A 57,671-nucleotide genomic window follows, 5' to 3' on the forward strand; every position below is an offset into this window, starting at 1 on the left:
CCCTCAAGATGAGATTTCCCAACTTCGGTTATAAGATCCCTCAAAGATGATGAGGTTAATAGGTTCGGGGTGGAAGCATAGCGATATGTGGAGCTGACGAATACTAATCGATCGAAGACTTAATCAATTTCAAGTTTTGATTGGTCGAATTGAAATTTACTTACTATCTAGTTTTGAATGTATAATACATTCCATTGTCTGGCGACAATGGCAAAGAGGTCACACCTGTTCCCATGCCGAACACAGAAGTTAAGCTCTTTAGCGCCGATGGTAGTCGGACTTACGTTCCGCAAGAGTAGGACGTTGCCAGGCAAACACGAGATCCTGTAGAGGGTCTCTTTTTTTATGCCTATATAATGGTATGAATAAATAAATCGCCCGCTCTGTATTTAATGGTACACAGAGTGGGCGATTATGTTTATGAAGTAATAGATGAATGTTGTTTTTCGACATAAATAGATATTAATAAGAACATCAAACCGATTAGTGTAAGCAAAGGTGCAATTAAACTTAATGAGGCTACAGGTAAGTGTGTGATAACTAAACCACCTACAAACGCACCTAACGCATTGCCTAAGTTGAAGGCAGATTGATTCAATGTACTGGCTAACGTAGGCGCATCTTGTGAAATCAATGTGCTCTTATATTGAAGAGAGGGACTCATACTAAATCCGATAACTCCAAATAAAAAGACGCCAAGTACCATTACAAGTCCATTGAACTGCATGAAATACAGAATTCCAAAATAGAGGATGAAGACTGTGAAAATTAATTGTAACGCCTTATTCAAATTCCAATCCGCAAGTTTACCACCGATTAAGTTACCTAGCGTGACACCCACACCAAAGATAATCAACATAAAGGAAATGAGATTTTCTTTAATATGTGTGACATCTATTAATACTGATGAAATGTAAGTAAAATACGCAAAGACACTGCTGAAACCAAACAGGGTTACTGCGAGCGTTAACCATAAACGCTTTTCTTTTAAGATTTTCAATTCGTCTAATACAGATGAAGCTTGACGCTCTTTTTGATTAGGAACAAAAATCATAATACCAATCAACGCTAATATTCCGATAATAGCTATAATCACAAAAGTCATCGCCCATCCGAATTGTTGACCGATTAATGTTCCAAAAGGTACACCTAAAATATTACTTAAAGATAGTCCCATGAACATCAACGCCATGGCACTTGCGCGATATTGCGGTTGTACCATACTTGCGGCTAAAATAGATCCGATTCCAAAGAAAGAACCGTGCGCAAGTGAAGTGATAATTCTAGCTGTCATCATGAAGCCGTAACTTGTGCTGAATGATGAAGCTAAGTTACCAATAATGAAAATAGCCATTAAAAGCATTAATAAATATTTTCGATTAAGTTTGATGGTTATCATAACCAAAATAGGTCCGCCAATTGCGACACCTAAGGCATAGCCTGTAATTAATTGACCAGCTTGACTGACCGTCACATGGAAATCACGTGCGATATTGGGTAGTAAGCCCATGATGACAAATTCTGTCATTCCAATCGCAAATGCGCCGATCGCAAGCATCCATATCGCAATAGGATATTTCTTCAAAATGACACCTCCGAAAATTCGCAAATATGGACTCGATTATACGTGAACCTTTAAATAGCGTCAATGCACTATATGATGTTTTATAAAAAGGTGACATATTTAAAATTGATAAGACATCACATGTTGCGGACCAGCTGGACCTTCTAATATACGTTTAGTATCGATATAGCCAAGTTTTTGATAGACATGAATGGCTTTAGGATTTTTAAAATTAACTGAAAGTACGATTTCATCAGTATTTGGAAAATGAGTACGCACATAGTCAGGTAATTGTGCCAAAGCTGCTTGAGCTAGACCTTGGCCTTGCATACGTTCCGTAATAGAGAAAGATTTTACTAAGACAGCATTTAAATTTTGTGCTAAGGATGCACCTTCATCATTTTGATTCAGCCTCATAAAGCCAACTGGATGTTGTTGATGTAAAACAACGACAGGATATTCTCCAGGTGCTAAATCTTCAAGAGCCGCAAAGGGTAAGAGCGCAAAAGCACTTTCTGCTTCAGCAATTGTAAACTTCTCAAGGTCTTGATCATATTTAGAATCATATGGGACTAATTGAACGTCAGACATATTGTTTTTCTCCTTTAAGTCATTTTGTCAGTGTTTGAATCAATACACTAGTATGTGCTTCTAGTTCATTATCTGGAATCCCCCCGAACCCGATAATAAATTTCGGTGCTGTAACATCATAATTCTCTTTCTTCATATAATTGATTAATGGGATGAGTTTGACATGATTTTGTTTCGCACGTTGTAACACCTCATCTAAATGCATGCCGTTTTGAACTGTTAATGTAAAATGCATGCCGGTTGTGGCACCTTCAATCATGAGTTGATTTTGATAGGGCTTTAAAGCTTCTAAGATATAAGTCAGTTTATGGCGATAAACTTTACGCATTTTATTCAAATGGCGATCAAATGAACCGTTTTCCATAAATTGCGCTACTGTATACTGCATTGGGGCAGGGACTGTATTACCTTCTTTGTTAGGTAAATCGTGATAATTTTTCATCAGTGCTTTAGGCAGCACCATAAACGCAATACGGCAACTTGGGAATAATGATTTAGAAAAGGTACTGATATAAATAACCTTTCCTGTCTTATCTAAACTTTGAAGTGCAGGAATCGGTTTACTGAAATAGCGGAACTCTGAATCATAATCATCCTCGATAATGAAACGGTCTTTATGTTGTTGGGCCCAGTTGATAAGTTGTGTACGGGTCTTTAAGTTCATCACATAGCCAGTCGGGAATTGATGCGAGGGTGTCACATATACCACTTGGCGATTGGAATTGAAAACTTGTGACATCTCAATTCCTTTTTTAGTAACAGGTACTTGTTTATAAGCTAATTCTTTTTTATCCAACACTTGCTTAATAGGTGGATAGCTTGGATATTCAATGATGTAAGAACGATCAGTGAGTATATCTGTTACTTGGTTGATTAACTGTTCAGTGGATGAACCGATAATGATTTGTTCGGGATGACAATTCACACCGCGACTATTAAAGAGATAATGTGCGATGGCTTGTCTTAATCTGAATTCACCTTGTTGATCTCCAGGCTGTAAAATATCTGGCATAGATTCATCAAAGACATCACGCGCATACTTACGAAATTGTTGCCACGGAAAGTGTTCTGTATCAATACGTGCCAAATCAAAGCGATAACGTGTAGTTGTTTCTTTTTGAGTTTGTTGAATCACTGCAGTTGGAGATTCTTTTGTGACTACTGGCAGTGATTCAATATCTGATACATAATAGCCTGACCGCGGCTTTGAATAGATATAACCTTCATCTAGTAAGTATTGGTATGCATGTTCAATTGTTGTATTACTGAGTGAATGATGTTCAGCAAGTCGGCGTTTAGAAGGGAAACGGTCACCAGATTGATACTGGCCTTCAATGATTTGTTCCTTCAACTTTTGATAAAGCTGCATATATAAAGGTTGTTTCATTCAACTGGCCTCCTAATATTTATCGAAATTGGTCCTTTAACACTATCAGTTTATCCTTTACACTGGATTTAATCAATGAGAAAAGGGGTATTTAGAATGTCTAAAATTGTAGGCTCAGATCGAGTAAAACGTGGAATGGCTGAAATGCAAAAAGGCGGCGTAATCATGGACGTTGTCAATGCAGAACAAGCTAAAATTGCAGAAGAAGCAGGCGCAGTAGCAGTTATGGCGCTTGAACGTGTACCATCAGATATCAGAGCAGCTGGCGGTGTTGCGCGTGCATGTAATCCTAAAATTGTTCAAGAAGTAATGGATGCTGTTTCAATTCCAGTTATGGCTAAATGCCGTATCGGACATATTACAGAAGCACGTGTGTTAGAAGCAATGGGTGTAGACTACATCGATGAATCAGAAGTATTAACACCTGCTGATGAAGAGTATCATTTATTAAAAAGCGACTACACTGTACCATTCGTATGCGGTTGCCGTAACTTAGGCGAAGCAGCACGTCGTATCGGTGAAGGTGCAGCAATGTTACGTACGAAAGGTGAACCAGGTACTGGTAACATCGTTGAAGCAGTACGTCATATGCGTCAAGTGAATTCAGAAGTGGCTAAATTAACAGTTATGCCAGATGATGAAATCATGACATTCGCAAAAGAAATCGGTGCACCATACGAAGTCTTAAAATCAATTAAAGACAATGGTCGTTTACCAGTAGTTAACTTTGCGGCAGGCGGTGTTGCGACACCTCAAGACGCAGCGTTAATGATGCAATTAGGTGCTGACGGTGTATTCGTAGGTTCAGGTATCTTTAAATCAGAAGACCCTGAAAAATTCGCAAAAGCAATTGTTCAAGCAACAACACACTACACTGATTACGAATTAATCGGTAAATTAGCTCAAGAGCTTGGTGAAGCAATGAGAGGCTTAGATGTAAATCAACTTTCATTAGAAGAACGTATGCAAGAGCGTGGCTGGTAAGATGAAAATCGGAGTCCTCGCACTACAAGGCGCAGTACGTGAACATTTGCGCCACATTGAGCTCAGCGGCCACGAAGGTATCGCAATCAAACGTGTTGAACAATTAGAAGAAATCGACGGCTTAATTTTACCAGGAGGTGAATCAACGACATTACGTCGTTTGATGAATCTGTATGGATTTAAAGAAGCTTTAGTCAACTCAGATTTACCGATGTTCGGTACATGTGCCGGATTGATTGTCTTAGCACAAGACATCGTCGGTGAAGAAGGGTATTTGAAGAAATTAGATATCACTGTAGAACGTAATTCGTTTGGGCGACAAGTGGACAGCTTTGAGTCTGAATTAGATATTAAAGGTATCGCAGAGGATATTGAAGCGGTCTTCATCAGAGCGCCGCATATTGAAAAAGTAAACAGTGACAATGTAGAAGTATTAAGTACAGTCGGCGACAAAATTGTCGCAGTTAAAGAAGGTAATTATTTAGGTGTTTCTTTCCATCCGGAATTAACAGATGATTATCGAGTAACACAGTACTTCATCGAACATATTGTTGCTGAAAGTAAAAAAGCGAATGTATAATCATTCAAAAAACGAGCAGCCATAACGGTTGCTCGTTTTTTTAGTCTGGAAATTTTTCTAAGTATATTAATCCTTCATGGTCAGGTGTGCTGTTTTGGTTAATATAATCATAGCCGCGCTTTCGATAAAATTGTACTGCGGTTATTGAAGCAGGGATAATGAGACGTTTTGCGCGATGATAATAATAGTCATCTTCTAAAGTATCCATAATCAGTTTACCTATACCTAATTTTTGATAATCAGGAGAAACAAAAATAGAAAAGAAGCATGATTCTGTTTCACTGCCATAGTAAGGACCAATCGCACCTGTACCGATTAATTGATTGTTTAATTTAAAGACATAGAAGTTGATATGCTCTGCTTTATGTTGAATGCTTTCAGGCGTGGTTTCTGTTACGTAACTTTCAATAGCTTCTTTCGGTTCATCTTTGATGTTGGTCGTTCTGAGTGTATGACATATTAAATCCACAACCGCTTGTGTATCTGATGCTTGAAATTTACTGATTTGTATCTTATTTAAGTCCATAATTTCACCTGCTTTATTTATTTAGTAAATAGACATTCAAATTCTTCACAGACCATGATTTGATCTTCATCAAAAGTTTGATTAATGCTTGCGTATTCAGGTATGAAAAAGTCGCGATGGACGTTTCTCCAATATGTTAAGGTTCGAGAACCTTCTCCTTCTTTATATGCGTGTTTTTCTGATACTTCACAGAAAGGGACTTGATATACTTTAGTATTTTTAATAATACAAACAGGATGATCTTGCGCATCTAGAACGATACTCAAATCGTTGACTTTTGGTAGAGGCCCTTCTTCCTCAATGTAGAAAGCTAAACCGCTGGTTGTCGCAGTTTTGATACCTTGTGTGACTAACTCAGCTAAGTCTGTAGCATCGACACCGAATTGCCAGGCGGTATAAGAAGCGTCTTGATAAATAGGATACTCAGTTATGAATTTGTCCCAAAATTCATCGATATTCATTATGACACCTCCATAATTAAGTGTTACTTTACACGAAAGTGGTTTGGAATGCAATATGAAAAAACGACTCCCTGATTGCGGAAGTCGTTTAAAAATGATTTACATGAATAGACCTGCGATAGCTGCAGAGATGAATGATACAAGTGTTGCACCGAATAGTAATTTAAGTCCGAAACGTGCAACCAAGTCACCTTTTTCATCATTTAATGATTTGATGGCACCAGAAATGATACCGATAGAACTGAAGTTTGCGAATGATACTAAGAAGACAGAAGTAATACCGATTGCACGTTCTGATAAACCATGCATTTTACCTAAGTCTAACATCGCAACGAATTCGTTTGATAATAATTTTGTAGCCATTAATGAACCTGCTTTAACTGCGTCATCCCAAGGAATACCTGTTAGGAATGCGAATGGCGCAAAGACAAATCCGATTAATGTTTGGAAGTCCCATTTAATTGAACCGCCTGATACAGCTGTAAAGATACCGCTGACAAGGCCATTAAGTAAAGCAATAATTGCGATATAACCAATTAACATTGCCCCTACAATAACCGCAACTTTAAATCCGTCTAAAATGTATTCACCTAACATTTCGAAGAAAGATTGTTTTTGTCCTGTTTCTTCTACTAATAATTTGTCGTCTTTTTCATCAACTGTATATGGATTGATAATTGAAGCGATAATAAATCCACCGAATAAGTTTAATACAATTGCTGTTACGACATATTTAGGGTCTAACAGTGTGAAGTAAGCACCGATAATTGAAGCGGATACTGTCGACATTGCTGAAGCAGTTAATGTATATAAACGGTGCTTCGGAATGTATGGTAATTGTTTCTTCAATGAAATGAATACTTCTGATTGTCCTAAAATAGCAGCTGCAACTGCGTTATATGATTCTAAACGACCCATGCCGTTGATTTTAGAGATCAAGAAACCTAAACCATTAATAATCATTGGTAAAATCTTAGTGTATTGTAAGATACCGATAATTGCTGAAATGAAGACAATCGGTAATAATACGTTGAAGAAGAATGGCGGTTGATCTGGATTGACGTATTTAAAGCCTCCAAATACAAAGTTAACTCCTTCTGCAGCTTTTGATAACAGATAGGCGAAGCCTTTCGCAATACCGCCGATGACTGTGATTCCTGCATTTGTTTTTAAGAGAACAAACGCGAAGATAAATTGAATCACAAGCAAGATACCAACGTAATGCCACTTAACGTTTTTCTTGTCAGAACTAACAACAAGTGCGAGGGCTAAGAAGAAGACAATCCCTATTAAAGCAATAAGTATATGCATGTTATTTCTCATCCTTTTATTTTTTATTTCATCCAATATCATACAGGAAAAAAGCGCTTTCGAACATCCTATTTTTGACGATGTTGCAAATTTTTTAAATCATATTGGTTGAAAAAGGTCAAAGTTGGTCATATAATATAGTCAAAGAAGGTCAAAAAAGGGGTGATATCCATGCATAATATGTCCGACATCATAGAACAGTACATTAAGCATTTATTTGAAGAATCAAATAAAGATGTTGTTGAGATACAACGAGCGAATATTGCTCAACGTTTTGACTGTGTGCCTTCTCAACTTAATTATGTAATTAAGACAAGATTCACCAATGAACACGGTTATGAAATCGAAAGTAAACGCGGTGGTGGAGGTTATATCCGAATCACTAAGGTTGAAACCAAGGATACGAAAGGTTATATTGATCACCTCTTACAAATCATCGGCGATTCAATCTCTCAACAACAAGCACATTATGTGATCGAAGGATTGCTTGATAATCAATATATAACATTACGCGAAGCGAAAATGATGCTTGCAGTGGTAGATAGAGATACGTTAAGAATGGATGTTGCTGCAAGGGACATTGTCCGCGCAAACATATTGAAACAGCTATTGCCGGTCATTAATTACTATTAATAGTTAGGAGGCTGCACATGGCTGACACATTTGCATATGGAACAAAAACAAACGCACTTAAGTCACAAGAACACAATAGAATTAAAGCACAAAGTAATGAAGAGGAACCTACATGGCAGAACAATCAAGATGACATGGAAGGCTCTTTTGTTATAAAACAAATACTTCAACATTTGGCGTCTAAGCATGGTATTCAATTAGAAGACTTAAGCGTCAGAGAAGAGAAGAAGTGTCCTACTTGCCATATGACAATGAAAGATATTGCGTATAAAGGGAAGTTTGGGTGTGCACAATGTTACACTACCTTTAAAGAGGATATTGTAGATATTGTCAGACGTGTGCAAGGCGGACAATTTGAACATGTCGGTAAAACGCCTGTCTCCTCTCAGCACAAACTCGCATTAAAGAAAAAAATAGAAGCTAAAAATAAATATTTACAAGAATTAATAGAACAACAAGCGTTTGAAGAAGCGGCTGTCGTTCGTGATGAAATTAAAGCACTACAAGAAGAAAGCGAGGGATAACACATGAGCGAACATTCAATGTACATGAGTAGTTGGATGCAGCAGAATGAAACAACGCCGGTCGTGATGTCTTCACGTATACGACTTGCGAGAAACTTGAACAATCATGTTCATCCCTTAATGTTTACTTCAGATGTAGAAGGACAAAAAGTCATTAATGAAGTCCAAGATGCACTGCCTGATTTAAAAGTATTAAATATGCAGACCATCACACATACAGATAAATTAAAATTAGTAGCGAAGCATCTGATCAGTAAAGAACTGATTGAACAGCCGGCTTCAGCGGTATTGTTGAATGATGATGAATCATTAAGCATAATGGTAAATGAAGAGGATCATATTAGAATTCAAACCATGAGTTCAGATATGGATTTAGAAGCACTTTATCAAGAAGCTTCAGAAATAGATGACCAATTAGATAGAGCACTTGATATCAGTTTTGATGAAGATTTAGGTTATTTAACAACGTGTCCAACGAATATTGGTACAGGAATGCGTGCAAGCGTGATGCTACACCTTCCAGGACTTTCTATCATGAAGCGTATGAATCGCATTGCTCAAACTATTAACCGTTTCGGCTTTACGATTCGCGGTATTTTCGGAGAAGGTTCTCAAGTTTATGGTCACATCTATCAAGTTTCAAACCAATTAACCTTGGGAAGAACTGAGGAACAAATTATTGAAACGTTAACTGAAATCGTCCAACAAATTATTGCGGAGGAAATGCAGATTCGCAAACAACTGGATTATCATAACTTAGTTGAGATGCAAGACCGCATTTATCGCTCACTTGGTTTATTGCGCTACAGTCGCATAATGTCTATGGAAGAAGCATCGACGAGACTCAGTGAGGTCAAGTTAGGTATTGATTTAGGTTATATTGATTTACCAGAATTCAACTTCAATCAAATGATGGTAGCGATTCAATCCCCATTCTTGATTGACGAAGCACAACAAATTTCAATTAAAGAACAAAGAGCAAATATTATTAGAGAACATATAAAATAGGAGGTTTTGCTATGTTATTCGGTAGATTAACAGAACGTGCACAACGTGTCTTAGCACATGCACAAGAAGAAGCGATTCGTTTGAATCACTCAAATATCGGAACTGAACACTTATTGCTTGGTTTAATGAAAGAACCAGAAGGTATTGCCGCAAAAGTATTAGAAAGTTTCGGTATCACAGAAGACCTTGTTGTTACAGAAGTAGAAAAATTAATTGGTCAAGGTCAAGAACACATCGGCACATTGCACTATACACCGAGAGCGAAAAAAGTGATTGAACTTTCAATGGATGAAGCACGTAAATTACACCATAATTTCGTAGGTACAGAACACATTTTACTTGGTTTAATCCGTGAAAACGAAGGTGTAGCTGCACGTGTATTCGCAAACTTGGATTTAAATATCACTAAAGCGCGTGCTCAAGTTGTCAAAGCACTTGGTAGCCCAGAAATGAGCAATAAAAATGCACAAACTGCAAAATCTAACAACACACCGACACTTGATGGTTTAGCACGTGACTTAACAGTGATTGCTAAAGACGGCACATTAGATCCTGTTGTCGGCCGTGATAAAGAAATCACACGTGTCATCGAAGTATTAAGCCGTCGTACTAAAAACAACCCAGTGTTAATCGGTGAGCCTGGTGTAGGTAAAACAGCAATTGCTGAAGGCTTAGCACAAGCTATTGTAAATAATGAAGTGCCTGAGACATTAAAAGGTAAACGTGTGATGTCTCTAGACATGGGTACAGTTGTTGCCGGTACAAAATACCGTGGTGAATTCGAAGAAAGACTGAAAAAAGTTATGGAAGAAATTCATCAAGCAGGTAACGTTATCTTATTCATCGACGAATTGCACACATTAATCGGTGCAGGCGGTGCTGAAGGTGCCATTGACGCATCTAACATCTTAAAACCAGCACTTGCACGTGGTGAATTACAAGCTATCGGTGCAACAACGTTAGATGAATACCGTAAACACATTGAAAAAGATGCAGCTTTAGAACGTCGTTTCCAACCTGTACAAGTGGATGAACCGACAGTTGAAGATACAATCTTAATCCTAAAAGGATTACGTGATCGTTATGAAGCGCATCACCGTATCAATATTTCTGATGAAGCGGTTGAAGCAGCAGCACGTTTAAGTGACCGTTATGTTTCAGATCGTTTCTTACCAGACAAAGCAATCGACTTAATCGATGAAGCAAGTTCAAAAGTAAGATTGAAAAGTCATACGACTCCTTCAAACTTAAAAGAAATTGAACAAGAAATCGAAAAAGTGAAAAACGAAAAAGATGCAGCTGTACATTCACAAGAGTTCGAAAATGCTGCAAACCTTCGTGATAAACAAACAAAATTAGAAAAACAATATGAAGAAGCGAAAAATGAATGGAAAAACAAACAAGGCGGCGCAAACACATCATTAACAGAAAATGATATTGCTGAAGTGATTGCAGGCTGGACTGGTATTCCATTAACACGCTTAAATGAAACAGAATCAGAACGTCTGTTGAACTTAGAAGACACATTGCATAAACGTGTCATCGGTCAAAAAGATGCTGTGACATCTATCAGTAAAGCAGTACGCCGTGCACGTGCAGGCTTGAAAGACCCTAAACGTCCAATCGGAAGCTTTATCTTCTTAGGACCAACAGGTGTAGGTAAAACAGAATTAGCACGCGCATTAGCTGAATCAATGTTCGGCGATGAAGATGCGATGATTCGTGTAGACATGAGTGAGTTCATGGAAAAACACGCAGTGAGCCGTTTAGTCGGAGCGCCTCCAGGCTATGTAGGTCATGATGACGGTGGTCAATTGACTGAAAAAGTAAGACGTAAACCTTACTCAGTTATTCTATTCGACGAAGTAGAAAAAGCACATCCTGATGTCTTCAACATTATGTTGCAAGTCTTAGATGATGGTTTCTTAACTGATACAAAAGGTCGTCGTGTAGACTTCCGTAACACAGTCATTATCATGACTTCAAACGTCGGTGCACAAGAATTACAAGATCAACGCTTTGCTGGTTTCGGCGGCGGCAGCGACGAAGGTGCAGATTACGAAACAATTCGCAGTACAATGATGAAAGAATTGAAAAATGCATTCCGTCCTGAATTCTTAAACCGTGTTGATGATATTATTGTCTTCCACAAATTGGATAAAGCTGAATTGAAAGAAATCGTAACAAAAATGGTCAGCAACCTTACTGATCGTCTATCTGAACAAGATATTAATATCGAAGTGACAGAAGCTGCGAAAGAAAAAATCGCAGAAGAAGGTTACGATCCTCAATATGGTGCACGTCCACTTATCAGAGCAATTCAAAAAACAGTTGAGGATAACTTAAGTGAGTTAATCCTAGACGGTAACCGATTAGAAGGTAAAGACGTAGTTGTGGATCACAATGGCGACAAATTTGAATACAAAATCAATGATCGCCAAACAAAAGAAACTGAAGAAACAAAAACAAAAGCGTAATAAACGTAATGGTTAAACCAGATAAATAGATCAAGACTCCTTTTTAAGCAGTATTTATAACATGGCTGCTTAAAAGGAGTCTTTTTATATATTGTGATTTTGATAGTTTAAAGAGAATATAATATGTAGTTTTAAAGAAATTTGGTATGATGTGGTTAAAGATGAGAGTTAGATGATTGTATGAAATGTGTTTTCAGGTTTAGAATAAGAAAGAATCAATGATAGCTTTTAAACCCTAGAGGGTGTAAAATAGATTTGTTTTTCACGAAAAAATAGGTGGTGTAAATTTGGCAAAAAAGAAAGTGACATTTGAATGTATGGCATGTGGTTATCAATCACCGAAATGGATGGGGAAATGTCCGAATTGTGGTGCTTGGAACCAAATGGAAGAAGTTATGACGCAAAAAGAAGCCCCAAGTGGCAGAGGGATGCGTACAAGAGAACAAACAGCTAAAGTAACAAAGTTAAATGATGTCCAACATGAATCTACACCGCGTATCCATACAAGCTCGAGAGAATTTGATCGTGTCTTAGGTGGCGGTATTGTCCAAGGTTCGCTTGTGTTAATCGGTGGGGACCCTGGTATTGGTAAATCGACATTATTACTTCAAATTTGTTCTGCGTTATCTCAAAATAAAAAAGTACTTTATATTACAGGTGAGGAATCACTGAATCAAACGAAATTGCGAGCAGATCGTTTAGAAGAAGATTCAAGTCAATTAAACGTGTTTGCGGAAACAGATTTAGAAGTTATTAAAGAAGCTGTTAAACAAACACAACCAGACTTAGTGGTGGTAGACTCGATTCAAACAGTGTATCATCCGGAAATCAGTTCAGCGCCTGGTTCTGTCTCACAAGTACGAGAAAGTACGCAAATTCTGATGGGGATTGCGAAACAAATGAATATCGCAACCTTTATCGTCGGTCATGTGACGAAAGAAGGACAAATTGCAGGTCCACGTTTATTAGAACATATGGTAGATACGGTACTATATTTCGAAGGGGACGAACATCATGCATATAGAATTCTGCGTGCAGTGAAGAACCGTTTCGGTTCAACGAATGAAATGGGAATCTTCGAAATGAAACATAGCGGTTTGAAAGGAGTTAAGAACCCTTCAGAGATGTTCTTAGAAGAACGTTCAACGAATGTAGCTGGCTCTACAATTGTTCCGACAATGGAAGGTACACGTCCTTTATTAATTGAAGTGCAAGCATTAGTGACACCGACAACATTTAATAACCCAAGACGTATGGCGACTGGTATCGATCATAACCGTTTAAATTTATTAATGGCAGTGTTAGAGAAGAAAGAAAGTTACTTGCTGCAACAACAAGATGCTTATGTCAAAGTTGCAGGCGGCGTGCGTTTAACAGAACCAGCTGTTGATTTAGCAATTATCGCAGCGGTTGCTTCTAGTTTTAAAGACCAACCTATCAACGGCATGGATTGTTTCGTCGGTGAAGTAGGTCTGACAGGAGAAGTACGACGTGTCTCACGTATTGAACAACGTGTTCAAGAAGCAGCGAAATTAGGTTTCAAACGTGTGATTATTCCTAAAACCAATATAGGAGGTTGGGACTTCCCAGATAATATTCAAGTTATCGGTGTAACCAGTGTGCATGAAGCACTGAACTTTGCATTGATGAAAAGCTGATACCACAGAGAGAAAGGAGGCTATCAGATGAATATTGTAAAGACAATTGTCATCATCAGTTATATGATTTTAGGTATCAGTTTGGGGATATTAATCATACCTGATATTGCGCGCGATACAGGTTTTGCAGATACTTATGTATGGCTGACTAATAAATATATTGCTGGCATCATTGGTATGATTATATTCTTTGTTTTATTTGGTTTGTTGATTCCTAAAATCACCAGAGCTTTGCGTAAATTAGAAGGTTTTATTATGCGACACAGCGCAATTGAAATCCTCTTTGCAGCCATAGGTTTGATTATGGGACTTTTTATTTCTGTAATGATCGCATTTATTTTAAATATTATCGGATCATCTTTATTCCTTCATGTTCTTCCTATTATCATTACAGTATTCTTAAGTTATTTAGGTTTTCAATTTGGTTTGAAGAAACGTGATGAGATGTTGGCTTTCTTACCAGAGAAAATGGCACGTTCTGCCTCAACGAATGCTTTACGTGCGAACCCTAAAATTTTAGATACGAGCGCAGTCATTGACGGTCGGATTTTAGAGATAATCAAATGCGGCTTTCTAGATGGAGAGATTTTGATTCCACAAGGTGTAATCAATGAACTGCAAGTGGTCGCAGACTCGACAGATAGTGTGAAAAGAGAAAAAGGACAACGTGGCTTGGATATTTTAAACCAAATTCATGATGCAGATCATCCTTCTCGCATTGTCCATCCGCAGAAGTCTTATAATCATATCGATGCGCTATTGATTAAACTTGCGCATAAATATAAAGCTGATTTAATTACGACCGATTTCAACTTGAATAAGATTTCACGTGTACAAGGTATTAAAGTGTTGAATGTGAATGATTTGTCTGAAGCGGTAAAACCAGCTGTGCGCCAAGGCGACCATATGAATTTATTAATTACTAAGATGGGTAAAGAACCTGGACAAGGTGTCGGCTATTTAGAAGATGGCACTATGGTAGTCATTGATGATGCGAAATCCTTAGTTGGCCAACATGTCAAAATTGAAATTACCAGTATTTTACAAACATCATCTGGACGAATTGTCTTTGCGAAATTAATTCAACAGTGAGCATCCCTTGTTTCACATGGAACAGAAGGGTAAACAGAGTTGATTCGTGTAAGCAAATGGGCTTACCAAATAAGGCTTGTAATGCTACAATAAGTAAGAATGGGTACAGAACTGCCTGGCTATTTATGTCAGTCAAACAGATAGGTCTTATCACTGCTTTTGACCTTGGTTTATCATGAATAATCAAGCACATTCTGAAGTATCACTGTCTCTGAATTATTAGAGATAGTTGAGTTCTCGAACTTTCTTTAATCAATAATCTAAAAATACAGGAGTGAACGAAATAATGAGTGAACGCGTAAGAGTCAGATATGCACCAAGTCCGACTGGTTATTTGCATATCGGAAACGCTAGAACAGCACTATTCAACTATTTATTTGCTAAACACTATGATGGGGACTTTGTCGTACGTATTGAGGATACGGATAAGAAACGTAACTTAGAAGACGGCGAATCTTCTCAATTCAGCAACCTGAAATGGTTAGGTCTTGATTGGGATGAATCTGTAGATAAAGACGGAGGTTATGGTCCGTATCGTCAATCTGAACGTGGTAAATTCTATGATCCTTTAGTAGAACAATTATTAGCAGAAGATAAAGCGTATAAATGTTACATGACTGAAGAAGAATTAGAAGCAGAACGTGAAGGTCAAATCGCACGTGGTGAAACACCTCGTTATGGTGGTAAACACGCACATTTAACAAAAGAAGAACAAGAAGCGTTTGAAGCAGAAGGACGCAAACCTTCAATTCGTTTCCGTGTGCCTAAAGGCAAAGTATATAAATTTGATGACATGGTTAAAGGTGAAGTGTCATTCGAATCTGATAACATCGGCGACTGGGTTATTGTGAAAAAAGACGGTGTACCGACTTATAACTTTGCGGTAGCTGCAGATGACCATTATATGGAAATCTCAGATGTTATCCGTGGTGATGACCATGTATCAAATACACCAAAACAATTAATGATTTATGAAGCATTCGGTTGGGAACCTCCACGTTTCGGACATATTTCATTGATTGTCAACGAACAACGTAAAAAATTAAGTAAACGTGATGGCCAAATCTTACAATTCATCGAGCAATACCGTGACTTAGGTTACTTGCCAGAAGCATTGTTCAACTTCATCACATTACTTGGTTGGTCACCAGAAGGTGAAGAAGAAATCTTCTCTAAAGAAGAATTCATTAAATTATTCGATGAAAATCGTTTACAAAAATCACCAGCATTCTTCGATAAGAAAAAACTAGCTTGGGTAAACAACCAATATATGAAACAAAAAGACTCAGAAACTGTCTTTGAATTAGCGTTACCTCACTTAATCAATGCAGGGTTGATTCCAGAATCACCTTCAGAAGAAGATTTAGATTGGGGTCGCAAGTTAATTGGTTTATACCAAAAAGAAATGAGTTATGCCGGTGAAATCGTACCGCTTTCTGAAATTTTCTTCAGAGATGAAGTTGCATTAAATGAAGAAGAACAAGAAGTCATCAATGGGGAACAAGTACCAGAATTAATGGAACACTTATATGGCAAACTAGAAGAATTAGAGCCATTTGAAGCGGCTGAAATTAAGAAAACAATTAAAGCTGTACAAAAAGAAACAGGTATCAAAGGTAAACAATTATTTATGCCGATTCGTGTTGCGGTAACAGGCGAAATGCATGGACCGGAATTACCGAATACAATGGAAGTATTAGGTAAAGAAAAGGTATTAAAACGTTTGAAAAAATATCTATAATTTTAGTGGGTAACCTTGCTTGAATTTTCAGCATAAACCACCTATTATTAAAAGTAATTACTACTAAGGATTAGTAGATAATGGTTCAAGTCCAGAGAGTGTGCGGTTGCTGCGAGCACATCTTGAACATTATTGAATGCACCTTGGTTCAGACAATGATAAATACGGGATTTGAGAGAGTATATAAAAATAGTTTTTTTGTATGCTGAAGAAGAGTGGAACCGTGCGAAGCACCTCTGACATTAAGTTGTTAGAGGTGCTTTCGTTATAAATAGGAGGGGAATAACTTGTTTAAAAGAATGAGAGACGATATAAAAATGGTATTCGAACAAGATCCTGCAGCTAAGACATCATTTGAGGTAGTAACAACGTATGCGGGATTGCATGCAGTATGGAATCACTTGCTTGCACATAAACTTTATAATAAAAAGCACTACGTGGCTGCACGTATTATTTCGCAAATATCACGCTTTTTCACTGGTATTGAAATTCATCCAGGTGCTAAAATCGGCAAACGTTTATTTATCGATCACGGCATGGGTGTGGTCATTGGTGAAACTTGTACGATTGGCGATAACGTTACAATTTATCAAGGTGTCACACTTGGCGGTACTGGCAAAGAAAAAGGTAAACGTCACCCTGACATTGGCGATAATGTCTTAATTGCGGCAGGTTCAAAGATTTTAGGAAATATCAAAGTAGACTCTAATGTCAATATTGGTGCGAACTCAGTTGTATTAACCAATGTACCAAGCTATTCCACAGTTGTCGGTATTCCTGGCCATATCGTGAAACAACATGGTAAACGTATCGGTAAAAACTTTGATCATCTCAACTTACCAGACCCGATTTACGAACAAATGAAACAATTAGAAAAGCAACTAGAGCAAGTGAAGAATGGAGAGATTCAAGATGATTACATTATATAATACATTGACGAGACAGAAAGAACCGTTTAAGCCGATAGAAGAAGGCAAGGTTAAGATGTATGTCTGCGGTCCAACAGTTTATAACTATATTCATATCGGTAATGCACGTCCAGCTATCAACTATGATGTTGTACGTCGTTATTTTGAATATAAAGGTTATGACGTTAATTATGTATCTAACTTTACGGACGTGGATGATAAATTAATCAAACGTTCAAAAGAGTTGAATGAAAGTGTGCAAGAAATCGCTGACCGTTACATTCAAGCTTTTTATGAAGATACAGGTGCGTTGAATGTCAAAAAAGCAACATCTAATCCACGTGTTATGAACCATATGGATGATATCATCACATTTATCCAAAACCTGGTAGAACAAGGTTATGCTTATGAAAGTGAAGGCGATGTTTATTTCAGAACACGTAAGTTTGAAGGATATGGTAAATTAAGTCATCAATCTATTGATGATTTAAAAGTCGGTGCACGTATTGAATCAGGCGAACAAAAAGAAGATGCATTAGACTTCACGTTATGGAAAAAAGCGAAACCTGGAGAAATCAGCTGGGACAGCCCATTCGGCAAAGGACGTCCAGGCTGGCATATCGAGTGCTCAGTGATGGCATATCATGAATTAGGTGAAACGATTGATATCCACGCAGGCGGCAGTGACTTACAATTCCCACACCATGAAAACGAAATTGCACAATCAGAAGCGCATAACCATGCGACATTTGCGAATTACTGGATGCATAATGGTTTCATTAATATCAATAATGAAAAAATGAGTAAGTCATTAGGTAACTTCGTACTTGTACATGACATTATTAAAGAAGTAGACCCTGATGTATTACGTTTCTTTATGATCAGCGTACACTACCGCAGTCCAATCAACTACAACATGGAATTAGTCGAATCTGCGAAAGCTGGTTTAGAACGTATCCGTAATAGTTATCAAGCGATTGAAGAAAGAGAAGCGATTGCTTCAGATATCGAAGATCAATCAGATTATATTGAACAAATTGATGCATTGTTAAAACAATTTGAAACGGTTATGGATGATGACTTCAATACTGCTAATGCGATTACAACTTGGTATGATTTAGCGAAACTTGCGAATAAATATGTGATGGAAAACACAACATCTAAAAAAGTGATTGAACGCTTTAAAGAAGTATTCCAAATCTTCAGCGACGTTTTAGGAGTTCCATTAAAAGGCAAACAACATGATGAATTGTTAGATGAAGACATTGAAGCCTTGATTGAAGAGCGTAATCAAGCGCGTAAAAATAAAGATTATGCACGTGCGGATGAAATCCGTGATGAATTAAAAGCACAAAATATTATCCTTGAAGATACACCGCAAGGCGTGAGATTCAAACGTGGATAATCAAGAAAATATCAAACTGCTGAACCCATTATCTTTAGCATATATGGGGGATGCAGTTTTAGATCAATATGTCAGAACGCATATCATTTTGAAATTGCGTGCAAAACCGAATCGTCTGCATCAACAAGCAAAACGTTTTGTGTCTGCGAAAAGCCAGGCTATTACGTTGGAAAGTTTGGTGCAGTCGGATTGGTTTACAGAAGAAGAATTAGAAATTGTGCGCAGAGGGCGTAATGCGAAAAGCCATACAAAAGCGAAAAATACTGACATTCAGACGTATCGTAAAAGCTCTGGTTTAGAAGCGGTGATTGGTTTCTTATATTTAGATCATCAATCAGACCGATTGGAATCATTGCTTGAGCGTATTGTGACTGAAGTCGAAGAAAGGGAGTGAGGATGTGGAAGATTCAGTAATTGTAGGGAGACATGCCGTGAAAGAAGCAATTACTTCTGGGCATCCCATCAACAAGATTTTGATTCAAGATGGCGTGAAAAAGCAACAACTTGATGAAATCTTAAAAAATGCAAAAAAGCAAAAATTGATTGTGCAGACCGTCCCAAAAACGAAATTAGACGGATTAGCTGAAGCACCGCACCAAGGTGTCGCAGCATTGGTTGCGCCATATGAATATGTAGAGCTAGATGATTTGCTTGCGAAACTTAAAGCACAAAATCATTTACCAACATTAATGTTACTGGATGGTCTAGAAGACCCGCACAACCTAGGTTCCATTTTGAGAACTGCGGATGCAGCAGGTGTAGATGGTGTCATTATACCGAAACGTCGTTCTGTTGCTTTAACACAAACAGTTGCTAAAGCGTCTGCAGGTGCGATTCAACACATTCCGGTAACACGTGTAACAAACTTATCTCAAACGATGGATAAGTTAAAAGAAGAAGGTTATTGGATTGCAGGGACTGCAGCCGATAACGCAACAGATTACCGTCAAATGAGTGCAGATATGCCACTTGCCATTGTTATCGGTAACGAAGGACATGGTATGAGCCGACTTGTTAAAGAGAAGTGTGATTTTTATATTAAAATCCCTATGGTCGGTCATATTAACAGTTTGAATGCATCTGTTGCTGCAAGCTTAATGATGTATGAAATTTATCGAAAACGTCACCCGGTTGGAGAATAAGCTATGAAGCACAAGGATCGGTATTTAATCATCGACGGTTACAATATGATTGGTCATAGTCGTGCTTTATCAGGATTGGCTAAAGAGAATTTAGAAGAAGCCAGAGAAAAGTTGTTGCTGGCTATCGGCAACTATAAAGCAACTGTGGCAGACGATGTGATATGTGTGTTTGACGCTTATGAACAAGAAGGTAATGAAAGTGAATTTTATTACCACGGGGTACGAACGATTTTCACAAAAGAACATGAAACAGCTGACAGCTTTATAGAACGATTTGTATATGGGTTATATGACAAACATACAACCCATATTGCTGTTGTTACGAGTGATATGAGTGAACAGCACGCTATCTTCGGTACGGGTGCTTATCGTATTTCGTCTCGAGAAATGTGGCAGAACATTAAGTTGAATGAAGCGAGTGTTGAGTCATCAATGAAAACGTTCAATAATAATAAACCTCGAACACGTATCCAACTCACAGATGAAGTATTATCAGAATTTGAAAAAATCAGAAGAGGCGACCAAGAAAAATAAGATTTCTGTACATTGCTTATTTCATCAGCATTCCGCTATGATAAGTTCACTTTTATGAAAGGATCGAACTTACCGTAATGCAGAAAACTTCCATACCTCAAGATATTGTCTCTCTTATACACCTTGCACAAATGCATGACGATTACGCGATGCATCAATTACTAGAAGTGTTGCAGCCGTTTATACGCAGTCGGCTGATTCATCCTTCGATTGCACCGCATGATTGTGATGACTTGATACAAGACATCTCCTTAAGAATCAGCAGAAATATTTATCATTTTAAAACGATAGAAACGATTCCGTTTGAACATTATTTCAATCGCTTAGTCAGCACTTCTAAATACGATTATTACAGAAGACAGAAGCGGCTGAGATTACAACAAGATTGTCTTGTTCAAGAAGCGGAGTGTAGTTATCGTACGCAATTGCCATCTGTCGAAGCACAACTCATTTTAAAAGAACGTTCGGAAATTCTGCTTAATTGTTGTAAGAAATTAAGCAAATTAGAGCGAGAAGTAGTACAATATATATTGGATGATTATTCCCCAAGTGAAACAGCACAAGCGATGGATTTAAGTGAAAAGACGGTTTATAATGCTCTTCATCGTAGTAAAGTGAAGTTACGTAAAATGCAGGAATTATTGGATGCATAATTGCGTTTCGTTACACTTATAGATACAACTTACAATTCACTAGACGTTTGACAATTTGAGGGTTTCTTATGTATAGTTAGTGAGTATTTAATATAGGTAAGGTGAAGGTATTATGAAGAAAGTCCCGCTTAACTGTGAAATTTGCGGCAATAGAAACTATACCGTACCAAAGAACAGCAACCTTGCAGAAAGACTCGTGTTAAAGAAGTATTGCAAAAAGTGCAATGCGCATACAGTACACAAGGAATCGAAGTAATTGCTAAAGGCCAAGATGAAATTATTGATTAATTGGAGGTACGACAATGGCTGAAGATAAAAACAAAAAATCAAAAGCACCAAAAGAGAGTTTCTTCAAAGGCGTTATATCTGAGATGGAGAAAACGAGCTGGCCGACTGGTCAAGAACTCGTGAAATACACAACAATTGTAATTGTTACAGTGTTATTTTTCTTAATCTTCTTCTATGCCTTAGATTTGGGAATCGGTAGATTAATAGAATTAATTAGTTAATGAGGAGTGACAGCATGTCTGAAGAAGTTGGAGCAAAGCGTTGGTATGCCGTGCATACTTACTCTGGCTATGAAAATAAAGTTAAGAAAAATTTAGAAAAACGTGTTGAATCAATGAATATGACAGAACAGATTTTCAGAGTTGTCATACCTGAAGAAGAGGAAACACAAGTTAAAGACGGTAAAGCGAAGAAAATCACGAAAAAAACTTTCCCTGGCTATGTCTTGGTAGAGTTAGTCATGACAGATGAGTCATGGTATGTAGTACGTAATACACCAGGTGTAACAGGATTTGTCGGTTCAGCAGGTGCTGGATCAAAACCTAACCCGCTGTTGCCGGATGAAGTCCGCTTTATTTTAAAACAAATGGGAATGAAAGAAAAAACAATTGATGTTGAAGTCGAAGTTGGAGAACAAGTTCGTATCAAGTCTGGCCCATTTGCCAACCAAGTCGGTGAAGTACAAGAAATCGAAGCAGATAAATTCAAGCTTACAGTATTAGTAGATATGTTTGGCAGAGAAACTCCGGTTGAAGTTGAGTTTGATCAAATCGAAAAATTGTAATTCGAATAGGTGTTGATTTTACAATTTTTCAATGATATAATACTATGGTCGTCCTTTGGAAGAAGGAGGCCATTTCGTCACGAAATGTTTTAAGAGTGGGAGGGCAAAATTGAGCCCTGTGACCACATCACGATATCAAGGAGGTGCACATCGTGGCTAAAAAAGTAGAAAAAGTAGTTAAATTGCAAATTCCTGCAGGTAAAGCGAACCCAGCACCACCAGTTGGTCCAGCATTAGGTCAAGCAGGTGTGAACATTATGGGATTCTGTAAAGAATTCAACGCGAGAACACAAGAACAAGCAGGTTTAATCATTCCGGTAGAAATCAGTGTGTATGAGGATCGCTCATTTACATTCATCACTAAAACTCCACCGGCTCCAGTACTACTTAAAAAAGCAGCTGGCGTTGACAAAGGTTCTGGTGAACCTAACAAAAACAAAGTTGCTACAGTAACTAAAGATCAAGTACGTGAAATCGCTGAAACTAAAATGCCTGACTTAAACGCAGCAGACATCGAAGCAGCAATGCGTATTGTTGAAGGTACTGCTCGTAGTATGGGTATCACTGTAGAATAATAGCGTAAAGATGAGTTTGCTCATCTAACGAAACGAATAACAATCAGAAACGTGAAACAAACATGGCAGATGACAGTAAAGTTAATCCAATGAATAAAAATTGCGAACAGCTCACAAGGTCATCTGCTCTTAACTTGCATAAGCAAGTAATGTGGGAGGACATTCCGCTAAAACCACTAAAGGAGGAAATATAAATGGCTAAAAAAGGTAAAAAGTATCTAGATGCTGCTAAAAAAGTTGACCGTAATACTTATTACGCTGTTGAAGAAGCAATCAGCTTAGCTAAAGAAACTAGCGTTGCAAACTTCGACGCTTCTGTAGAAGTAGCATTCCGTTTAGGTATCGATACTCGTAAAAATGACCAGCAAATCCGTGGTGCAGTAGTATTACCACACGGTACTGGTAAAACACAACGTGTATTAGTATTCGCGAAAGGTGACAAAGCTGCTGAAGCAGAAGCAGCTGGCGCTGATTACGTAGGCGAATCAGAATACGCTAACAAAATCCAACAAGGCTGGTTCGACTTCGATGTAGTTGTAGCTACACCGGACATGATGGGCGAAGTTGGTAAATTAGGTCGTGTATTAGGACCTAAAGGTTTAATGCCTAACCCTAAAACTGGCACAGTAACTATGGATGTTAAAAAAGCGGTTGAAGAAATCAAAGCAGGTAAAGTAGAATACCGTGCTGAGAAAGCTGGTATCGTCCACGCTTCAATCGGTAAAGTATCATTCAGTACTGAGGATTTAGTTGATAACTTCAACACTATCCAAGATGTATTAGCAAAAGCTAAACCAGCTTCAGCTAAAGGTACTTACTTCAAGTCTGTTGCAGTTTCAACTACAATGGGTCCTGGTGTTAAAGTAGATACTTCAAACTTCAAACTATAATATAAATGAAATTTAAGAACTAGAGAAAATGTAAAAGTTGCAAAGTGCCAATCGTATCGATTCATATCTGAGACAGCTGAAAATATTTTCTCTAGTTTTTTTAATTACTTATTGACATATCACATTGAAACAGTTATATTGATAAATGTGATTATTTTACCTAAGACAGTAGGAGTTAGAGATAACTTAAAACTTGATCCTACCGAGGCTAAAATTGACTTGAACGTGAACTATGAAACTTTCAAGCACTTTTTGCCGTAGGGTGAAAGTGCTTTTTTTATTGGGTAAAGCTCAAAAAAAGCACCGAACAAAATATGTATGGAGGTGTCTAAATGTCTGGAATTATTGAAGCGAAAAAACAATTAGTTGAACAAATCGCTGATCAACTTAAAAATTCTGTTTCAACAGTAATCGTAGATTACCGTGGTTTAACAGTAGAAGAAGTAACAGAATTACGTAAACAATTACGTGAAGCTGGTGTTGAGTACAAAGTTTACAAAAACACTATGTTACGTCGTGCTGCTGAACAAGCGGGAATCGAAGGTCTTGACGAATTCTTAACAGGTCCAACAGCTGTTGCAACAACTACTGACGATGTAGTTGCTCCTGCAAAAGTTATCGCTGGATTTGCTAAAGATCACGAAGCTTTAGAAATTAAAACAGGCGTAATGGAAGGTAGCGTTATCTCAGCAGAAGAAGTTAAAACTGTTGGTTCATTACCATCACACGACGGTCTTGTTTCTATGTTACTTTCTGTATTACAAGCTCCTGTACGCAACTTCGCTTATGCGGTTAAAGCAGTTGGAGAATCTAAAGAAGAAGAAAGTGCTGAATAATCAGTACACACAATTAATTATTTAAAAAATGGAGGAAATATATAATGGCTAATCAAGAACAAATCATTGAAGCAATTAAAGAAATGTCAGTATTAGAATTAAATGACTTAGTAAAAGCAATCGAAGAAGAATTTGGTGTAACTGCAGCAGCTCCAGTAGCAGCAGCAGGTGCAGCAGGCGGCGGAGACGCAGCAGCAGAAAAAACTGAATTTGACGTTGAGTTAACTTCAGCTGGTTCATCTAAAATCAAAGTTGTTAAAGCTGTTAAAGACGCAACTGGTTTAGGATTGAAAGACGCTAAAGAATTAGTAGACAACGCTCCTAAAGTAATCAAAGAAGCTTTACCTAAAGAAGAAGCTGAAAAACTTAAAGAAACATTAGAAGAAGTTGGCGCAACTGTAGAATTAAAATAATTCTATTGCCACAGCCAATAACTAAATGAAAAGAGAACGAGGCTAATAACCATTGTTAATGTGTGAAACTTAGTTTCACAGCCTGAATTCTTTGAGAAATGAAAACCCCGTTATTGAGTTAACGGGGTTTTTCTAATGAGTACAACTCATTATAGAACGAAAGGTATTTATAGCAAATGACTGATGAAATGTGTATCCTTAAAGTAAAGGGTAGACTTGTCTTTGTTGAAATGGAAGAGTATACTCGAACAGCTTCTAATGTAAAGTAATGAGGTGTAAGCATGAGTCATTATTATGACAAAGATCCTAAAGTTGAAAGTCATAAAGAGACATTTAAATACCATTATCATCAAAATGAATTGAATCTAGTGACTGATGCAGGTGTATTTTCTAAAGGGAAAATAGACTTTGGCTCAGATTTATTAGTTCGTACGTTTTTAAAAGAACATCCACCAGGACCTAAGAAGACGATTGTTGATGTGGGTTGCGGTTATGGACCGATTGGTTTGATGATTGCGAAAGTATCTCCGCATCACCATGTTATTATGTTGGATGTGAACCATCGAGCACTAGATTTAGCAAAAGAAAATAGTGAGAAAAACCATATTGAAAATGTCACTGTAAAAGAGAGTGATGGTTTAGCTGAAGTTCCGGATAATTCTTGTGACATGATCGTGACGAACCCGCCAATCAGGGCAGGGAAGTCAGTGGTTCATGGCATTTTAGAAGACGCACATGAGAAGTTGAGAGCTGAAGGTGAATTATACGTTGTAATTCAGAAAAAGCAAGGTATGCCTTCGGCGAAAAAGAAGATGGAAGCTGTTTTTGGTAATGTAGAAACCCTAACCAAAGAGAAAGGGTATTACATTTTGAAAAGCAAGCGTTAACCATTGACAACCATATTAATTTCTGATATAGTTATAGAATGTAAAAATTTATGTTCAAGAAGTGTGTACTTTTACGTATAAAATAACAAAGTAAATCTTTAATAACGCAGAATAGAAAATGGTGTCATCGGGTGTGCTGCCGTTTTCTTTTTGTCTTGTTACCGTTTTGTTTATTTTAATATGTAAGAGACATTCGAACAATTTTTGAGGGGTGAATCTGTTTGGCAGGTAAATTTGTCCAATATGGAAGACATCGTAAACGTAGAAATTACGCGAGAATTTCTGAGGTTTTAGAATTACCAAACCTTATTGAAATTCAAACTAAATCTTATGAATGGTTCTTAAAAGAAGGCTTATTAGAAATGTTCCGTGACATTTCTCCAATCGAAGACTTCACAGGCAACCTTTCTTTAGAATTTGTAGATTATAGATTGGGTGAACCGAAATACGATTTAGAGGAATCTAAGAACCGCGACGCAACTTATGCTGCACCTCTTCGTGTCAAAGTGCGTCTTATTAACAAAGAAACAGGAGAAGTGAAAGACCAAGAAGTCTTCATGGGTGATTTCCCATTAATGACTGATACAGGTACTTTCGTGATCAATGGTGCTGAGCGTGTTATTGTATCACAATTAGTTCGTTCTCCATCCGTATACTTCAATGAAAAAATCGATAAAAATGGTCGTGAAAACTATGATGCGACAGTAATTCCTAACCGTGGTGCTTGGTTAGAATTCGAAACTGATGCGAAAGACATCGTTTACGTTCGTATCGATAGAACAAGAAAATTACCATTAACTGTATTATTACGTGCTTTAGGTTATTCAACTGATCAATCAATTATTGATTTATTAGGTGACAACGAATACCTACGTAACACTTTAGAAAAAGATGGTACTGAAAATACAGATCAAGCACTATTAGAAATTTATGAACGTTTACGCCCTGGCGAACCACCTACAGTAGAAAACGCGAAAAGCTTGCTTTACTCTCGTTTCTTCGATCCGAAACGTTATGACTTAGCAAGTGTTGGTCGCTATAAAATGAACAAAAAACTTCATTTGAAACATCGTTTATTCAACCAAAAATTGGCTGAACCGATTGTTAATACTGAAACAGGTGAAATTGTTGCTGAAGAAGGCACAGTTTTAGACCGTCGTAAACTAGACGAAATTATGGATGTTTTAGAATCTAACGCAAACATCGAAGTGGATGAGTTAGATGACAGCATCGTAAACGAACCTGTTGAAACACAATCAATTAAAATTTATGTACCGAATGATGAAGAAGGCCGTACAACAACAGTTATCGGTAATGCATTCCCTGATTCAGAAGTGAAATGTATTACACCAGCTGACATTGTTGCGTCAATGTCTTACTTCTTCAACTTATTGTATGGTGTAGGTCAAACAGATGATATTGACCACTTAGGTAACCGTCGTTTACGTTCAGTAGGCGAATTACTTCAAAACCAATTCAGAATCGGTTTATCAAGAATGGAACGTGTCGTTCGTGAAAGAATGTCTATTCAAGATACAGATTCTATTACACCACAACAACTTATCAACATTCGTCCAGTGATTGCATCTATCAAAGAATTCTTTGGTAGCTCTCAATTATCACAATTCATGGACCAAGCGAACCCATTAGCAGAGTTGACACATAAACGTCGTCTATCTGCACTTGGACCTGGTGGTTTAACACGTGAACGTGCACAAATGGAAGTACGTGACGTGCATTACTCTCACTATGGCCGTATGTGTCCAATCGAGACACCAGAGGGTCCGAACATCGGTTTAATCAACTCATTATCAAGTTATGCGCGTGTTAATGAATTTGGTTTCATTGAAACACCATATCGTAAAGTTGACCATGAGAAAAATGCGGTAACAGATCAAATCGATTACCTTACTGCAGACGAAGAAGACAGCTATGTTGTTGCGCAAGCGAACTCACGTTTAGATGACGAAGGTCGTTTCTTAGACGAAGAAATCGTTTGTCGTTTCCGTGGTAACAACACAACTATGGATAGAGAGAAAATGGACTATATGGACGTTTCTCCTAAACAAGTTGTATCTGCAGCGACAGCATGTATCCCATTCTTAGAAAACGATGACTCTAACCGTGCGTTAATGGGTGCGAACATGCAACGTCAAGCAGTACCATTGATGAACCCTGAATCTCCTTTCGTAGGTACAGGTATGGAACATGTGGCTGCACGTGACTCAGGTGCTGCTGTAATCAACAAGCATTTTGGTCGTGTAGAACATGTAGAATCTAATGAAATTAAAGTACGTCGTATTATTGAAGAAGATGGTCAAGAATACGAAGGCGAAGTAGATGCGTATAGATTAGCTAAATTCAAACGTTCTAACTCAGGTACTTGTTACAACCAACGCCCAATTGTTAAAGTCGGCGACGTTGTATCTCAAGGTGAAATCTTAGCAGATGGTCCTTCAATGGAACTTGGTGAGATGGCACTTGGACGTAACGTAGTAGTCGGATTCATGACTTGGGACGGTTATAACTACGAGGATGCTGTTATCATGAGTGAACGTCTTGTTAAAGATGACGTTTATACTTCTATTCATATCGAAGAATATGAATCTGAAGCACGTGATACAAAACTTGGACCTGAAGAAATTACACGTGACATTCCTAACGTTGCTGAAAGCGCACTTAAAAACTTAGATGAACGCGGTATCGTTTATGTAGGTGCAGAAGTGAAAGATGGCGACATCTTAGTTGGTAAAGTAACACCTAAAGGTGTAACTGAATTAACTGCTGAGGAACGTTTATTACACGCAATCTTCGGTGAAAAAGCACGTGAAGTTCGTGATACGTCATTACGTGTACCACATGGTGCAGGCGGTATCGTACTAGATGTCAAAGTCTTCAATCGTGAAGATGGCGATGATTCATTATCTCCAGGTGTAAACCAATTAGTACGTGTTTACATCGTTCAAAAACGTAAAATCCACGTTGGGGATAAAATGTGCGGTCGTCACGGTAACAAAGGGGTTATCTCTAAGATTGTTCCTGAAGAAGATATGCCTTACTTACCAGACGGTACACCAATCGATATCATGTTAAACCCACTAGGTGTACCATCACGTATGAACATCGGACAAGTACTTGAATTACACTTAGGTATGGCGGCTAAAAACTTAGGAATCCATGTAGCTTCACCAGTATTCGATGGTGCCAACGATGATGATGTATGGTCTACGATCGAAGAAGCAGGTATGGCAAGAGATGGTAAAACTGTATTATATGATGGACGTACAGGTGAACCATTCGATAACCGTATCTCTGTTGGTGTAATGTACATGTTGAAACTTGCACACATGGTTGACGACAAATTACATGCGCGTTCAACTGGACCATACTCACTTGTTACACAACAACCACTTGGTGGTAAAGCACAATTCGGTGGACAACGTTTCGGTGAGATGGAGGTATGGGCACTTGAAGCTTATGGTGCTGCATACACATTGCAAGAAATCCTAACTTATAAATCTGATGACACTGTAGGTCGTGTAAAAACTTATGAAGCGATCGTTAAAGGTGAAAACATCTCTAGACCAAGTGTTCCGGAATCATTCCGCGTATTGATGAAAGAATTACAAAGTTTAGGTCTTGATGTTAAAGTCATGGATGAAAATGATAAAGAAATTGAAATGTCAGATATGGATGAAGACGATGTGCACGATCATAAAGTAAACATCCAACAATCTTCAATTCCTGAATCACAAAAAGAAACAACTGACTAATTCATTTCGGTGTTCAATAAGCAAATAGCGTAATGTTAAAAATTCAAATATTGTAAGGCTGCATTAGGCAATGTACTGCATTGCCTTTATGCACCTTTAATATTTTTCAATTTATTGATCATTTATCAATCAAATAGCACAGCTAATCTAAATTGAAGGAGGTAGGCTCCTTGATTGATGTAAATAATTTCCATTATATGAAAATCGGCCTTGCTTCACCTGAAAAGATTCGTTCATGGTCATACGGTGAAGTTAAGAAACCTGAAACAATCAACTATCGTACTTTAAAACCTGAAAAAGATGGTTTATTCTGTGAAAGAATTTTCGGACCTACAAAAGACTGGGAATGTAGTTGCGGTAAGTACAAACGTGTACGTTATAAAGGTATGGTTTGTGACCGTTGCGGCGTTGAAGTAACGAAATCAAAAGTACGTCGTGAAAGAATGGGCCACATTGAACTTGCGGCACCAGTTTCACACATTTGGTACTTCAAAGGTATCCCAAGTCGTATGGGTCTACTATTAGATATGTCTCCAAGATCACTTGAAGAAGTTATCTACTTCGCATCATATGTTGTGGTTGATCCAGGCCCAACAGGTCTTGAGAAAAAATCATTACTTTCTGAAGCAGAATTCAGAGACTATTATGATAAATTCCCTGGTCAATTCGTAGCGAAAATGGGTGCTGAAGGTATTAAAGACCTATTATCTGAAATTGACTTAGATGAAGAGTTGAAAGACTTACGTACTGAATTAGAATCAGCAACTGGACAAAGATTGACTCGTGCAATCAAACGTTTAGAAGTTGTTGAATCATTCAGAAACTCTGGTAACGAACCTTCATGGATGATTTTGGATGTACTTCCAATTATCCCACCAGAAATCCGTCCAATGGTTCAATTAGACGGCGGACGTTTTGCGACAAGTGACTTGAACGACTTATACCGTCGTGTTATCAACCGTAATAACCGTTTGAAACGTTTATTAGACTTAGGTGCGCCTGGTATTATCGTTCAAAACGAAAAACGTATGTTGCAAGAAGCAGTAGACGCATTAATCGATAATGGTCGTCGTGGCCGTCCAGTAACTGGTCCAGGTAACCGTCCATTAAAATCACTTTCACATATGTTGAAAGGTAAACAAGGTCGTTTCCGTCAAAACTTATTAGGTAAACGTGTTGACTACTCTGGTCGTTCTGTTATCGCAGTAGGTCCAGGACTTAAAATGTATCAATGTGGTCTACCTAAAGAAATGGCGTTAGAATTATTCAAACCTTTCGTAATGAAAGAATTAGTTCAACGCGAAATTGCGACAAACATCAAAAATGCGAAAAGCAAAATTGAACGTATGGAAGATGAAGTATGGGATGTTTTAGAAGACGTTATCAAAGAACACCCAGTACTCCTTAACCGTGCTCCAACATTGCACAGACTAGGTATCCAAGCGTTCGAACCAACATTAGTTGAAGGCCGTGCGATTCGTTTACATCCATTGGTAACAACAGCTTATAACGCTGACTTCGATGGTGACCAAATGGCCGTTCACGTACCTTTATCTAAAGAAGCACAAGCAGAAGCACGTATGTTAATGCTTGCAGCTCAAAACATCTTGAACCCTAAAGATGGTAAACCAGTTGTTACACCATCACAAGATATGGTACTTGGTAACTATTACCTTACTTTAGAACGTAAAGATGCAGTGAATACAGGTGCAATCTTTAACGATGCAAATGAAGTATTGAAAGCATACCAAAATGGTTATGTACACTTGCATACACGTATTGGTGTACATGCAGGTTCATTCAATAACCCTACATTCACTGAAGAACAAAATCGTAAGATCTTGACGACAACTGTCGGTAAAGTAATCTTTAATGAAATCATTCCGGATTCATTTGCTTATATTAATGAACCGTCTCAAACAAACTTAGAAGATAAAACACCTGATAAATACTTCGTCAGCGCAAGCGAATTAGGCGAAGGCGGCTTAAAAGCATACTTTGAAGACCAAGAACTTGTTGAACCATTCAACAAAAAATTCTTAGGAAATATCATTGCAGAAGTGTTCAATCGCTTCAGCATTACTGATACATCAATGATGCTTGACCGTATGAAAGACTTAGGTTTCAAATACTCTTCTAAAGCAGGTATCACTGTTGGTGTATCTGACATCGTGGTATTACCTGATAAACAAGAAATCTTAGATGAACATGAAAAATTAGTTGAACGTGTTCAAAAACAATATAACCGTGGTTTAATCACTGAAGAAGAACGTTACAATGCTGTCGTTGAAATTTGGACAGATGCTAAGGATGAAATTCAAGGTAAATTGATGAAATCCCTAGAAAAAACGAACCCAATCTTCATGATGAGTGACTCTGGTGCCCGTGGTAACGCATCTAACTTTACTCAGTTAGCTGGTATGCGTGGTCTGATGGCCGCACCATCTGGTAAAATCATCGAGTTACCAATCACATCTTCATTCCGTGAAGGTTTAACAGTGTTAGAGTACTTCATCTCTACTCACGGTGCGCGTAAAGGTCTTGCCGATACAGCACTTAAAACTGCCGATTCAGGTTACCTTACTCGTCGTCTTGTTGACGTTGCGCAAGATGTTATCGTTCGTGAAGAAGATTGCGGAACTGACCGTGGTCTACTTGTATCTGACATCAAAGAAGGTACAGAAATGATCGAACCATTCATCGAACGTATTGAAGGCCGTTACTCTAAAGAAACGGTACGTCATCCAGAAACTGATGAAGTTCTTGTGAAACCAGATCAATTGATTACACCAGAAATCGCAAAACGCATCACTGATGCAGGCATTGAACAAATGTACATCCGTTCAGCATTTACATGTAATACACGTCATGGTGTATGTGAAAAATGTTACGGTAAAAACCTTGCGACTGGCGAAAAAGTTGAAGTGGGTGAAGCGGTTGGTACAATCGCAGCACAATCTATCGGTGAACCAGGTACACAGCTTACAATGCGTACCTTCCATACAGGTGGGGTAGCCGGAAGCGATATCACTCAAGGTCTTCCACGTATCCAAGAGATCTTCGAAGCACGTAACCCTAAAGGTCAAGCAGTTATTACTGACATTGAAGGTACAGTCGAAGACATCAAACTTGCGAAAGACCGTCAACAAGAAATCGTGATCAAAGGTGCTAACGAAACAAGATCTTATCTTGCTTCAGGTACTTCACGTCTTAAAGTTGAAAAAGGCCAACACGTTGAACGCGGTGAAGTCTTAACTGAAGGTTCTATCGAACCTAAGAACTACTTATCAGTAGCAGGCTTAAATGCGACAGAAAGCTACTTGCTTAAAGAAGTTCAAAAAGTTTACCGTATGCAAGGTGTAGAAATCGACGATAAACACGTTGAGGTTATGGTTCGTCAAATGTTACGTAAAGTACGTATCATTGAAGCTGGTGATACAAAACTATTACCAGGTTCATTAGTAGACATCCACAACTTTACAGATGCAAACAGAGAAGCATTCAAAGACCGCAAACGTCCAGCAACTGCAAAACCAGTATTGCTTGGTATTACGAAAGCGTCTCTTGAAACAGAAAGCTTCTTATCAGCAGCATCATTCCAAGAAACAACTCGTGTCCTTACAGATGCAGCCATCAAAGGTAAACGCGATGACTTACTTGGTCTTAAAGAGAACGTTATTATCGGTAAATTGATTCCTGCAGGTACAGGTATGAGACGTTATAGCGAAGCTAAATACGAAAAACATATCGACCCTCAAGTGAAAGAAGCAGTTGAGGAACTTGCAGCGGATACAAATACACCGCAATAATAAACTTTAGATTATAAATCAGCCAATACCACTTTCTGAATTAGAAAGCCGGTATTGGCTTTTCTATTCTTTGAAATACAGAGAGGATTAAGGATATCTGTTGAAGTTTTCACCGAATTTGTTATCATTAAAAAAGTCAGCATTATATTAAATAATTGTGTTGACGCAACCTATGGAAAGTGTTACTATTATAAAGGTTGATGCAAGCAGAACTTTGGAGGATAATCAATGTCTAATGAAAAAGTTGCACGCTTAAACAAACACCATAAGGTTGTTGGTTTGAAAGAGACGCTCAAAGCACTCAAGAAGAACCAAGTTACATCATTGATTATTGCTCAAGACGTTGAAGTTTATTTGCTGTCAGACGTGTTAAGTAAGATCAATCATAGCGATATTCCTGTTTCATTTTTCGAAAGTAAAAAAGCTTTAGGAGAATATGCAGGTATCAACGTAGATGCAGCAGTCGTTGCTCTATTGAAATGAGAATTAGTAAGTAATTGCGCTTACTAAATTTTATTTAACCTAAAAATGAACCACCTGGATGTGTGGGATTATAAAACAGGAGAGGAGGACATCTTAAATGCCTACTATTAACCAATTAGTACGTAAACCAAGAAAAAGCAAAGCTAAGAAATCAGATTCACCAGCTTTGAACAAAGGTTTTAACAGTATGAGAAAACAATTTACTGACTTGAACTCACCACAAAAACGTGGCGTATGTACTCGTGTTGGTACAATGACACCTAAAAAACCTAACTCAGCGTTACGTAAATATGCTCGTGTTCGTTTATCAAACAACATCGAAGTAAACGCATATATCCCTGGTATCGGCCATAACTTACAAGAACACAGTGTTGTACTTGTACGTGGAGGTCGTGTAAAAGACTTACCTGGTGTGCGTTACCATATCGTTCGTGGTGCACTTGATACTTCAGGTGTAGAAGGTCGTATGCAAAGCCGTTCATTATACGGTACAAAACGTCCTAAAAAATAAGTTTAAGATTACGTAAATTTTCGAGATAAATTTTGAGATTATACTATAATATGAAGGGAGGACTCTGATTATGCCTCGTAAAGGATCAGTACCGAAAAGAGACGTCTTACCAGATCCAATTCACAACTCTAAGTTAGTGACTAAATTGATTAACAAAATCATGTTAGATGGTAAGCGCGGAACAGCTCAAAGAATTCTTTATTCAGCATTTGACCTTGTACAAGAACGCAGTGGTCGTGATGCAATGGAAGTATTCGATGAAGCAATTAACAATATCATGCCAGTATTAGAAGTTAAAGCACGCCGTGTAGGTGGCTCTAACTATCAAGTACCTGTAGAAGTACGTCCAGAGCGTCGTACGACTTTAGGTTTACGTTGGTTAGTTAACTATTCACGTCTTCGTGGTGAAAAAACTATGGAAGAACGTTTAGCTAACGAAATCTTAGATGCAGCTAACAATACAGGTGGCGCAGTTAAGAAACGTGAAGATGTACACAAAATGGCTGAAGCGAACAAAGCATTCGCTCATTACCGCTGGTAAGATTCAAGGTTTAACCCTGAGCGTGTTCAAATGGTATATTCCAAGGCATGCTTAGGGCATCGCCATATTCAAAGTATTTACTCAAGTAATTACTGGAAGGAGAAAAAATACAATGGCTAGAGACTTTTCTTTGGAAAAAACTCGTAACATTGGTATCATGGCCCACATTGACGCTGGTAAAACAACTACAACTGAACGTATCTTGTTTTACACAGGTCGTATCCACAAAATTGGTGAAACTCACGATGGTGGGGCACAAATGGACTGGATGGAACAAGAACAAGACCGTGGTATCACAATCACATCAGCAGCAACAACTGCACAATGGCATGATTACCGTGTCAACATTATCGATACACCAGGACACGTAGACTTCACAGTTGAGGTTGAACGTTCATTACGTGTACTTGACGGTGCGGTTACAGTACTTGATGCTCAATCAGGTGTTGAACCACAAACTGAAACAGTTTGGCGTCAAGCTACAACTTATGGAGTTCCTCGTATCGTATTCGTAAACAAAATGGACAAAATCGGTGCGAACTTCGAATACGCAGTAAGCACTTTACATGATCGTTTGGATGCAAACGCTCAAGCTGTTCAATTACCAATCGGTGCTGAAGACGAATTCGAAGCAATCATTGACTTAGTTACAATGAAATGTTTCCAATACAATGGTGAATTCGGTGAAGAAGTCGTAGAAATCGAAATTCCAGAAGACTACAAAGCGAAAGCAGCTGAAGCTCGCGAAACATTAATCGAATCAGTTGCAGAAGTTAACGAAGACTTAATGGAAAAATATCTTGAAGGTGAAGAAATTTCAGTTGACGAATTGAAAGCAGCAATCCGTCAAGCTACTTTAGATATCGAATTCTACCCAGTACTTTGCGGTACTGCATTCAAAAACAAAGGTGTTCAATTAATGCTTGACGCTGTAATTGACTACCTACCATCACCATTAGATGTTAAACCAATCATTGGTCACCGTGCTAGCAATCCTGATGAAGAAATCGTTGCTAGAGCAGATGATGATGCAGAATTCGCTGCATTAGCATTCAAAGTTATGACTGACCCTTACGTTGGTAAATTAACATTCTTCCGTGTGTACTCAGGTACTATGAACTCTGGTTCATACGTGAAAAACTCTACTAAAGACAAACGTGAACGTGTAGGTCGTTTACTACAAATGCACGCGAACACTCGTAAAGAAATCAGCACAGTTTACTCAGGCGATATCGCAGCTGCGGTAGGTCTTAAAGAAACTGGTACTGGTGACACTTTATGTGGTGAGAAAAATGACATTATCTTGGAATCAATGGAATTCCCAGAACCTGTTATTCACTTGTCAGTAGAACCAAAATCTAAAGCTGACCAAGATAAAATGACTCAAGCTTTAGTTAAATTACAAGAAGAAGACCCAACATTCCATGCACACACTGATGAAGAAACTGGACAAGTAATCATCGGCGGTATGGGTGAGCTTCACTTAGACATTCTTGTAGACCGTATGAAAAAAGAATTTAACGTTGAAGCTAACGTTGGTGCGCCAATGGTTTCATACCGTGAAACATTCAAAACACCAGCTAAAGTTCAAGGTAAATTCTCTCGTCAATCTGGTGGTCGTGGTCAATACGGTGATGTTCACATTGAATTCACACCAAACGAAGTTGGCGCAGGATTCGAATTCGAAAACGCTATCGTTGGTGGTGTAGTTCCACGTGAATACATTCCATCAGTTGAAGCTGGTCTTAAAGATGCTATGGAAAACGGTGTATTAGCTGGTTATCCATTAATCGACGTTAAAGCTAAACTTTACGATGGTTCTTACCATGATGTCGATTCATCTGAAATGGCCTTCAAAATCGCTGCTTCATTAGCACTTAAAGAAGCTGCTAAAGTTGCAGATCCAGTAATCTTAGAACCAATGATGAAAGTTGAAATCTTAATGCCTGAAGAATACATGGGTGACATCATGGGTGACGTAACAGCTCGTCGTGGACGTGTTGATGGTATGGAACCTCGTGGTAACGCTCAAATGGTTCGTGCATTCGTACCACTTTCAGAAATGTTCGGTTACGCAACTTCATTACGTTCTAACACTCAAGGTCGCGGTACTTACACTATGTACTTCGATCATTATGAAGAAGTACCTAAATCAATTTCTGAAGAAATCATCAAGAAAAATAAAGGTGAATAATTAAATTCCCTTTAGGAACTTGCACAAGAACTGACTTGACAGGTCTCCTGAATTGATTTTTTGCGGAAAATGCTTTATAAAGGAATTAGTCCTTTATACAACTTAACAATAAAGCTCTCATGATGGTGAGAAACTATCATGAGAGATAATTTAAATAACTTTTTAACAAGAAGAGGAGAGATTTCATAATGGCTAAAGAAAAATTCGATCGCTCAAAAGAACATGCCAATATTGGTACTATCGGTCACGTTGACCATGGTAAAACAACATTAACAGCTGCAATCGCAACTGTATTAGCAAAAAATGGTGACACTGTAGCACAATCATACGACATGATTGACAACGCTCCAGAAGAAAAAGAACGTGGTATTACAATCAATACTTCACACATCGAGTATCAAACTGACAAACGTCACTATGCTCACGTTGACTGCCCAGGACACGCTGACTATGTTAAAAACATGATCACTGGTGCTGCTCAAATGGACGGCGGTATCTTAGTAGTATCTGCTGCAGATGGCCCAATGCCACAAACTCGTGAACACATCTTATTATCACGTAACGTTGGTGTACCAGCTTTAGTTGTATTCTTAAACAAAGCTGACATGGTTGACGACGAAGAATTATTAGAATTAGTTGAAATGGAAGTTCGTGACTTATTATCTGAATACGACTTCCCTGGTGACGATGTACCAGTTATCGTTGGTTCTGCATTAAAAGCTTTAGAAGGCGACCCAGAATACGAACAAAAAATCTTAGACTTAATGCAAGCTGTAGATGACTACATCCCAACTCCAGAACGTGACTCTGATAAACCATTCATGATGCCAGTTGAGGACGTATTCTCAATCACTGGTCGTGGTACTGTAGCAACAGGCCGTGTTGAACGTGGTCAAATCAAAGTCGGTGAAGAAGTTGAAATCATCGGTATCACTGAAGAAAGCAAGAAAACAACAGTTACAGGTGTAGAAATGTTCCGTAAATTATTAGACTACGCTGAAGCTGGTGACAACATCGGTGCTTTATTACGTGGTGTTGCACGTGAAGACGTACAACGTGGACAAGTATTAGCAGCTCCTGGCTCTATTACTCCACACACAAAATTCAAAGCTGATGTTTACGTTTTATCTAAAGAAGAAGGTGGACGTCATACTCCATTCTTCACTAACTACCGCCCACAATTCTACTTCCGTACTACTGACGTAACTGGCGTTGTTCACTTACCAGAAGGTACTGAAATGGTTATGCCTGGCGATAACGTAGAAATGACTGTTGAATTAATCGCTCCAATCGCGATTGAAGACGGTACTCGTTTCTCTATCCGTGAAGGTGGACGTACTGTAGGATCAGGCGTTGTTACTGAAATCCAAGCATAATTTCGACTTAACTTAAGTTGATTTTTAATAGAGAGCTCCTCTTGTGAGGGGCTCTTTTTTTACATATTTTTCTATTGATACGCTCTAGTCGTGTGTTGTTTAACATAAAAAATGCGTCCACATCATTTCTACATGTGTACGCATTTTTGTTTTGATTTAAAGACGTTCAGAAGATAAAACATTTTCTAATTCTAATATTTTTAAGAACTCGGCAGCTGCGTATTTCAATGCAGCTTCATCAATATCAAAGTAAGGGTTATGGTGAGGGTAGTCTGTACCTTTTTGCGCATTACCACATCCTGTTAGAAAGAAAGCGCCAGGTCTCACACGTTGATAAGCTGAGAAATCTTCGCCCACCATCATCATATCTGCTTCAGTAAAGCGTAAATTCATATCATGAGCGGCTTGCTTAACTGTTTCATAAGTTTGTTCATTATTATGCACAGGGACATAGCCACGTTCATAATCCATTGTGTATTCAATATCATTCGCAAGCGCAAGCCCTTGTAGAAGCTTATCAAGTTTATTCATGATATGTGTTTGGAGCTCAGAATCAAATGTGCGCACTGTACCGCGACACATCGCAGAGTCGGGGATCACACTATCTGATGAACCGGCTTGAATCATTCCGAAAGTAACCACAGCTTGTTTAATCGGATCGACCGTACGTGAAACGATTTTTTGTGCGCTTAGAATAAATTCAGCTAATATCACAATCGGGTCAATCGTTTCATGCGGTTTAGCACCGTGACCGCCTTGACCTTGAATGGTAACGGTAAATTCATCAGGTGAAGCCATCATGGCGCCTGGGCGTGAATAAATGATGCCTGTGGGATAACCACTCCATAGGTGGTTGCCGTAAACACTGTCTACACCTTCTAAAGCACCGTCATCAATCATTTGTTGGGCGCCGCCAGGAACAATTTCTTCACCATATTGAAAGATTAATACAACGTTGCCTTTTAAATGTGCTAAATGTTCATTAATTATTTGAGCAACGCCTAAGAGAATCGCAGTATGGCCATCGTGACCGCACGCATGCATACATCCTTCATTTTTAGAACGATAAGGTTTGTCGTTCAGTTCAGTAATCGGAAGGGCATCGAAGTCAGCACGTAAGGCGACTGTCGGGCCTTCGCCTTGGCCTTTAAATGTTGCGACAATACCGTTTTTTCCTACAGGTCTACGAATCGTACAGTCTAATTGTTCGAGCTGATTAACGATATAGTCGTGGGTGTTATGTTCTTCAAATGATAACTCAGGATATTGATGGAGATGTCTTCTGAGTTGAATCATAGTTTTTTCTTTATCGTGCGCAAGTTGATACCAATTCAACATGGTATTCACCTCTTCTGTAATTAATATAGATGTCCTTATTATAGCACGCGTTTCACAGAATAAACTTAAAACGTTCATGTTAAAATAACGCGTCATTTCGACCTTTTAATATACAAAATTTTGTTTTTTCAAAATAACTAATCAGTGTTAACTTTTCTATTATAATAAAATACGTTATGATATATGTAATCTAACACAAGGGGGATAATCAACCAATGGTTCAATCATTACATGGTTTTTTAGACGAAAACATTCAATATTTAAAGGATAATGGATTATACAACGAGATTGATATTGTCGAAGGGGCAAATGGACCGGAAATTACAATCAACGGCGAAAAGTATATCAATCTTTCTTCAAACAACTACTTAGGTTTAGCAACAGACGAAGACTTGAAAAAAGTTGCGAAAGAAGCAATCGATCATTATGGTGTCGGTGCAGGTGCAGTACGTACAATCAACGGTACACTAGATGTTCATGAAACTTTAGAAAACACATTAGCTGAATTTAAAGGAACAGAAGCAGCGATTGCATATCAATCTGGTTTTAATTGTAATATGGCAGCAATTTCTGCGGTTATGAATAAAAATGATGCGATTCTTTCAGATGAGTTAAACCATGCCTCTATTATCGATGGTTGCCGCTTATCTAAAGCTAAAATTATTCGCGTAAATCATTCAGATATGGACGACTTACGTCAAAAAGCGAAAGAAGCTGTAGAATCAGGTCAATACAATAAAGTGATGTATATCACTGATGGTGTGTTCAGTATGGATGGTGACGTAGCGAAGTTACCTGAAATCGTTGAGATTGCGGAAGAGTTTGACTTAATCACTTATGTCGATGATGCGCACGGATCAGGTGTTATGGGTAAAGGTGCTGGCACAGTAAAACACTTCGGTTTACAAGATAAAATCGATTTCCAAATCGGTACATTATCTAAAGCAATTGGAGTGGTCGGCGGTTATGTCGCTGGGACACAAGAGTTAATCGACTGGTTGAAAGTACAATCACGTCCATTCTTATTCTCAACATCTTTAACACCAGAATCTTCAGCAGCGATTACTGCCGCTGTACGTAAACTTATGGATTCTACAGAACTGCATGACAAACTTTGGGAAAATGCGAATTATCTTAAAGACGGCTTAAAAGAACTAGGTTATGATATTGGTGAATCAGAAACACCAATCACACCTGTAATTATTGGTGATGAAAAACAAACACAAGAATTCAGTAAACGTCTAAAAGACGAAGGAGTTTATGTGAAATCTATCGTCTTCCCAACAGTACCACGTGGTACAGGACGTGTACGTAATATGCCTACAGCTGCACATACTAAAGAAATGTTAGATGAAGCACTTGAGGCGTATAAAAAAGTAGGTAAAGAACTTGGCGTAATCTAAGTAGCTTTATATAAACAATGAAGCGGAACTGTTCAGTTAATTGAACGGTTCCGCTTTTATTTTAGAAATCAGTCTATTAGATACTTAGCTGAGTCATTTCTTTTATTGTTTAAGTGATATATCTATGATCAAGATAAAACTTCTCTAATGGCTCGTTATCTTTGATGCATTGTTCAATACGTTCTAATGATTCTTCAAGTGTCATTTGTCTCAAAAACATTCTGCCTGGTGGTTCTCCAAATTTTTTCTCATAAGCTTTTTCAGCAGCTTCATAGGCATCAATCAATTTGTCATCATACATAGTTTTTCATTCCTTTGTGGTTGATTCAGAGGTGTCGTATATATTCATTTTATCCGTTGAGTGAATACATGAACGTACTTAACTCAAGTAGTGATTATCTAAATAAAACTTCTCTAATGGTTCGTTATCTTTCACACAGTCTTTCATAAGTTCCAAAGCATCTTCAGCAGGCATACCCCGTAAAAGCATTCTACTAGGAGCTTCTTTAAACTTTTTAGTATAAGCACATACAGCAGCTTGATACTCTTTTTTAAATTGTTCATCATACATATTAATCTACTCCTTCATCATGGTGTGAATCGTGTTGTGACAGGGTGATATCTTTTAAATTTAATTGTGGCTTAATTTCATATGTTTTCTCTTCTTTTGAATCTAGTAAGACGTCTGTCAGTTGAATCGTATAAATATCTGAGCTGTTATAGTCTTTATAATAATACGTTAAGTGTTCACAATCGAGTATACATTGATATTGCGTATAATGAGGCTGCCCTTCGTGGAGTACGATGCCTCTCGGAATACTGACAGTGTCTAATAATTTGAATAGGTTATTTAAGCGCATCGTGTCGTCTTCAGCATCTTCAATCATTTGACGGAAATAAGCAGTTTTAACGAAACGTGCTGGCGAGGTATAACCTCCAGGCAATATTTCAGTATTTGTTTCGACATGGATTGGATCTACTTGTTTATCACCAAGTGTGATGGATGCTGATGAATCAGTATTAAAAGCTGTGTACTGTTGTAAATTCTGATAGTGCCATTCTAAGTCAGGGTGATTAGTCAGAACTTGTACCGGATTATCTTTCAAAATCAGTTTACCACCATTTGGTACAAGAACAATACTTTGACCTGTTTGATCAGTGACGATGAAATGAAAGGCAGGAGTTTTACCAAGTACAGGGTTTTGTTCATCAATCAACCTCACATTACCAATCGTTTCTTTTAAATGTGAAATAGATGCGTTCGTACCTAAAAGCCACATAATGAATGATTCTGGACCTAAATTAATATGATGTGAAGCGGGTGCAGGCTTATATGTCGCAAAGCCATTGTTGTTTAAAATTGCGATAGAAAGACCTTTTTCATTGATGCCATCTGCGAACATTACATCGTCTATTTTCATCGCACTGCCTATAAAACCATAGTCAAAAGTGAAGGTTTGTCCATAAGTTGTTTCCCACTGATAGTTTCTTGGGATAACTTTAGGAAAAGCTTTCAGTTCAAACGCAAAGTCCATGGTCCGTGCTAAGTAAGTTGTGTCGTATTGTGAAGTAAAGGTAAAGCTCGTACACATATGTATCAGCCCCTTAATACCATTAAAAGTTATAATCAAATTGATAATACCATATGGATATAGAAAAAACGGAGCAGCTTCTCTATGTGCTTCTCCGTTTAGTTCTATTTACTGATGGTCTGAAGATTCTTCAGTTAAATCAATCAGATTTAATTTAGGTTTTACTGTATAAGTAATCGCATCACTTGCGTTTAAAATCTCATCAGTTAGTTTGATTTGATATACATCTGAACCGTTATAGTCTTTAAAGTAATAAGTGAGATGGTGTGTATCGACGATAGCTTGGTATTGTGTGTAATAAATCGTACCTTCGTCTAAAACGACACCTCTTGGAATACTGACAGTATCGAGTAATTTAAATAAGTTGTTGAGTCGTTTATTCTCATCTTCCGCATCTTCGATAAATTGACGGAAATAAGCCATTTTAACGAAACGAGATGGGGAAGTATAACCGCCCGGCAGAACTTCAGTACCAGATTCAACGCCAAAAGGTTTTACACTCTCAATGCCTAAGAGTGACGGTGAGGGCGCTTCGATATTGAAGTGTGTATACTGTCTCACATTTTGATAGTGCCATTCTAAGTTAGGGTTATTCGTTAATACACGAATGGGATTCTCTTTAATAATCAGTTGACCGTCTGAAGGAATCACAACGATACTTTGACCAGATTGATCTGTAATCATAAAGTGTAGTGGTGGAACGCTGTCTAATGCGGGATTTACTTGTTTAAGTAAACGAACATTATCTGCTTGTTCTTTAAAGTCTCTGATAGATTCATTCATGCCTAAAAACCACATAATGAATTCTTCAGGTTCTAGATTGATATTGTCATTAGAAGTAGAAGTCGCATAAGAAGCTTCTCCTTGATAATATAACACAGCAATGGATAATCCTTTTTCGTTTATGCCATCTCCGAATACCACACCATTGACTGTCATTGCAGTTCCTACAAAGCCGTAATTTAATTTAAAGTCACGACCATTGTTGCTTGTCCATTCATAATTTCTAGGAATAGCTTTCGGGAAAGAATTCAAACTAAATGAGAAATCCATGGTGCGTGCTAAATAGTTCGCATCAAATTGAGATGTAAATGCAAAACTCGTACACATAAATGTGCCTCCTTAAAAACAGTAATCAGTACAAAAAAACGTTACAATAATCATAACATGACGCAAGTCAAGACTTCGAATAAAGTAATGCCAATAAGGTGTTGGGAGTGAGGGATACTGTTGAAAATTAAAATATGTGAGGATGCAGCTTTATTAGCACGTTTAAATCAAACTGTCCATGACATACATCATCAAGCCTACCCAGATATTTTTAAGCCTTATCATTATTTGGATACGCTAGATCTATTTCAAAAGCTCATGCATCAACCTGAGCATTATTTATTAGTCATTGAAACGGATAAAGGAGTAGCTGCTGGGTACTTGTGGGCGCAATTGGTAACGTTATATGAAACGCCATTTCGTTATGGGCAGAAGACGTTGTATATTCATCAAATCAGTATTGAACCAGAATTTCAGCATAAAGGTTATGGGCATGCACTCATGCAGTATATAGAAGAGGTAGCAGAAAAAGAGCAGTGTGACACAGTAGAATTGGATTATTGGGGGAAAAATAACGCGGCTGTTGATTTCTATGAGAAAGAAGGTTATGAATTTCTTCAAAAGCATTGTCGTAAAAATATTTGATGGGTTATCTAAATGATGTGTCTTTGAAATAAATAGAAAAGTATAATTTTGCTCTTTTCAAATGTAAGCGCTTTACTTATTTTTGTACGTATGGTATATACATTAATAAGCATTTATAAAAATATAGTGTTAAATAACAAGAGAATGTACACCTCAGAAATACTACAGTTCTTTAGCGCACTTTTCAAAGGGGAGAGAGAAATATGAAAAGAATTATGATTACTGGCGCACTAGGGCAAATCGGGACTGAACTTGTATTAAAATGTCGTGAGATTTATGGAACAGATAATGTTTTAGCAACGGATATTAGAGAACCAGAAGCGGATTCTCTAATCAAAGACGGACCGTTTGCGATATTAGATGTTACAGATGCAGCACGCATGAATGAGGTTGTAGAGGAATTTCAACCAGATGCTTTAATGCATATGGCCGCATTATTGTCTGCGACAGCTGAGAAAGATCCAATGCTGGCATGGAATATTAATATGGGTGGTTTAGTCAATGCGTTAGAAGCGGCACGCCATCATAATGTACAGTTCTTTACACCAAGTTCTATCGGGGCATTCGGGCCAACAACACCTAAACGTGATACACCTGCGTTAACGATTCAACGACCAACATCTATGTACGGTGTAAACAAAGTATCAGGTGAGTTATTATGCGAGTATTACCATACTAAGTTTGGTGTAGATACACGAAGCGTACGTTTCCCTGGCTTAATTTCATTTGTGAAAGAACCAGGCGGCGGTACAACAGATTACGCTTGTGAGATTTATTTTGAGGCGGTACGTAAAGGTGAGTATACAAGCTTTATCGGTAAAGATACTTACATGGATATGATGTTTATGGATGATGCGATCGACGCAATTATTAAATTGATGGAAGCACCAGAAGAAAATATTGAAAATCGTTGTGCCTTTAACTTAAGCGGTATGAGTTTCGAGCCAGAAGAAATTGCCGCATCTATTCGTAAACAAATTCCAGAATTCAAAATGCACTATGAAGTAGATCCAGTCAGACAAGGTATTGCAGATAGCTGGCCAGATGCGATTGATACAAGTTGTGCAAGAAATGAATGGGGCTTCTCACCTAAATATGATTTAGACAAGATGACAGAAGCTATGTTGCAAGGGGTTAGAGAGAAAGAAGCAGCAACACAAAAATAATATAAGCATATGAATTAAATCAACAGGGCTGAATGTTTTCTAGGACCTATAGAAAATGTTCGTCCTGTTAATTATTATGTATAACGGCAGTAGACTAATGTTAAGTGGGTGACGATTAGATGACCAGATTGATTAAGCCTAAGCATTTAAATCCAGGTGATACAGTAGCGCTTGTCTCGCCTTCATCTGGATTAGCTGGAGAGTCTTTTATAAGCTATCGAGTTGAATTAGCGAAAGCGCGACTGGAAGAAATCTTTGGATTAAACATTAAAATTATGAAACATGCCTTAGATGGTATTGATGCATTGTATCATCATCCAAAACATAGAGCGGCAGATATACATGAAGCACTGCTAGACAAAGAAGTTAAAGCAATCTTCTCTTTTATTGGCGGAGAAGAATCCATGAGAATTGTGCCTTATTTAGATGACAACATCATCAAACAAAACCCTAAAATATTCATGGGATATTCTGATATTACTTCAATCCATTTAAAGTTTTATCAAGCAGGTATTATGACCTATTACGGACCTGCTATTTTATCCGATTTTGCCGAACATGTAGAAATGGATTCTTACACGATAGATAGCATTCAGAAAGTATTATTTACAAATGACAGGATAGGAACTGTAAAGACGTCTCCATATTACCGTAAGTTCGGTTTGAGATGGGAAGAAGTGCATCAAAATATACAAAGAGAAAAAGTGAAAAATATGAGTTATAAAGTTGTTAACGGCAAAGGTAAGGTAACAGGTGACTTAATCGGAGGCTGTTTTGAGGTATTGAATAATCTAAGAGGCACATATGTTTTTCCAGATGCATCGGTATTTAAAAACAAAATTTTGTTTGTAGAAAACTCAGAGACACCTTTACCGTTGGATTTTTATAAACAGGCGATTCGGTCTCTTGCTGATATGAAAGTATTAGAAAATGTTGAAGGTATTTTGATAGGCAAACCCCAAAATGATGTGAACCATCAAGAGATAGAAGCGTTATGGTTAAAGATATTAAAAGAACAAAACTTAGAACATAAAATTGTCATCGCTAATGGCAGCTTTGGCCATAATGAACCAAAGTGTATTTTGCCTTATGGTGTCAGTGCGACATTAGATGCTGATAAAGGAAGTTTTGAAATTAATGAAAGCGGATGTTCTTAATGAATAGAACGTCTACACAAAGTGAAAATGAGATTGCTCACAGTTGCATTCAGAAATAGACTGTACAATAATGGAAGTGTAAGGAATATAGCAACTTTTAATTTGTATCAATGGGGAAATGTTAAAGAGAGATATAAATAACTGTGTTCAATAGAGGATTTGATTAGGGGCGTATTTTTTAAATTTTCTAAAAACTCATTGAATACACAGGCTTAGATTGCTATAATTTTAGTATTATCTTATTTATAAGCACAATTTTAGGAGGCAGAAATCATGTCAGAAAATGTTAAATTCGAGAAACGTGAAGAGCTTAAACAAAAACCAGATCCAAGTAACTTAGGGTTCGGTCAACACTTCACTGATTACATGTTAAGTTATGACTACGATGAAGATAAAGGTGGTTGGCATGATTTGAAGATTACTCCTTATGCACCGATCGAACTTGATCCCGCTGCACAAGGACTTCATTATGGCCAAGCAGTCTTTGAAGGATTAAAAGCATACAAACATAATGGAGAGGTTGATTTATTCAGACCTGACCAAAACTTCAAACGTATTAATCAATCATTAGCACGCTTAGAAATGCCGCAAATTGATGAAGAGTTATTATTAGAAGGATTAAAAGAACTTGTGAATGTTGAACGTGACTGGGTACCTGAAGGGGAAGGTCAATCATTATACATTCGTCCATTCGTCTTTGCGACTGAAGCAGGCTTAGGTGTTCACCCAGCAAGCCACTACAAATTATTAATCATCTTATCTCCTTCTGGTTCATACTATGGCGGCGACGCTTTAAAACCAACACGTATTTATGTAGAAGATAAATATGTTCGTGCCGTACGTGGCGGTGTTGGATTTGCGAAAGTAGCTGGTAACTATGCAGCAAGCTTATTAGCACAATCTAACGCAAACAAAGAAGGTTATGACCAAGTATTATGGTTAGACGGTGTAGAACAAAAATACATCGAAGAAGTCGGAAGCATGAACATCTTCTTCGTTGAAAATGGTACACTTGTTACACCTGAATTAAACGGTAGTATCTTACCAGGTATTACACGTAAAACAGTAATCGAATTAGCTAAAGAACTTGGCTATAAAGTAGAAGAACGTCGTGTATCTGTAGATGAATTATTCGAAGCGTATGATAAAGGTGAATTAGATGAAGTCTTCGGTACAGGTACAGCTGCAGTTATTTCACCTGTAGGCGTCTTAAAATACGAAGACCGCGAAATCGTTATCAACAATAACGAAACAGGTAAAATCACTCAACACTTATATGATCAATATACTGGTATCCAAAGTGGTAAATTAGAAGACAAACACGGCTGGAGAGTTGTAGTTCCTAAAAAATAATTCGAATAAGAATTATAAATAGTGATAAAAAAACAGGTCAGAAGCACAGATAACAGTGTGTTTCTGACCTGTTTTGTCATTAATATAATTAAAGGTTTTTGCCGAATGCTTTATAACTTCATATGTAAAATAGGATAATTTCTACCTTGGGCGTCTGTTTGAGAAGTTTTATAAACTTCAAAGCCATTTTTAAGATAGAATTCTATTGCACGTTCATTATCCTTGTTAACATCCACATAACTTACTTTTCCTTGTTGGATTAAATATTGCAAGATTTCTGAACCATAACCTTGATTAAAGTGTTTTGGGTCTATAAAAAGCATTTCTAAGTTGTGATCGTGTGTTCCAGAAAAGCCGATTGCTTCTTGTCCAACAAACCACAAATAAGCTTCAACTTGTTGGAAGTAAGTAGGAATCTCTTGTTTTAAAGTGATTCTATCTTCTTCTTTTAAAAAGTCATGTGTCGCGATGACAGAGCTTTCCCAAATATCTAATGCTTTTGGAAAGTTGGCTTCTTGAAGCTTCATTTTATGTAATCTCATATAGGTTTCTCCTTAAGATTTTGACATACAAACTATCCTACAGAAAGTGCTAACTAAACTCAAGGTAGATAAAAGTAATAAGCAAACATATTATTGTTTACTAGTCTGTATTCTATTGTATAATTGAAAATGATTATCGGTAGAGGTGCTTTTATGAGATATATTTTAATTACGATAGGTTTAATTTCAGCTATCGTTGGTTTTATAGGAATCGTTGTACCTTTGTTGCCAACTACACCTTTTTTACTTTTAGCAGCTGTTTGTTTTTCAAGAAGTTCTGAAAGATTTAATCGTTGGTTAGTGAGTACAAAGGTTTACGGTGAATATGTGGAAAGTTTCAAAAGAGATAGAGGCTTTACTTTAAAGAAGAAGTTCAAAATTTTATTGAGTTTATATATTGTTATCGCATTTTCTCTTTATATGCTAGATAACTTCTATATCAGAATTGGTTTATTGATTATGGTGACCTTCCAAACGATTGTATTGTTTACGTTAGTCAAGACGTTACCAGAACCATCAAAGGACCGTCAAAACTGTGAGAAAGATTAATCGTTGATGCATTTTGTGCTTACATCCAATACAAAGGGTGTAAGCCTTTTTTAATTTCCTTCTTAATTCATAAATTGATAAAATGAAATAAAAGTATAAAGAAAGAAGCGTGAAACTGATGACAATTAAATGGATCTTATTTGATAAAGATGGCACACTCATTGATTTTGATATGAGTTGGATGAAGATTGGTATTCAAATGGTGGATCAGTTTGTGGAACGTTTTATTTCAGAAGAAGATCAAGCACATGCTTACCAGACTTTAGGTGTGAATAAAGAAAAGAATCAAATAGAACCTGGTACACCGATGGCCTGTGGTTCGCTAGATGAAATTATTCAGAATTTCAATGCGTTAGCTGGAGAAGATGTGGGCGAGTGGACACGCAAGACGAGTCAATATCTCATTGACCATAGAGTTCCTGAAATTAAATGGATTGATGGTATGGTGGAAGCGTTAGAAACATTAAAGGCAGATGGATATCATATTGGAATTATTACGAGTGATACGAAGAAAGGCACAGATCAATTTATTGAATCTACAGATACAGAAGCGTTCTTTGATTTAGTCATCTCTACTGAATCTAATGCGGCTGAAAAGCCAGACCCAGCTGTATTAAAGCCGCTCTTTGCGCAAGAGAAGGGGCTTAAAGCGGAAGAAATCGCAATTGTAGGCGATACACCTAATGATATACAAACCGCTGTTAACGCTGGCTTAGGGCTATCTGTAGCTGTATTGACGGGCGTAGGTCAAGCACATGAATTTAAACATGCGGATTATGTCGTAGAGAAAGCGCCAGAAATTGTTTCTATTCTAAAGGGCGAAGATACAGAATCCTAAATTATCGTCACACATTAAATGAGGTGAAAATCATGAAAGAACAACATACAGTATTAGATGGACGTTATGCAGAATATCAAGGAGAAGTGTTTCGTGTCTTAAATGACTTTGGCAAGACTTTGCATTTGGTCACAGAAGATGCCGGAGCGCAGTCTTTAGGTTTTGAAGCGAAAACAACAAAGTATTCGAGTCATACATTGTTTTATAAAGACGTCAAACGTCAAGAAGTCGATGCATTATATGATTTGAAACATGAAGCACGTTATGGAGGTACGCTCTTTGATTTGTTTTTTGATGCGAAAGGTCAAAGTTATATTGGCACAAGTGAAGCGGATAAGGCAGAAGCCTTTGGTTTAAAAGAAACAGATGAAGGTTATTATAGTAAAGCTATCAATGATGACGATTATGAACCTGTGATTTACCGCGAAGAGTTAGAATTATAACCAAGGTTGGAGGGATGATATGATGCGTCAATTAATTTTATTTGATTTTGACGAAACGTATTATAAGCATCAAACCACGAAAGAAGATATTCCTGAACTACGTGAACTTGAATCGACACTGAAACAAGCTGAAGAAAAGCACCAAGTGATTACTGCAGTGTTATCAGGCAGTATCTTTGAAAGTATTATGGAGAAAATGAAACATGCGGAAATGGAATATAAACCAGACTTTATCTTTTCTGACTTATGTTCCAAATTATTTGAACTAGATGATAAAGGCGAATATCAACGTTCTAAAGATTATGAAGAAGCTGTTTCAGAAACAACGTTCACTAAAGAAAAAGTTGATGAAATTATCGACAGCTTCGAGTCAGAACACCAAGTTGAACTTCATCCGCAAAGAGAATTCAGAGATGAAGAAACATTGTATGAATATTACTATTATGCACAAGGCGATGAAGAAAAAGACGAGCAGAATTTAAAAGATTTACAAGATAAAGCAGCGGCTTATGACTATGCGGTACATTATAATAAAACGAATCCTAAAGCAGGTGACCCTGAAGATGCGTATGATGTACACTTTACACCTAAAAACGCTGGCAAGTTATTCGCTGTGCGTTACCTGTTAGATATGTATGATCTTGATTCAGAAGGTGTACTAGGTTTCGGTGACAGTGGTAATGATGAGATTTATTTAAGTCATATCGGTCATCCGTTTGTGATGCATAATAGCACAGATAGTGATATGAAAGATAAATTCCCAGTTACACGTTATGATTACTATAAAGGCTTGAATGATGAAATAAAACGTTTCTTTGATAAATAACTTCATACAAGTTTATTCAGAGTAAAAGAAAATCATGTATCTCGCTCAGTTAAGAGCAGAGATACATGATTTTTTGTTTGCTTATTATTTTCTAGTATCTACATTACGATAGACATCAATCACATGCGCAATTTTATCTAACACTGGATCTAGCGTGTCTAAACTTTCATGCAGATCATATTCATTAATGTTCACGCGTACGACAGGGCAGGCATTGAAGCTTGAAATCCATTCTTCGTAACGACGGAATAATTTTTTCCAGTATTCTGGATCTGTATCAATTTCCATTTGGCGACCGCGTTGTTTGATGCGCTCAATCACTTCATCGTAATCACATTCTAAATAAATTAAAACGTCTGGTTTTGGGAAGTAAGGTGTCATGACCATCGCTTCAAATAATTCTGAGTATGTTTTGAAGTCTTCAGGTGTCATCGTCCCTTGTTCTTCGTGCATTTTTGCGAAGATATCAACGTCTTCATAAATAGAACGGTCTTGGATAAAGCCCCCGCCATATTCAAACATGCGTTTTTGTTCTTTAAAGCGTTCCGCAAGGAAATAGATTTGAAGGTGGAAACTCCAACGTTCAAAGTTATCATAGAATTTATCTAGATAAGGATTATGGTCCACATTCTCGAAAGAAGTGCGAAAGTTTAATTTTTTAGCTAAGGCACGTGTTAAGCTTGATTTACCGACGCCTACAGTACCTGCGATTGTAATCACCGCATCTTGAGGGATACCGTAATTATTCATGCGTGTTGCCTCCTATCATTGATTGTACAATGTTTAATAGATACTCGTAATCGTCAGCGTGATTGACGAAATCCAAGTTTGTTGTATCGATGCGTTTCACCATTTTGCCTTCGGCTTCTAAAGATTCATAGAAGTGATGATAAGCTTCTTTTAAATTTAAAAGATAATCATCTTCAATTTGTGCTTCGAAGCTGCGATTGCGTTTGGCGATACGTTGTTTTAATACTTCTAAATCTGCATCGAGGAAGATTACGATGTCCGGCATCATAAGATCCTCAGTCAGAATATCGTAAATACGGTCAAACTTGTTGTATTCTGTATCTGTCAGTGTTTGACGCGCAAAGATTTTGTTTTTATAAACATGATAGTCACTGACAATACCGTTATGTAGTTGTTCTAGATCTTGAACCTGTTTGTAACGGTTACATAAAAAGAACATTTCAGTCTGGAAACTCCATTTTGAAATGTCGTCATAGAAATCAGATAAAAATGGATTTTCATCCACGATTTCTTGTGCTTCATGATAATCAAGAGATTGACTTAAGCGATGTGCTAAAGAGGATTTGCCTACTCCTATAGGCCCTTCAATAGCGATATAAGGTTGATTCATAAACAACACTCCAAGTGTTAAAATAGACAATAGTAATTGTATCACATGGTAAGGGATTGAACATATGACAATAGATGAAAAATATATGAAACTTGCATTAGATGAAGCCAAAAAAGCTGAAGCTATCGGTGAAGTACCGATTGGCGCACTCATTGTTAAAGACGATGAAATTATAGCACGTGCACATAATTTAAGAGAAACGATTCAACTTCCGACAGCCCATGCGGAACATATTGCGATAGAAAAAGCAGCTGAAGCAGTAGGGAGTTGGCGATTAGAAGATTGTACTTTATATGTCACTTTAGAACCTTGTGTGATGTGTTCTGGTGCGATTGTTATGAGCCGTATTCCACGCGTTGTTTATGGCGCTGCTGATCCAAAGGGCGGTTGTAGCGGCAGTTTAATGGATTTACTTCAAGAATCGCGTTTCAACCATCGTGCAGAAGTTGTGAGTGGTGTTTTAGAAGAAGAATGCGGTGATATGTTGCGGAACTTCTTCAAGCAATTAAGAAACAAGAAGAAACAAGTTAAGCAATCGCAAGAGGCTAATGACTTGAACAGTTAAAACAACTTTAGAAGAATGAAGATGTCTGGTTTAAGAAGTGGACATCTTTTTGTTTGAAAAGCGTTAAAAAGTAAGAGATAGTTAAGAATGAGTAATGCCGATAGTTTCTACCCTCATAAATCGTACAAACAGACGATAGAAGTCTGTTATCAAAATTTGATAGAATGAGGTTAGACTTTGTTGTGAAAAGTAATTTTACGACACTACGGCTAAGACAAAAGAAACGAGGTTAATTCATGATTAAACTAATTGCGACAGATATGGACGGAACATTATTAAATGCAGCACATGAAATTTCAGAGGAAAATATTAAAGCGATTAAAGCAGCGCAGGCACAAGGGATTACGGTCGTGATTGCGACAGGTCGTGCTTTCTATGAAGCCAATGCGCCTGTGGAACCGACTGGATTGAAAGTCCCATATATTTGTTTGAATGGTGCAGAGGTTCGTGATGAATCATTCGATATTATGCATACATCAAGCTTGAATCATGAAATGATTGAACAAATTACACATGTTCTAGATCGAGAGGATATTTATTACCAAGTCTATACTAACCTTGGTATTTATACTGAAGATCCTCAAAGAGATTTAGATATTTATATTGATATTGCAGAACATGCAGGTCAAAAAGCAGATGTAGAAAAAATACATCGCCATATTCAACATCGTATTGATCAAGGCACATTAAAAGTAGTTGATAATTATGATCAAATCAGTGAAAGACCTGGTGAAATTGTGATGAAAATTTTAGCGTTTGACAGTGATATCGGTAAAATTGATCGTGTCAGTGCAGAACTTGCGAAACACACAAACTTAGCAATTTCATCATCAGCACGAGGTAATATCGAAATCACAAACGCTTATGCGCAAAAAGGGATTGCGTTAGAAGAAATCGCAAACCAACTCGGTATCAACATGGAAGATGTCATGGCAATTGGTGATAACATGAATGACGTATCGATGCTTGAAAAAGCGGGTTATCCTGTCGCAATGGAAAATGCGATGCCTGAAGTGAAAGAATACGCAAAATATGTGACAGATAATAACCAAAACAGTGGTGTCGGTAAAGCAATCAACAAAATGCTGGAAGAGCAATCAAAATAAATTAACTGGGGTGACTATTGAATGAAAGGTGTCATTATCGTAGGCAGTGCGCGTATTGATTCGCACACAAAAGCACTGGCACAATACTTAAAGGGACAATTCAATGAAAAGGATGTTGAAGCGGAAATCTTTGATTTAGCTGAGCGTCCAATCCATACATTAGATGTTTCTGGCGCAAGTAATCCGCCAGATGATTATCAAGCTAATGTGAAAGATTTACAAGAGAAGGCGAGAGAAGCGGACTTTATTATTTTAGGTACACCGAACTATCATGGTTCATATTCTGGTATCTTAAAGAACGCTTTAGATCATCTGACAATGGATGACTTCAAAATGAAACCAGTCGGCTTAATGGGGAACAGCGGCGGTATTGTAAGTGCAGAACCACTTTCTCACTTACGCTTAATTGTACGTACCTTATTAGGTATCGCAGTGCCTACCCAAATTGCGACACATGATTCAGATTACGGCAAATTAGATGATGGTACATTCTTCTTACAAGACGAAGAATTCCAATTACGTTCTCGTTTATTCGTTGAACAAATTGTATCATTCGCAGAAAGCCGTCCTTATGAACATTTAAAATAAAAGGATGCAAGCGTGTTAGTTCAGCTGATAAAATATCCTGTTTGATAATCTCTGCTTAGTGGTGGTGCAAGGTGATTTTACTTTGTGGACTATTTAAGCAGAGGTTTTTTATGAAGAGGTAAAATAGTTAAGTTATATGGTTACTAAAAAGCATAAAGAAAAGGCCTGTAAGTTAAAGAGATAAACTCAAAAGCTTACAGGCCATTAATGTGATTTATTCTAAATTCGCATGATTTTGTTGCATCGTAGTTTCATCAATATTGAAGTCTTTCATGAAATCTAATACAACAGCATCTAAGAATAATTGTGCAGCTTGTTCGAATAAACTGCCTAAAGGTTGTGCTGAACCTTCAGCATCATGTTTTGTTCCGGCAGGCAATTCGATTGTGACATCTGCCAATTCACCGATTTTAGAATCAGGTTTTGTTGTGACTAACGCCACTTGTGCACCTTGATCTTTAGCTTTTTCAGCTAATAGGCGTAAGTGTTCTGTACTGCCTGAACCTGAAATGACAATAAACAAGTCGCCTTCATGGATAGAAGGTGTTGTAATACCGCCAATGATAAATGCAGGTTGTTCAAGCTGATTCAAGCGCATTGTAAATCCATTTGCGACAAATCCAGAACGACCTTTACCTGCTACGAAAATATTTTTGGCATCTTTGATTGCTTGTTCAAAGTTTTCAACATCTTGATCTTTAACATTAGATAACGTCGTTTTCAGTTCATCTAAAATCAATTGATATTGTAGTTTTGCCATAGCTTATTTCCCTTCAACTGCGTCGCGGCAAGCTTTTGCTGCTTCTACTGGGTCGTCTGCATTTGCGATACCGCCACCAACAATCACTAAGTCTGGTTCTTCAGCTACGATATCTTTGATTGTATCTGGTTTGATACCGCCAGCAACGGCAACTTTAGAATTTTTGATAACAGATTTAACTGTGTGTAAATCATCTAATGGAGATTTACCTTCAGCTTGTAAGTCATAACCAATGTGTACTGCGATATAATCAGCACCCATTTCATCTAATTCTTTAGCGCGTTGTTTAATGTCTTGAACAGCAATCATATCTACTAATAATTGTTTGTCATTTTTGTGTGCTTCTTCGACAGCAGCTTTGATAGAAGCGTCTTCAGCAACACCTAAGATTGTTACAACGTCAGCACCGAATTTAACTGCTTGGCTGACTTCATAGTCTGCAGCGTCCATAATTTTCATATCTGCTAGAACTTTAACACCATCGATGTTTTCATCCATATATTGAACGGCAGGCAGACCTTCGTTATATATGATAGGAGTACCGATTTCTACGATATCGACATAATCTTTCACTTTGTTAGCTAACTCTGCAGCGTCTTCTTTATTTAATAAATCAATTGCTAATTGTAGTTCCAAAATGATTCATCCTTTCATAATGTATGTGTTGTAACTTTTGCTTTACTTAGATTATTTACCCTTTTTAGTTTTTGACAAACAACAGTGAATTTTACTGTTCGGGTGCAGCTGCGTTATCTACGTAAACCTCTACATTAGGATGATCGTATAAAACTGTTGCTGGGACATCTTTGTCTTGAATGCCGCTCGCAAGTTTTGTAATCGCAACTTTCTTTTTCTCGCCAAACGCTAATAAGATAATGCGTTTTGCAGATAAAATTGTAGAAAGACCCATTGAAATAGCTTGTTTCGGCACATCTTCTTCGTTATCGAAGTAACGGCTATTGGCTTGAATCGTACTTTCAGTTAAATCTACGACACGTGTAATACTGTCTTTTTCTGTACCTGGTTCATTGAACCCGATATGACCATTTTCCCCGATACCTAAAATTTGGATATCTGCAGGCCCTTTATCCTTAACCAGTTGTTCGTATTGTGCAGTTTCAGCGTTTAAATCTTTCGCATCACCGATTGGTAAATGCACATTTTCTTCTTTGAAGTGTGGATAGCGATCGAATAGCACTTCATGCATATAATGATGATAGCTTTCTGGATGATCGGCTGATAAACCGACATATTCATCTAAGTTGAATGTTTCTACATTAGAAACATCTAAGTCATTTAATTCCATCAGTTTAACTAAGTCAGAATAAACATCTACCATTGTACCTCCTGTTGCTAGACCTAGTTTACTTTCAGGATTCTCGTTCATTTGGTTGAACAGCTCGTAAGCTGTGTAGAATGATGCTTTCTCTTTATCCCCTAAATTAATAATTTTCACGTTGTGTGACCTCCTTATTTGTATCTATATATGAAGACATACATGTCCATTATAACGAGGTGAAGTTTAAACAGATAGTAAATCCCCCTCAAATTATAGGAATATTTCAATAACCTCTTTAGAAAGTGGAGGAACAGTTATATAATGTAAATATTGTTTCTAATTTAAGAATTGATAACCGAGAAAACCTATCGTTAATTCAAGAATGAGCAGTAGGTTATATTTATTGACGAGGATTTAGTACAATTAAATGATAAAGAGATTGATAAATAAATCAAGAATAACACGATATAGATGGGGTTCAACATTTGATTTTGCTTAGTGTAAGGGAGTGAGCAGCTTGGAGCCGATAGAATATGAGAAAGTACAAACGTTACTGGCGTCTTATGTAAATC

General features: G+C 37.6%; 59 protein-coding genes, 2 rRNA genes, 1 pseudogene and 1 other annotated feature (1 of these 63 running past the window's edge). Of the genes and pseudogenes, 45 read left to right on the plus strand and 17 right to left on the minus strand.

From position 1 onward, the window contains the following. Positions 1-127: ribosomal RNA gene (locus tag KRR19_RS06295) — 23S ribosomal RNA — on the plus strand; the annotation flags it as partial. 70 nt (positions 128-197) lie between these two features. After that, a 5S ribosomal RNA gene (rrf, locus tag KRR19_RS06300) occupies positions 198-312 on the plus strand. A 106-nt stretch (positions 313-418) separates the two neighbouring features. On the opposite strand, the gene KRR19_RS06305 is transcribed toward rrf, so the two are convergent. The 3 genes from KRR19_RS06305 to pdxR form a co-directional block, all read right to left on the minus strand. Beyond that, entirely contained in the window at positions 419-1,585 is a 1,167-nt protein-coding gene (locus KRR19_RS06305; RefSeq protein WP_233666520.1) for an MFS transporter, read from the minus strand. Positions 1,586-1,684: 99 nt separating this feature from the next. Continuing rightward, positions 1,685-2,155, minus strand: a complete 471-nt coding sequence (locus KRR19_RS06310; protein ID WP_156666398.1) for a GNAT family N-acetyltransferase — start codon at positions 2,153-2,155, stop codon at positions 1,685-1,687. A gap of 19 nt (positions 2,156-2,174) precedes the next feature. Further along, positions 2,175-3,542 (minus strand): MocR-like pyridoxine biosynthesis transcription factor PdxR, encoded by a 1,368-nt coding sequence (pdxR, locus tag KRR19_RS06315; protein WP_057510396.1) that lies wholly within the window; start codon positions 3,540-3,542, stop codon positions 2,175-2,177. 96 nt (positions 3,543-3,638) lie between these two features. Between pdxR and pdxS the strand changes: the two genes are divergently transcribed. Together pdxS and pdxT are read left to right on the plus strand one after the other, a co-directional pair. After that, positions 3,639-4,526 carry a pyridoxal 5'-phosphate synthase lyase subunit PdxS gene (pdxS, locus tag KRR19_RS06320; protein WP_002481306.1) on the plus strand — a complete coding sequence of 296 codons (888 nt, stop codon included), beginning with the start codon at positions 3,639-3,641 and terminating at the stop codon, positions 4,524-4,526. Position 4,527: 1 nt separating this feature from the next. Continuing rightward, positions 4,528-5,106 carry a pyridoxal 5'-phosphate synthase glutaminase subunit PdxT gene (pdxT, locus tag KRR19_RS06325; RefSeq protein WP_002481307.1) on the plus strand — a complete coding sequence of 193 codons (579 nt, stop codon included), beginning with the start codon at positions 4,528-4,530 and terminating at the stop codon, positions 5,104-5,106. Positions 5,107-5,146: 40 nt separating this feature from the next. Here pdxT and KRR19_RS06330 read toward each other — a convergent pair whose 3' ends face one another. The 3 genes from KRR19_RS06330 to KRR19_RS06340 all read right to left on the minus strand — a co-directional run bounded on the left by KRR19_RS06330 (position 5,147) and on the right by KRR19_RS06340 (position 7,404). Beyond that, positions 5,147-5,632: a GNAT family N-acetyltransferase gene (locus tag KRR19_RS06330; RefSeq protein WP_023016298.1), complete on the minus strand. Its 486-nt coding sequence runs from the start codon at positions 5,630-5,632 to the stop codon at positions 5,147-5,149. 17 nt (positions 5,633-5,649) lie between these two features. Continuing rightward, entirely contained in the window at positions 5,650-6,093 is a 444-nt protein-coding gene (locus KRR19_RS06335) for an ASCH domain-containing protein (protein WP_023016299.1), read from the minus strand. Between the two features lie 99 nt (positions 6,094-6,192). Further along, the gene (locus KRR19_RS06340; protein WP_002481310.1) at positions 6,193-7,404 is read right to left on the minus strand and encodes a NupC/NupG family nucleoside CNT transporter; all 1,212 of its coding nucleotides are present in this window, start codon (positions 7,402-7,404) and stop codon (positions 6,193-6,195) included. Between the two features lie 171 nt (positions 7,405-7,575). Between KRR19_RS06340 and KRR19_RS06345 the strand changes: the two genes are divergently transcribed. The 28 genes and pseudogenes from KRR19_RS06345 (at position 7,576) to tuf (ending at position 38,539) form a co-directional block, all read left to right on the plus strand. Further along, entirely contained in the window at positions 7,576-8,037 is a 462-nt protein-coding gene (locus KRR19_RS06345; protein WP_023016300.1) for a CtsR family transcriptional regulator, read from the plus strand. 119 nt (positions 8,038-8,156) lie between these two features. Further along, positions 8,157-8,561 (plus strand): annotated as a pseudogene (locus KRR19_RS06350) (UvrB/UvrC motif-containing protein); the annotation flags it as partial. A 3-nt stretch (positions 8,562-8,564) separates the two neighbouring features. Then, positions 8,565-9,569 (plus strand): protein arginine kinase, encoded by a 1,005-nt coding sequence (locus KRR19_RS06355; RefSeq protein ID WP_002481313.1) that lies wholly within the window; start codon positions 8,565-8,567, stop codon positions 9,567-9,569. Between the two features lie 11 nt (positions 9,570-9,580). Then, entirely contained in the window at positions 9,581-12,046 is a 2,466-nt protein-coding gene (locus tag KRR19_RS06360; RefSeq protein WP_057510126.1) for an ATP-dependent Clp protease ATP-binding subunit, read from the plus strand. Between the two features lie 287 nt (positions 12,047-12,333). Then, entirely contained in the window at positions 12,334-13,704 is a 1,371-nt protein-coding gene (gene radA / locus KRR19_RS06365; protein WP_002481315.1) for a DNA repair protein RadA, read from the plus strand. Positions 13,705-13,731: 27 nt separating this feature from the next. Then, the gene (locus KRR19_RS06370) at positions 13,732-14,796 is read left to right on the plus strand and encodes a PIN/TRAM domain-containing protein (RefSeq protein WP_002481316.1); all 1,065 of its coding nucleotides are present in this window, start codon (positions 13,732-13,734) and stop codon (positions 14,794-14,796) included. A gap of 286 nt (positions 14,797-15,082) precedes the next feature. After that, complete coding sequence (gltX, locus tag KRR19_RS06375) at positions 15,083-16,537, plus strand: glutamate--tRNA ligase (RefSeq protein WP_002481317.1); 1,455 nt, start codon at positions 15,083-15,085, stop codon at positions 16,535-16,537. A 299-nt stretch (positions 16,538-16,836) separates the two neighbouring features. Beyond that, a complete protein-coding gene (gene cysE / locus KRR19_RS06380; protein WP_172954255.1) occupies positions 16,837-17,466 on the plus strand; it encodes a serine O-acetyltransferase in 630 nt (209 codons plus the stop codon). Then, entirely contained in the window at positions 17,450-18,850 is a 1,401-nt protein-coding gene (cysS, locus tag KRR19_RS06385; RefSeq protein ID WP_156666397.1) for a cysteine--tRNA ligase, read from the plus strand. Before cysE ends, cysS begins: the two co-directional genes overlap by 17 nt. Positions 18,851-18,893: 43 nt before the next feature. Then, a complete protein-coding gene (locus KRR19_RS06390; protein WP_156666399.1) occupies positions 18,894-19,244 on the plus strand; it encodes a Mini-ribonuclease 3 in 351 nt (116 codons plus the stop codon). Between the two features lie 4 nt (positions 19,245-19,248). Further along, the gene (gene rlmB / locus KRR19_RS06395) at positions 19,249-19,992 is read left to right on the plus strand and encodes a 23S rRNA (guanosine(2251)-2'-O)-methyltransferase RlmB (protein ID WP_156666396.1); all 744 of its coding nucleotides are present in this window, start codon (positions 19,249-19,251) and stop codon (positions 19,990-19,992) included. Between the two features lie 3 nt (positions 19,993-19,995). Next, positions 19,996-20,526 carry an NYN domain-containing protein gene (locus KRR19_RS06400; RefSeq protein ID WP_156666395.1) on the plus strand — a complete coding sequence of 177 codons (531 nt, stop codon included), beginning with the start codon at positions 19,996-19,998 and terminating at the stop codon, positions 20,524-20,526. 77 nt (positions 20,527-20,603) lie between these two features. After that, positions 20,604-21,179 carry a sigma-70 family RNA polymerase sigma factor gene (locus KRR19_RS06405; protein WP_156666394.1) on the plus strand — a complete coding sequence of 192 codons (576 nt, stop codon included), beginning with the start codon at positions 20,604-20,606 and terminating at the stop codon, positions 21,177-21,179. Positions 21,180-21,291: 112 nt separating this feature from the next. After that, positions 21,292-21,435 (plus strand): 50S ribosomal protein L33, encoded by a 144-nt coding sequence (gene rpmG, locus KRR19_RS06410; protein WP_081600403.1) that lies wholly within the window; start codon positions 21,292-21,294, stop codon positions 21,433-21,435. Positions 21,436-21,481: 46 nt separating this feature from the next. Further along, on the plus strand, positions 21,482-21,688 hold the full coding sequence (gene secE / locus KRR19_RS06415; protein ID WP_023016303.1) for a preprotein translocase subunit SecE: 207 nt from the start codon (positions 21,482-21,484) through the stop codon (positions 21,686-21,688). A 14-nt stretch (positions 21,689-21,702) separates the two neighbouring features. Further along, positions 21,703-22,251: a transcription termination/antitermination protein NusG gene (nusG, locus tag KRR19_RS06420; RefSeq protein WP_002481325.1), complete on the plus strand. Its 549-nt coding sequence runs from the start codon at positions 21,703-21,705 to the stop codon at positions 22,249-22,251. Between the two features lie 152 nt (positions 22,252-22,403). Beyond that, positions 22,404-22,826 carry a 50S ribosomal protein L11 gene (rplK, locus tag KRR19_RS06425; RefSeq protein ID WP_002481326.1) on the plus strand — a complete coding sequence of 141 codons (423 nt, stop codon included), beginning with the start codon at positions 22,404-22,406 and terminating at the stop codon, positions 22,824-22,826. Between the two features lie 194 nt (positions 22,827-23,020). Then, on the plus strand, positions 23,021-23,716 hold the full coding sequence (gene rplA / locus KRR19_RS06430; RefSeq protein ID WP_002481327.1) for a 50S ribosomal protein L1: 696 nt from the start codon (positions 23,021-23,023) through the stop codon (positions 23,714-23,716). Between the two features lie 141 nt (positions 23,717-23,857). Further along, positions 23,858-24,003: a sequence feature (ribosomal protein L10 leader region), on the plus strand. Positions 24,004-24,048: 45 nt separating this feature from the next. Further along, entirely contained in the window at positions 24,049-24,552 is a 504-nt protein-coding gene (gene rplJ / locus KRR19_RS06435; protein WP_002481328.1) for a 50S ribosomal protein L10, read from the plus strand. Between the two features lie 44 nt (positions 24,553-24,596). Continuing rightward, positions 24,597-24,965 (plus strand): 50S ribosomal protein L7/L12, encoded by a 369-nt coding sequence (gene rplL, locus KRR19_RS06440; protein ID WP_002481329.1) that lies wholly within the window; start codon positions 24,597-24,599, stop codon positions 24,963-24,965. 281 nt (positions 24,966-25,246) lie between these two features. Further along, positions 25,247-25,852: a class I SAM-dependent methyltransferase gene (locus KRR19_RS06445; protein ID WP_002481330.1), complete on the plus strand. Its 606-nt coding sequence runs from the start codon at positions 25,247-25,249 to the stop codon at positions 25,850-25,852. Positions 25,853-26,073: 221 nt separating this feature from the next. Then, positions 26,074-29,625, plus strand: coding sequence for a DNA-directed RNA polymerase subunit beta (rpoB, locus tag KRR19_RS06450; RefSeq protein WP_023016305.1), 3,552 nt, complete (start codon positions 26,074-26,076; stop codon positions 29,623-29,625). A 197-nt stretch (positions 29,626-29,822) separates the two neighbouring features. Continuing rightward, a complete protein-coding gene (gene rpoC, locus KRR19_RS06455; protein ID WP_226956325.1) occupies positions 29,823-33,434 on the plus strand; it encodes a DNA-directed RNA polymerase subunit beta' in 3,612 nt (1,203 codons plus the stop codon). 228 nt (positions 33,435-33,662) lie between these two features. Further along, on the plus strand, positions 33,663-33,917 hold the full coding sequence (locus tag KRR19_RS06460; RefSeq protein WP_002481333.1) for a ribosomal L7Ae/L30e/S12e/Gadd45 family protein: 255 nt from the start codon (positions 33,663-33,665) through the stop codon (positions 33,915-33,917). Positions 33,918-34,014: 97 nt separating this feature from the next. After that, complete coding sequence (rpsL, locus tag KRR19_RS06465; RefSeq protein WP_002481334.1) at positions 34,015-34,428, plus strand: 30S ribosomal protein S12; 414 nt, start codon at positions 34,015-34,017, stop codon at positions 34,426-34,428. Positions 34,429-34,498: 70 nt separating this feature from the next. After that, positions 34,499-34,969, plus strand: coding sequence for a 30S ribosomal protein S7 (rpsG, locus tag KRR19_RS06470; protein WP_002481335.1), 471 nt, complete (start codon positions 34,499-34,501; stop codon positions 34,967-34,969). A 112-nt stretch (positions 34,970-35,081) separates the two neighbouring features. Beyond that, entirely contained in the window at positions 35,082-37,163 is a 2,082-nt protein-coding gene (fusA, locus tag KRR19_RS06475) for an elongation factor G (RefSeq protein ID WP_002481336.1), read from the plus strand. Positions 37,164-37,351: 188 nt separating this feature from the next. After that, entirely contained in the window at positions 37,352-38,539 is a 1,188-nt protein-coding gene (gene tuf, locus KRR19_RS06480) for an elongation factor Tu (RefSeq protein WP_002481337.1), read from the plus strand. Between the two features lie 156 nt (positions 38,540-38,695). On the opposite strand, the gene KRR19_RS06485 is transcribed toward tuf, so the two are convergent. Next, positions 38,696-39,877: a M20 family metallopeptidase gene (locus KRR19_RS06485; protein ID WP_156666390.1), complete on the minus strand. Its 1,182-nt coding sequence runs from the start codon at positions 39,875-39,877 to the stop codon at positions 38,696-38,698. 215 nt (positions 39,878-40,092) lie between these two features. On the opposite strand from KRR19_RS06485, the gene KRR19_RS06490 reads away from it, so the two are divergent. Further along, on the plus strand, positions 40,093-41,280 hold the full coding sequence (locus KRR19_RS06490) for a glycine C-acetyltransferase (RefSeq protein ID WP_023016308.1): 1,188 nt from the start codon (positions 40,093-40,095) through the stop codon (positions 41,278-41,280). Positions 41,281-41,389: 109 nt separating this feature from the next. On the opposite strand, the gene KRR19_RS06495 is transcribed toward KRR19_RS06490, so the two are convergent. From KRR19_RS06495 to KRR19_RS06510, 4 genes are all read right to left on the minus strand, one after another. Next, positions 41,390-41,581 (minus strand): hypothetical protein, encoded by a 192-nt coding sequence (locus tag KRR19_RS06495; protein WP_002481340.1) that lies wholly within the window; start codon positions 41,579-41,581, stop codon positions 41,390-41,392. A gap of 78 nt (positions 41,582-41,659) precedes the next feature. Continuing rightward, positions 41,660-41,851 (minus strand): hypothetical protein, encoded by a 192-nt coding sequence (locus KRR19_RS06500; protein WP_002481341.1) that lies wholly within the window; start codon positions 41,849-41,851, stop codon positions 41,660-41,662. A 1-nt stretch (position 41,852) separates the two neighbouring features. Further along, positions 41,853-42,872 (minus strand): choloylglycine hydrolase family protein, encoded by a 1,020-nt coding sequence (locus KRR19_RS06505; protein ID WP_156666388.1) that lies wholly within the window; start codon positions 42,870-42,872, stop codon positions 41,853-41,855. 108 nt (positions 42,873-42,980) lie between these two features. Continuing rightward, complete coding sequence (locus KRR19_RS06510; RefSeq protein WP_156666387.1) at positions 42,981-43,982, minus strand: choloylglycine hydrolase family protein; 1,002 nt, start codon at positions 43,980-43,982, stop codon at positions 42,981-42,983. A gap of 120 nt (positions 43,983-44,102) precedes the next feature. Between KRR19_RS06510 and KRR19_RS06515 the strand changes: the two genes are divergently transcribed. The 4 genes from KRR19_RS06515 (at position 44,103) to KRR19_RS06530 (ending at position 48,243) form a co-directional block, all read left to right on the plus strand. Further along, positions 44,103-44,567 (plus strand): GNAT family N-acetyltransferase, encoded by a 465-nt coding sequence (locus KRR19_RS06515; protein ID WP_156666386.1) that lies wholly within the window; start codon positions 44,103-44,105, stop codon positions 44,565-44,567. Positions 44,568-44,770: 203 nt separating this feature from the next. Then, a complete protein-coding gene (locus KRR19_RS06520; RefSeq protein WP_002481345.1) occupies positions 44,771-45,733 on the plus strand; it encodes an L-threonine 3-dehydrogenase in 963 nt (320 codons plus the stop codon). Between the two features lie 119 nt (positions 45,734-45,852). Further along, positions 45,853-46,890 (plus strand): S66 family peptidase, encoded by a 1,038-nt coding sequence (locus KRR19_RS06525; protein ID WP_023016311.1) that lies wholly within the window; start codon positions 45,853-45,855, stop codon positions 46,888-46,890. A gap of 273 nt (positions 46,891-47,163) precedes the next feature. Then, positions 47,164-48,243, plus strand: a complete 1,080-nt coding sequence (locus KRR19_RS06530) for a branched-chain amino acid aminotransferase (protein WP_002481346.1) — start codon at positions 47,164-47,166, stop codon at positions 48,241-48,243. Positions 48,244-48,353: 110 nt separating this feature from the next. On the opposite strand, the gene KRR19_RS06535 is transcribed toward KRR19_RS06530, so the two are convergent. Further along, complete coding sequence (locus KRR19_RS06535) at positions 48,354-48,785, minus strand: GNAT family N-acetyltransferase (protein WP_057510134.1); 432 nt, start codon at positions 48,783-48,785, stop codon at positions 48,354-48,356. Between the two features lie 153 nt (positions 48,786-48,938). Between KRR19_RS06535 and KRR19_RS06540 the strand changes: the two genes are divergently transcribed. The 4 genes from KRR19_RS06540 to KRR19_RS06555 all read left to right on the plus strand — a co-directional run bounded on the left by KRR19_RS06540 (position 48,939) and on the right by KRR19_RS06555 (position 51,441). Further along, on the plus strand, positions 48,939-49,334 hold the full coding sequence (locus KRR19_RS06540) for a YbaN family protein (RefSeq protein WP_002481348.1): 396 nt from the start codon (positions 48,939-48,941) through the stop codon (positions 49,332-49,334). 124 nt (positions 49,335-49,458) lie between these two features. Next, complete coding sequence (locus tag KRR19_RS06545; RefSeq protein ID WP_031262637.1) at positions 49,459-50,172, plus strand: HAD family hydrolase; 714 nt, start codon at positions 49,459-49,461, stop codon at positions 50,170-50,172. A 32-nt stretch (positions 50,173-50,204) separates the two neighbouring features. Continuing rightward, positions 50,205-50,615, plus strand: coding sequence for a hypothetical protein (locus KRR19_RS06550; protein ID WP_023015488.1), 411 nt, complete (start codon positions 50,205-50,207; stop codon positions 50,613-50,615). Between the two features lie 22 nt (positions 50,616-50,637). Further along, positions 50,638-51,441 (plus strand): HAD-IIB family hydrolase, encoded by an 804-nt coding sequence (locus KRR19_RS06555; RefSeq protein WP_234427230.1) that lies wholly within the window; start codon positions 50,638-50,640, stop codon positions 51,439-51,441. A gap of 84 nt (positions 51,442-51,525) precedes the next feature. Here KRR19_RS06555 and KRR19_RS06560 read toward each other — a convergent pair whose 3' ends face one another. Beyond that, positions 51,526-52,191 carry a deoxynucleoside kinase gene (locus tag KRR19_RS06560; protein ID WP_002481352.1) on the minus strand — a complete coding sequence of 222 codons (666 nt, stop codon included), beginning with the start codon at positions 52,189-52,191 and terminating at the stop codon, positions 51,526-51,528. Next, positions 52,184-52,801 (minus strand): deoxynucleoside kinase, encoded by a 618-nt coding sequence (locus tag KRR19_RS06565; protein WP_023015487.1) that lies wholly within the window; start codon positions 52,799-52,801, stop codon positions 52,184-52,186. The genes KRR19_RS06560 and KRR19_RS06565 overlap by 8 nt, the downstream gene beginning before the upstream one ends. 64 nt (positions 52,802-52,865) lie before the next feature. Here KRR19_RS06565 and tadA point away from each other — a divergent pair, with 64 nt between their 5' ends. The 3 genes from tadA to KRR19_RS06580 all read left to right on the plus strand — a co-directional run bounded on the left by tadA (position 52,866) and on the right by KRR19_RS06580 (position 55,060). Beyond that, on the plus strand, positions 52,866-53,366 hold the full coding sequence (gene tadA, locus KRR19_RS06570; RefSeq protein ID WP_156666620.1) for a tRNA adenosine(34) deaminase TadA: 501 nt from the start codon (positions 52,866-52,868) through the stop codon (positions 53,364-53,366). A 236-nt stretch (positions 53,367-53,602) separates the two neighbouring features. Then, the gene (locus KRR19_RS06575; RefSeq protein ID WP_002481355.1) at positions 53,603-54,472 is read left to right on the plus strand and encodes a Cof-type HAD-IIB family hydrolase; all 870 of its coding nucleotides are present in this window, start codon (positions 53,603-53,605) and stop codon (positions 54,470-54,472) included. Positions 54,473-54,493: 21 nt separating this feature from the next. Then, positions 54,494-55,060, plus strand: a complete 567-nt coding sequence (locus tag KRR19_RS06580; RefSeq protein WP_002481356.1) for an NADPH-dependent FMN reductase — start codon at positions 54,494-54,496, stop codon at positions 55,058-55,060. A 214-nt stretch (positions 55,061-55,274) separates the two neighbouring features. Here KRR19_RS06580 and hxlB read toward each other — a convergent pair whose 3' ends face one another. From hxlB to nagB, 3 genes are all read right to left on the minus strand, one after another. Continuing rightward, a complete protein-coding gene (gene hxlB / locus KRR19_RS06585) occupies positions 55,275-55,820 on the minus strand; it encodes a 6-phospho-3-hexuloisomerase (protein ID WP_002481357.1) in 546 nt (181 codons plus the stop codon). 3 nt (positions 55,821-55,823) lie between these two features. Next, entirely contained in the window at positions 55,824-56,456 is a 633-nt protein-coding gene (gene hxlA, locus KRR19_RS06590; protein ID WP_002481358.1) for a 3-hexulose-6-phosphate synthase, read from the minus strand. A gap of 91 nt (positions 56,457-56,547) precedes the next feature. Then, positions 56,548-57,276: a glucosamine-6-phosphate deaminase gene (gene nagB / locus KRR19_RS06595; RefSeq protein WP_216733546.1), complete on the minus strand. Its 729-nt coding sequence runs from the start codon at positions 57,274-57,276 to the stop codon at positions 56,548-56,550. A 340-nt stretch (positions 57,277-57,616) separates the two neighbouring features. On the opposite strand from nagB, the gene KRR19_RS06600 reads away from it, so the two are divergent. Then, positions 57,617-57,671, plus strand: the 5' portion of a protein-coding gene (locus KRR19_RS06600; protein WP_182475557.1) for a YojF family protein. It continues 305 nt past the right edge of the window; only the first 55 of its 360 coding nucleotides appear in the window; the start codon lies at positions 57,617-57,619; the stop codon falls past the right edge of the window.

The sequence above is a fragment of the Staphylococcus sp. CWZ226 genome, assembly GCF_018986355.1.
GTDB classification, from domain to species: Bacteria; Bacillota; Bacilli; order Staphylococcales; family Staphylococcaceae; genus Staphylococcus; species Staphylococcus simulans.

Coding starts and splice junctions, on each gene's coding strand:
- KRR19_RS06340 (WP_002481310.1), bottom strand. CDS start 7,404: ATGCATATACTTATTGCTTTAATAGGGATTGTCTTCTTCTTAGCCCTC.
- KRR19_RS06390 (WP_156666399.1), top strand. CDS start 18,894: ATGGGGGATGCAGTTTTAGATCAATATGTCAGAACGCATATCATTTTG.
- rplJ (WP_002481328.1), top strand. CDS start 24,049: ATGTCTGGAATTATTGAAGCGAAAAAACAATTAGTTGAACAAATCGCT.
- gltX (WP_002481317.1), top strand. CDS start 15,083: ATGAGTGAACGCGTAAGAGTCAGATATGCACCAAGTCCGACTGGTTAT.
- KRR19_RS06530 (WP_002481346.1), top strand. CDS start 47,164: ATGTCAGAAAATGTTAAATTCGAGAAACGTGAAGAGCTTAAACAAAAA.
- hxlB (WP_002481357.1), bottom strand. CDS start 55,820: ATGGCAAAACTACAATATCAATTGATTTTAGATGAACTGAAAACGACG.
- KRR19_RS06360 (WP_057510126.1), top strand. CDS start 9,581: ATGTTATTCGGTAGATTAACAGAACGTGCACAACGTGTCTTAGCACAT.
- KRR19_RS06310 (WP_156666398.1), bottom strand. CDS start 2,155: ATGTCTGACGTTCAATTAGTCCCATATGATTCTAAATATGATCAAGAC.
- rpoC (WP_226956325.1), top strand. CDS start 29,823: ATGAAAATCGGCCTTGCTTCACCTGAAAAGATTCGTTCATGGTCATAC.
- KRR19_RS06495 (WP_002481340.1), bottom strand. CDS start 41,581: ATGTATGATGACAAATTGATTGATGCCTATGAAGCTGCTGAAAAAGCT.
- rplA (WP_002481327.1), top strand. CDS start 23,021: ATGGCTAAAAAAGGTAAAAAGTATCTAGATGCTGCTAAAAAAGTTGAC.
- tadA (WP_156666620.1), top strand. CDS start 52,866: ATGACAATAGATGAAAAATATATGAAACTTGCATTAGATGAAGCCAAA.
- fusA (WP_002481336.1), top strand. CDS start 35,082: ATGGCTAGAGACTTTTCTTTGGAAAAAACTCGTAACATTGGTATCATG.
- pdxT (WP_002481307.1), top strand. CDS start 4,528: ATGAAAATCGGAGTCCTCGCACTACAAGGCGCAGTACGTGAACATTTG.
- rplL (WP_002481329.1), top strand. CDS start 24,597: ATGGCTAATCAAGAACAAATCATTGAAGCAATTAAAGAAATGTCAGTA.
- KRR19_RS06370 (WP_002481316.1), top strand. CDS start 13,732: ATGAATATTGTAAAGACAATTGTCATCATCAGTTATATGATTTTAGGT.
- rpmG (WP_081600403.1), top strand. CDS start 21,292: ATGAAGAAAGTCCCGCTTAACTGTGAAATTTGCGGCAATAGAAACTAT.
- pdxR (WP_057510396.1), bottom strand. CDS start 3,542: ATGAAACAACCTTTATATATGCAGCTTTATCAAAAGTTGAAGGAACAA.
- cysS (WP_156666397.1), top strand. CDS start 17,450: ATGATTACATTATATAATACATTGACGAGACAGAAAGAACCGTTTAAG.
- KRR19_RS06565 (WP_023015487.1), bottom strand. CDS start 52,801: ATGAATCAACCTTATATCGCTATTGAAGGGCCTATAGGAGTAGGCAAA.
- secE (WP_023016303.1), top strand. CDS start 21,482: ATGGCTGAAGATAAAAACAAAAAATCAAAAGCACCAAAAGAGAGTTTC.
- tuf (WP_002481337.1), top strand. CDS start 37,352: ATGGCTAAAGAAAAATTCGATCGCTCAAAAGAACATGCCAATATTGGT.
- rpsG (WP_002481335.1), top strand. CDS start 34,499: ATGCCTCGTAAAGGATCAGTACCGAAAAGAGACGTCTTACCAGATCCA.
- KRR19_RS06550 (WP_023015488.1), top strand. CDS start 50,205: ATGAAAGAACAACATACAGTATTAGATGGACGTTATGCAGAATATCAA.
- KRR19_RS06400 (WP_156666395.1), top strand. CDS start 19,996: ATGAAGCACAAGGATCGGTATTTAATCATCGACGGTTACAATATGATT.
- KRR19_RS06485 (WP_156666390.1), bottom strand. CDS start 39,877: ATGTTGAATTGGTATCAACTTGCGCACGATAAAGAAAAAACTATGATT.
- KRR19_RS06555 (WP_234427230.1), top strand. CDS start 50,638: ATGCGTCAATTAATTTTATTTGATTTTGACGAAACGTATTATAAGCAT.
- KRR19_RS06345 (WP_023016300.1), top strand. CDS start 7,576: ATGCATAATATGTCCGACATCATAGAACAGTACATTAAGCATTTATTT.
- KRR19_RS06525 (WP_023016311.1), top strand. CDS start 45,853: ATGACCAGATTGATTAAGCCTAAGCATTTAAATCCAGGTGATACAGTA.
- KRR19_RS06405 (WP_156666394.1), top strand. CDS start 20,604: ATGCAGAAAACTTCCATACCTCAAGATATTGTCTCTCTTATACACCTT.
- KRR19_RS06460 (WP_002481333.1), top strand. CDS start 33,663: ATGTCTAATGAAAAAGTTGCACGCTTAAACAAACACCATAAGGTTGTT.
- KRR19_RS06540 (WP_002481348.1), top strand. CDS start 48,939: ATGAGATATATTTTAATTACGATAGGTTTAATTTCAGCTATCGTTGGT.
- KRR19_RS06500 (WP_002481341.1), bottom strand. CDS start 41,851: ATGTATGATGAACAATTTAAAAAAGAGTATCAAGCTGCTGTATGTGCT.
- KRR19_RS06330 (WP_023016298.1), bottom strand. CDS start 5,632: ATGGACTTAAATAAGATACAAATCAGTAAATTTCAAGCATCAGATACA.
- KRR19_RS06510 (WP_156666387.1), bottom strand. CDS start 43,982: ATGTGTACGAGTTTTGCATTTACATCTCAATTTGATGCGAACTATTTA.
- KRR19_RS06580 (WP_002481356.1), top strand. CDS start 54,494: ATGAAAGGTGTCATTATCGTAGGCAGTGCGCGTATTGATTCGCACACA.
- KRR19_RS06505 (WP_156666388.1), bottom strand. CDS start 42,872: ATGTGTACGAGCTTTACCTTTACTTCACAATACGACACAACTTACTTA.
- KRR19_RS06560 (WP_002481352.1), bottom strand. CDS start 52,191: ATGAATAATTACGGTATCCCTCAAGATGCGGTGATTACAATCGCAGGT.
- KRR19_RS06535 (WP_057510134.1), bottom strand. CDS start 48,785: ATGAGATTACATAAAATGAAGCTTCAAGAAGCCAACTTTCCAAAAGCA.
- KRR19_RS06445 (WP_002481330.1), top strand. CDS start 25,247: ATGAGTCATTATTATGACAAAGATCCTAAAGTTGAAAGTCATAAAGAG.
- KRR19_RS06520 (WP_002481345.1), top strand. CDS start 44,771: ATGAAAAGAATTATGATTACTGGCGCACTAGGGCAAATCGGGACTGAA.
- KRR19_RS06490 (WP_023016308.1), top strand. CDS start 40,093: ATGGTTCAATCATTACATGGTTTTTTAGACGAAAACATTCAATATTTA.
- pdxS (WP_002481306.1), top strand. CDS start 3,639: ATGTCTAAAATTGTAGGCTCAGATCGAGTAAAACGTGGAATGGCTGAA.
- KRR19_RS06575 (WP_002481355.1), top strand. CDS start 53,603: ATGATTAAACTAATTGCGACAGATATGGACGGAACATTATTAAATGCA.
- KRR19_RS06355 (WP_002481313.1), top strand. CDS start 8,565: ATGAGCGAACATTCAATGTACATGAGTAGTTGGATGCAGCAGAATGAA.
- KRR19_RS06335 (WP_023016299.1), bottom strand. CDS start 6,093: ATGAATATCGATGAATTTTGGGACAAATTCATAACTGAGTATCCTATT.
- rpsL (WP_002481334.1), top strand. CDS start 34,015: ATGCCTACTATTAACCAATTAGTACGTAAACCAAGAAAAAGCAAAGCT.
- cysE (WP_172954255.1), top strand. CDS start 16,837: ATGAGAGACGATATAAAAATGGTATTCGAACAAGATCCTGCAGCTAAG.
- nusG (WP_002481325.1), top strand. CDS start 21,703: ATGTCTGAAGAAGTTGGAGCAAAGCGTTGGTATGCCGTGCATACTTAC.